54 protein-coding genes and 8 tRNA genes (1 of these 62 running past the window's edge) are annotated in these 57,671 nt (G+C 42.8%); 38 read left to right on the top strand and 24 right to left on the bottom strand.

The genetic code is table 11. The annotated features are described in order from the left end of the window. From ACX1N5_RS12140 to ACX1N5_RS12120, 5 genes are all read left to right on the top strand, one after another. Positions 1-74, top strand: the 3' end of a protein-coding gene (locus ACX1N5_RS12140; protein ID WP_004750724.1) for a response regulator. Its footprint begins 295 nt before the window's first position; only the last 74 of its 369 coding nucleotides appear in the window; its start codon lies beyond the left edge, outside the window; its stop codon occupies positions 72-74. A 3-nt stretch (positions 75-77) separates the two neighbouring features. After that, positions 78-605, top strand: a complete 528-nt coding sequence (locus ACX1N5_RS12135) for a chemotaxis protein CheW (RefSeq protein ID WP_131382167.1) — start codon at positions 78-80, stop codon at positions 603-605. Positions 606-651: 46 nt separating this feature from the next. Beyond that, positions 652-2,724 (top strand): methyl-accepting chemotaxis protein, encoded by a 2,073-nt coding sequence (locus ACX1N5_RS12130; RefSeq protein ID WP_131382166.1) that lies wholly within the window; start codon positions 652-654, stop codon positions 2,722-2,724. A gap of 123 nt (positions 2,725-2,847) precedes the next feature. Beyond that, on the top strand, positions 2,848-7,707 hold the full coding sequence (locus ACX1N5_RS12125; RefSeq protein WP_458802677.1) for a hybrid sensor histidine kinase/response regulator: 4,860 nt from the start codon (positions 2,848-2,850) through the stop codon (positions 7,705-7,707). Between the two features lie 10 nt (positions 7,708-7,717). After that, complete coding sequence (locus tag ACX1N5_RS12120; protein ID WP_131382162.1) at positions 7,718-8,167, top strand: hypothetical protein; 450 nt, start codon at positions 7,718-7,720, stop codon at positions 8,165-8,167. A 58-nt stretch (positions 8,168-8,225) separates the two neighbouring features. On the opposite strand, the gene dapE is transcribed toward ACX1N5_RS12120, so the two are convergent. The 3 genes from dapE to ACX1N5_RS12105 all read right to left on the bottom strand — a co-directional run bounded on the left by dapE (position 8,226) and on the right by ACX1N5_RS12105 (position 10,609). Further along, entirely contained in the window at positions 8,226-9,359 is a 1,134-nt protein-coding gene (gene dapE / locus ACX1N5_RS12115) for a succinyl-diaminopimelate desuccinylase (RefSeq protein ID WP_458802675.1), read from the bottom strand. 107 nt (positions 9,360-9,466) lie between these two features. Next, positions 9,467-9,607: an entericidin A/B family lipoprotein gene (locus tag ACX1N5_RS12110; protein ID WP_131382159.1), complete on the bottom strand. Its 141-nt coding sequence runs from the start codon at positions 9,605-9,607 to the stop codon at positions 9,467-9,469. 84 nt (positions 9,608-9,691) lie between these two features. Further along, the gene (locus tag ACX1N5_RS12105; RefSeq protein ID WP_458802673.1) at positions 9,692-10,609 is read right to left on the bottom strand and encodes a DUF1853 family protein; all 918 of its coding nucleotides are present in this window, start codon (positions 10,607-10,609) and stop codon (positions 9,692-9,694) included. 42 nt (positions 10,610-10,651) lie between these two features. Between ACX1N5_RS12105 and ACX1N5_RS12100 the strand changes: the two genes are divergently transcribed. The 10 genes from ACX1N5_RS12100 to ACX1N5_RS12055 all read left to right on the top strand — a co-directional run bounded on the left by ACX1N5_RS12100 (position 10,652) and on the right by ACX1N5_RS12055 (position 12,557). Next, a complete protein-coding gene (locus ACX1N5_RS12100; protein ID WP_458802671.1) occupies positions 10,652-11,029 on the top strand; it encodes a YbaN family protein in 378 nt (125 codons plus the stop codon). Further along, positions 11,029-11,562: a cell wall-recycling L,D-carboxypeptidase ElsL gene (elsL, locus tag ACX1N5_RS12095; RefSeq protein WP_458802669.1), complete on the top strand. Its 534-nt coding sequence runs from the start codon at positions 11,029-11,031 to the stop codon at positions 11,560-11,562. The genes ACX1N5_RS12100 and elsL overlap by 1 nt, the downstream gene beginning before the upstream one ends. Before the next feature lie 159 nt (positions 11,563-11,721). Then, positions 11,722-11,797, top strand: a tRNA-Val gene (locus tag ACX1N5_RS12090). Positions 11,798-11,820: 23 nt separating this feature from the next. Next, positions 11,821-11,897, top strand: a tRNA-Asp gene (locus ACX1N5_RS12085). A gap of 50 nt (positions 11,898-11,947) precedes the next feature. Further along, positions 11,948-12,024, top strand: a tRNA-Asp gene (locus ACX1N5_RS12080). Positions 12,025-12,042: 18 nt separating this feature from the next. Continuing rightward, positions 12,043-12,118: transfer RNA gene (locus ACX1N5_RS12075), tRNA-Val, on the top strand. Between the two features lie 43 nt (positions 12,119-12,161). Then, a tRNA-Asp gene (locus ACX1N5_RS12070) sits at positions 12,162-12,238 on the top strand. A gap of 21 nt (positions 12,239-12,259) precedes the next feature. Beyond that, a tRNA-Val gene (locus ACX1N5_RS12065) sits at positions 12,260-12,335 on the top strand. A gap of 45 nt (positions 12,336-12,380) precedes the next feature. After that, positions 12,381-12,457: transfer RNA gene (locus tag ACX1N5_RS12060), tRNA-Asp, on the top strand. A 24-nt stretch (positions 12,458-12,481) separates the two neighbouring features. Continuing rightward, a tRNA-Val gene (locus ACX1N5_RS12055) sits at positions 12,482-12,557 on the top strand. A 242-nt stretch (positions 12,558-12,799) separates the two neighbouring features. On the opposite strand, the gene ACX1N5_RS12050 is transcribed toward ACX1N5_RS12055, so the two are convergent. The 3 genes from ACX1N5_RS12050 to ACX1N5_RS12040 form a co-directional block, all read right to left on the bottom strand. Then, positions 12,800-13,360, bottom strand: a complete 561-nt coding sequence (locus ACX1N5_RS12050) for a hypothetical protein (RefSeq protein WP_004750745.1) — start codon at positions 13,358-13,360, stop codon at positions 12,800-12,802. An 84-nt stretch (positions 13,361-13,444) separates the two neighbouring features. Then, the gene (gene yccS, locus ACX1N5_RS12045) at positions 13,445-15,625 is read right to left on the bottom strand and encodes a YccS family putative transporter (RefSeq protein ID WP_458802808.1); all 2,181 of its coding nucleotides are present in this window, start codon (positions 15,623-15,625) and stop codon (positions 13,445-13,447) included. A 152-nt stretch (positions 15,626-15,777) separates the two neighbouring features. Continuing rightward, complete coding sequence (locus ACX1N5_RS12040; protein ID WP_458802810.1) at positions 15,778-16,572, bottom strand: hypothetical protein; 795 nt, start codon at positions 16,570-16,572, stop codon at positions 15,778-15,780. A 136-nt stretch (positions 16,573-16,708) separates the two neighbouring features. On the opposite strand from ACX1N5_RS12040, the gene ACX1N5_RS12035 reads away from it, so the two are divergent. Beyond that, positions 16,709-17,713 (top strand): DUF1176 domain-containing protein, encoded by a 1,005-nt coding sequence (locus ACX1N5_RS12035; RefSeq protein WP_458802811.1) that lies wholly within the window; start codon positions 16,709-16,711, stop codon positions 17,711-17,713. A gap of 36 nt (positions 17,714-17,749) precedes the next feature. Here ACX1N5_RS12035 and ACX1N5_RS12030 read toward each other — a convergent pair whose 3' ends face one another. Further along, a complete protein-coding gene (locus ACX1N5_RS12030) occupies positions 17,750-18,340 on the bottom strand; it encodes a glutathione S-transferase family protein (protein WP_458802813.1) in 591 nt (196 codons plus the stop codon). A 97-nt stretch (positions 18,341-18,437) separates the two neighbouring features. On the opposite strand from ACX1N5_RS12030, the gene ACX1N5_RS12025 reads away from it, so the two are divergent. Beyond that, on the top strand, positions 18,438-19,331 hold the full coding sequence (locus tag ACX1N5_RS12025; RefSeq protein WP_458802815.1) for a LysR substrate-binding domain-containing protein: 894 nt from the start codon (positions 18,438-18,440) through the stop codon (positions 19,329-19,331). Here the strand turns inward: ACX1N5_RS12025 and ACX1N5_RS12020 are convergent. Both ACX1N5_RS12020 and ACX1N5_RS12015 read right to left on the bottom strand, forming a co-directional pair. After that, positions 19,320-20,258, bottom strand: coding sequence for a tRNA-dihydrouridine synthase (locus ACX1N5_RS12020; protein ID WP_458802817.1), 939 nt, complete (start codon positions 20,256-20,258; stop codon positions 19,320-19,322). The genes ACX1N5_RS12025 and ACX1N5_RS12020 overlap by 12 nt on opposite strands. A 72-nt stretch (positions 20,259-20,330) precedes the next feature. Next, positions 20,331-21,137, bottom strand: coding sequence for a cytochrome C assembly family protein (locus ACX1N5_RS12015; RefSeq protein ID WP_131382283.1), 807 nt, complete (start codon positions 21,135-21,137; stop codon positions 20,331-20,333). A gap of 145 nt (positions 21,138-21,282) precedes the next feature. Between ACX1N5_RS12015 and ffh the strand changes: the two genes are divergently transcribed. Continuing rightward, on the top strand, positions 21,283-22,695 hold the full coding sequence (ffh, locus tag ACX1N5_RS12010; RefSeq protein ID WP_004750760.1) for a signal recognition particle protein: 1,413 nt from the start codon (positions 21,283-21,285) through the stop codon (positions 22,693-22,695). Positions 22,696-22,736: 41 nt separating this feature from the next. Here ffh and ACX1N5_RS12005 read toward each other — a convergent pair whose 3' ends face one another. From ACX1N5_RS12005 to ACX1N5_RS11990, 4 genes are all read right to left on the bottom strand, one after another. Next, on the bottom strand, positions 22,737-23,435 hold the full coding sequence (locus tag ACX1N5_RS12005; RefSeq protein WP_131382282.1) for a hypothetical protein: 699 nt from the start codon (positions 23,433-23,435) through the stop codon (positions 22,737-22,739). Positions 23,436-23,502: 67 nt separating this feature from the next. After that, a complete protein-coding gene (locus tag ACX1N5_RS12000; protein ID WP_228259313.1) occupies positions 23,503-24,207 on the bottom strand; it encodes a toxin-antitoxin system YwqK family antitoxin in 705 nt (234 codons plus the stop codon). After that, entirely contained in the window at positions 24,204-24,956 is a 753-nt protein-coding gene (locus ACX1N5_RS11995; protein ID WP_131382281.1) for a type III pantothenate kinase, read from the bottom strand. Before ACX1N5_RS11995 ends, ACX1N5_RS12000 begins: the two co-directional genes overlap by 4 nt. Before the next feature lie 12 nt (positions 24,957-24,968). Further along, entirely contained in the window at positions 24,969-25,730 is a 762-nt protein-coding gene (locus ACX1N5_RS11990; protein WP_165493030.1) for a biotin--[acetyl-CoA-carboxylase] ligase, read from the bottom strand. A gap of 27 nt (positions 25,731-25,757) precedes the next feature. Between ACX1N5_RS11990 and ACX1N5_RS11985 the strand changes: the two genes are divergently transcribed. The 6 genes from ACX1N5_RS11985 to ftn all read left to right on the top strand — a co-directional run bounded on the left by ACX1N5_RS11985 (position 25,758) and on the right by ftn (position 34,546). Next, positions 25,758-26,579, top strand: a complete 822-nt coding sequence (locus tag ACX1N5_RS11985) for a sulfite exporter TauE/SafE family protein (RefSeq protein ID WP_131382279.1) — start codon at positions 25,758-25,760, stop codon at positions 26,577-26,579. 29 nt (positions 26,580-26,608) lie between these two features. After that, entirely contained in the window at positions 26,609-27,304 is a 696-nt protein-coding gene (locus ACX1N5_RS11980; protein ID WP_458802821.1) for a GntR family transcriptional regulator, read from the top strand. 11 nt (positions 27,305-27,315) lie between these two features. Then, positions 27,316-30,768, top strand: coding sequence for a chromosome segregation protein SMC (gene smc, locus ACX1N5_RS11975; protein ID WP_458802823.1), 3,453 nt, complete (start codon positions 27,316-27,318; stop codon positions 30,766-30,768). 1 nt (position 30,769) lies between these two features. Further along, complete coding sequence (locus ACX1N5_RS11970; protein ID WP_458802825.1) at positions 30,770-31,735, top strand: cell division protein ZipA C-terminal FtsZ-binding domain-containing protein; 966 nt, start codon at positions 30,770-30,772, stop codon at positions 31,733-31,735. Between the two features lie 61 nt (positions 31,736-31,796). Next, entirely contained in the window at positions 31,797-33,842 is a 2,046-nt protein-coding gene (gene ligA, locus ACX1N5_RS11965) for an NAD-dependent DNA ligase LigA (protein WP_458802859.1), read from the top strand. A gap of 239 nt (positions 33,843-34,081) precedes the next feature. Beyond that, positions 34,082-34,546 carry a heteropolymeric bacterioferritin subunit Ftn gene (ftn, locus tag ACX1N5_RS11960; RefSeq protein WP_458802827.1) on the top strand — a complete coding sequence of 155 codons (465 nt, stop codon included), beginning with the start codon at positions 34,082-34,084 and terminating at the stop codon, positions 34,544-34,546. A gap of 42 nt (positions 34,547-34,588) precedes the next feature. Here the strand turns inward: ftn and ACX1N5_RS11955 are convergent, their stop codons facing one another. The 3 genes from ACX1N5_RS11955 to ACX1N5_RS11945 all read right to left on the bottom strand — a co-directional run bounded on the left by ACX1N5_RS11955 (position 34,589) and on the right by ACX1N5_RS11945 (position 37,342). Continuing rightward, on the bottom strand, positions 34,589-35,152 hold the full coding sequence (locus ACX1N5_RS11955; RefSeq protein ID WP_458802829.1) for a peroxiredoxin: 564 nt from the start codon (positions 35,150-35,152) through the stop codon (positions 34,589-34,591). A 93-nt stretch (positions 35,153-35,245) separates the two neighbouring features. Beyond that, the gene (gene nadC, locus ACX1N5_RS11950; protein WP_458802831.1) at positions 35,246-36,094 is read right to left on the bottom strand and encodes a carboxylating nicotinate-nucleotide diphosphorylase; all 849 of its coding nucleotides are present in this window, start codon (positions 36,092-36,094) and stop codon (positions 35,246-35,248) included. Between the two features lie 297 nt (positions 36,095-36,391). Beyond that, positions 36,392-37,342, bottom strand: coding sequence for an NUDIX hydrolase (locus tag ACX1N5_RS11945; protein ID WP_131382272.1), 951 nt, complete (start codon positions 37,340-37,342; stop codon positions 36,392-36,394). Between the two features lie 271 nt (positions 37,343-37,613). Here ACX1N5_RS11945 and nadA point away from each other — a divergent pair, with 271 nt between their 5' ends. From nadA to bioD, 7 genes are all read left to right on the top strand, one after another. After that, a complete protein-coding gene (gene nadA, locus ACX1N5_RS11940) occupies positions 37,614-38,765 on the top strand; it encodes a quinolinate synthase NadA (protein WP_458802860.1) in 1,152 nt (383 codons plus the stop codon). Then, a complete protein-coding gene (gene nadB / locus ACX1N5_RS11935; protein WP_458802833.1) occupies positions 38,740-40,311 on the top strand; it encodes an L-aspartate oxidase in 1,572 nt (523 codons plus the stop codon). The genes nadA and nadB overlap by 26 nt, the downstream gene beginning before the upstream one ends. Before the next feature lie 88 nt (positions 40,312-40,399). Beyond that, positions 40,400-41,128, top strand: coding sequence for an alpha/beta fold hydrolase (locus ACX1N5_RS11930; RefSeq protein WP_458802835.1), 729 nt, complete (start codon positions 40,400-40,402; stop codon positions 41,126-41,128). 80 nt (positions 41,129-41,208) lie between these two features. Further along, entirely contained in the window at positions 41,209-42,504 is a 1,296-nt protein-coding gene (gene bioA, locus ACX1N5_RS11925; protein ID WP_458802837.1) for an adenosylmethionine--8-amino-7-oxononanoate transaminase, read from the top strand. Next, positions 42,491-43,648 carry an 8-amino-7-oxononanoate synthase gene (locus ACX1N5_RS11920; protein WP_458802839.1) on the top strand — a complete coding sequence of 386 codons (1,158 nt, stop codon included), beginning with the start codon at positions 42,491-42,493 and terminating at the stop codon, positions 43,646-43,648. Before bioA ends, ACX1N5_RS11920 begins: the two co-directional genes overlap by 14 nt. Next, complete coding sequence (bioC, locus tag ACX1N5_RS11915) at positions 43,639-44,415, top strand: malonyl-ACP O-methyltransferase BioC (protein ID WP_458802841.1); 777 nt, start codon at positions 43,639-43,641, stop codon at positions 44,413-44,415. The genes ACX1N5_RS11920 and bioC overlap by 10 nt, the downstream gene beginning before the upstream one ends. Further along, positions 44,412-45,059, top strand: coding sequence for a dethiobiotin synthase (bioD, locus tag ACX1N5_RS11910; protein WP_458802842.1), 648 nt, complete (start codon positions 44,412-44,414; stop codon positions 45,057-45,059). Before bioC ends, bioD begins: the two co-directional genes overlap by 4 nt. A 340-nt stretch (positions 45,060-45,399) precedes the next feature. On the opposite strand, the gene rluB is transcribed toward bioD, so the two are convergent. The 5 genes from rluB to ACX1N5_RS11885 all read right to left on the bottom strand — a co-directional run bounded on the left by rluB (position 45,400) and on the right by ACX1N5_RS11885 (position 49,304). After that, positions 45,400-46,341, bottom strand: a complete 942-nt coding sequence (rluB, locus tag ACX1N5_RS11905) for a 23S rRNA pseudouridine(2605) synthase RluB (protein ID WP_458802844.1) — start codon at positions 46,339-46,341, stop codon at positions 45,400-45,402. A 42-nt stretch (positions 46,342-46,383) separates the two neighbouring features. Then, positions 46,384-46,971, bottom strand: coding sequence for an SMC-Scp complex subunit ScpB (scpB, locus tag ACX1N5_RS11900; protein WP_131382264.1), 588 nt, complete (start codon positions 46,969-46,971; stop codon positions 46,384-46,386). Beyond that, positions 46,968-47,759, bottom strand: a complete 792-nt coding sequence (locus ACX1N5_RS11895; RefSeq protein WP_458802847.1) for a segregation and condensation protein A — start codon at positions 47,757-47,759, stop codon at positions 46,968-46,970. The genes scpB and ACX1N5_RS11895 overlap by 4 nt, the downstream gene beginning before the upstream one ends. A gap of 180 nt (positions 47,760-47,939) precedes the next feature. Beyond that, positions 47,940-48,557, bottom strand: coding sequence for an L-threonylcarbamoyladenylate synthase (locus ACX1N5_RS11890; RefSeq protein WP_004750804.1), 618 nt, complete (start codon positions 48,555-48,557; stop codon positions 47,940-47,942). A gap of 84 nt (positions 48,558-48,641) precedes the next feature. Continuing rightward, the gene (locus ACX1N5_RS11885) at positions 48,642-49,304 is read right to left on the bottom strand and encodes an elongation factor P hydroxylase (RefSeq protein WP_458802849.1); all 663 of its coding nucleotides are present in this window, start codon (positions 49,302-49,304) and stop codon (positions 48,642-48,644) included. 95 nt (positions 49,305-49,399) lie between these two features. Here ACX1N5_RS11885 and ACX1N5_RS11880 point away from each other — a divergent pair, with 95 nt between their 5' ends. From ACX1N5_RS11880 to acpP, 5 genes are all read left to right on the top strand, one after another. Beyond that, complete coding sequence (locus tag ACX1N5_RS11880; protein WP_004750808.1) at positions 49,400-49,957, top strand: YceD family protein; 558 nt, start codon at positions 49,400-49,402, stop codon at positions 49,955-49,957. Positions 49,958-50,034: 77 nt separating this feature from the next. Next, complete coding sequence (rpmF, locus tag ACX1N5_RS11875; RefSeq protein WP_004750811.1) at positions 50,035-50,217, top strand: 50S ribosomal protein L32; 183 nt, start codon at positions 50,035-50,037, stop codon at positions 50,215-50,217. Positions 50,218-50,372: 155 nt separating this feature from the next. Continuing rightward, positions 50,373-51,359, top strand: a complete 987-nt coding sequence (fabD, locus tag ACX1N5_RS11870; RefSeq protein WP_004750813.1) for an ACP S-malonyltransferase — start codon at positions 50,373-50,375, stop codon at positions 51,357-51,359. Then, complete coding sequence (fabG, locus tag ACX1N5_RS11865; RefSeq protein ID WP_004750814.1) at positions 51,356-52,090, top strand: 3-oxoacyl-ACP reductase FabG; 735 nt, start codon at positions 51,356-51,358, stop codon at positions 52,088-52,090. Before fabD ends, fabG begins: the two co-directional genes overlap by 4 nt. Positions 52,091-52,176: 86 nt before the next feature. Then, a complete protein-coding gene (gene acpP / locus ACX1N5_RS11860) occupies positions 52,177-52,413 on the top strand; it encodes an acyl carrier protein (protein ID WP_004750816.1) in 237 nt (78 codons plus the stop codon). Positions 52,414-52,483: 70 nt separating this feature from the next. Here the strand turns inward: acpP and ACX1N5_RS11855 are convergent, their stop codons facing one another. Further along, positions 52,484-53,902 (bottom strand): NAD(P)/FAD-dependent oxidoreductase, encoded by a 1,419-nt coding sequence (locus ACX1N5_RS11855; protein WP_458802852.1) that lies wholly within the window; start codon positions 53,900-53,902, stop codon positions 52,484-52,486. Positions 53,903-53,923: 21 nt separating this feature from the next. Beyond that, positions 53,924-55,255, bottom strand: coding sequence for an APC family permease (locus tag ACX1N5_RS11850; protein WP_458802854.1), 1,332 nt, complete (start codon positions 55,253-55,255; stop codon positions 53,924-53,926). A gap of 102 nt (positions 55,256-55,357) precedes the next feature. On the opposite strand from ACX1N5_RS11850, the gene ACX1N5_RS11845 reads away from it, so the two are divergent. Further along, positions 55,358-55,717 carry a COG3415 family protein gene (locus ACX1N5_RS11845; RefSeq protein WP_131314920.1) on the top strand — a complete coding sequence of 120 codons (360 nt, stop codon included), beginning with the start codon at positions 55,358-55,360 and terminating at the stop codon, positions 55,715-55,717. A 421-nt stretch (positions 55,718-56,138) separates the two neighbouring features. Here ACX1N5_RS11845 and pcaU read toward each other — a convergent pair whose 3' ends face one another. Beyond that, positions 56,139-56,963: an IclR family transcriptional regulator PcaU gene (gene pcaU / locus ACX1N5_RS11840; protein WP_116731547.1), complete on the bottom strand. Its 825-nt coding sequence runs from the start codon at positions 56,961-56,963 to the stop codon at positions 56,139-56,141. A 276-nt stretch (positions 56,964-57,239) separates the two neighbouring features. On the opposite strand from pcaU, the gene ACX1N5_RS11835 reads away from it, so the two are divergent. After that, the coding region (locus ACX1N5_RS11835) for a 3-oxoacid CoA-transferase subunit A (protein ID WP_458802857.1) at positions 57,240-57,671 on the top strand (432 nt) is incomplete at its 3' end.

The following is a 57,671-nucleotide window of genomic DNA, read 5'->3' as shown; positions in this document are numbered from 1 at the left end:
GTGATTATTTAACAAAACCTGTGGAAGAAGAAGCATTAATCGAAGTAATAAAACAATATCTTAATGCGGGATAAACTATGGCAGCAAATGGTTTTATCGAATTACTTCGCCTAGCAAAACGAGGAAATAAAAACTATACCTCAAGTGAAAATGAAGTAAATCGATGGTCAGGTATTGCGTTTGAAATGTTGGGGCAATTCTTCGTTGCTCCACTTGGGGAAGTATCAGAAGTCATTTATTATCCACATTATACCTTTATTCCCAATAGCCATTCATGGCTAAAGGGATTGGCAAATATTCGTGGTCGACTTCTTTCAATTACAGATTTGCCTGAATACTTTTCAGGTGAACCGAGTCGTAATCCAAGCCAACAAAAAGTATTATGTATTAGTCATCAAGACCAATATCTAGGCTTAGCTGTAGATCAAGTGCTTGGTATTCAACATTTCAATAAAAGAAGTTTCTTTTCAAGTAATAGATCTTTAGATCAACGACTCCAAAAATACTGTCAAGGCTATTTTAGCCAACACCAACGAGACTGGAATATTTTCTTATTCAGCCGAATGCTGAAAGATACTGAATATATGAATGCCGCGATAAAGTAATAAATGATTACATCGCTTAAATATTGCGATTCTGGGGAGAAGCTGGATGGGCTTTTTTGATAAATTAAAAGGTACAACAACAGACCAAATCAGTTTAAATAGTGATGAAGGCTTTGTTCGTAAGATAAAAGACACGCTTGATGCGACTTCGGACACATTTGGTGACCGTGAGCGTGCAAAACCATTTATTCAGATGGGTTTGGTGTGTGCAGCCGTTTCTTTTGTACTTTTATTGGTTCTGGCATATAGCGTACCGCGTAACAAAACCCAGACTGAAAGTTTGGGTGAGTTACGTTTGTTATCTCAGATGATTTCCCGTCAAGCAACTGATGCAACAGCATCGGGTTCTGAGGACTCTGTTAAAAAACTTAAAAACTTACAACAACAATTCAATGCAAGTTTGGCAAGTTTAAAAACAGTTCATAGCCGTGTCGACAATTTAAAGAAAGTTGAAGACCAATGGACGCAAACTTCAAAAAATATTGATACCATCGTTCAAAATGAAAAAATCTTGAACAAATTGTACGATACCAATGTTGCAATTAGTCAGGTTGTTCCTGGTATGCAGGCGCAATATAATGCTGTAGTCGACCAAATGGTACACAGCAATATGCCGAGTAGTCAGGTTGTTATTGCAAAAAACCAAGTGTTGATTGCTGAGCGTATTTTACGTTCAATTGATGCAATTTTATCAGTATCAGACACCTCAAAAGAATCAGCAGATGACTTTAAAACAGATGCCGATACTTTTGGTAAGTATCTCAATGCACAATTAAATGGTAGTGCAGAGTTAGGTGTAGCACGTATTGATGATCCAGATTTGCGTGATCAGCTCACTGAAATTCAGACTGAGTATAATCAAGTCATCAAAACAGGTGCGGCAGTACTTTTCAACAACTCTGCTAAAGTTGCAGCTGTACAGAAATCAACAGCGCAAATCTTTAACCAGTCTGGTGATTTGCTTGCATCATTAAATAAATTATCAACTACAGCATCTGCAACAATTTACTTCTCATTCCTGTTAATTATCAGCTTTGTTGGATTCTTATACTGTGCATATCGTCTTTTAAGCCTACGTGGTGAAGCCGATAAAGTCCGTATGGACAGCTTGCAAGAAGAATATGACCGTAACCAGAATGCGATTTTACGTTTACTTGATGAAATCGCCGATTTGGCAGATGGTGACTTGCGTAGTTATGCAACAGTATCGGAAGACTTTACCGGTGCGATTGCCGACTCTATTAACTTTGCGATTGACCAGTTACGTGACTTGGTATCGCGAATTAATGACACCTCTCAAGAAGTTGCACGTTATTCTCAAGGCACACAGCACATTACCAACCAGCTTGCTGAAGCTGCAGAACATCAGGCACAAGAGATTGCCGGTGCCTCAGCTGCAATGAATGAAATGGCATTGTCTATTGATCAGGTATCTACCAACGCAACAGAATCTGCAGAGGTTGCGCAGCGTTCGGTTGTCATCGCGGCAAATGGCGCGGATGTTGTAAACCGTTCGATTGAAGGTATGGATAATATTCGTGAGCAGATTCAAGAAACCTCAAAACGTATTAAACGTTTGGGTGAATCTTCTCAAGAGATTGGTAACATCGTCTCTCTGATTAACGATATTGCCGACCAAACGAACATCTTGGCTTTGAACGCAGCAATTCAGGCATCTATGGCAGGTGAAGCTGGTCGTGGTTTCGCGGTGGTTGCCGATGAAGTCCAGCGTCTTGCGGAACGTTCAGCATCTGCAACCAAACAGATTGAAAACCTTGTAAAAACCATTCAGGCCGATACCAACGAAGCCGTTATCTCCATGGAACATACGACTGCCGAGGTTGTACGTGGTGCTAACTTGGCGAAGGATGCGGGGGTTGCCTTGGATGAGATCCAAAACGTATCGAAAGCATTGGCACAGTTGATTGACAACATTTCAAATGCTGCACAATTGCAGTCAGCATCTGCAAGTCATATTGCCAATACGATGAACGTTGTACAAGACATTACATCACAAACAACGACTTCAAGTTTTGATACAGCACGATCTGTTTCTGAGTTGGCAAATATGGCGGAGTCACTCCGTGAATCTGTAACAGACTTTAAGTTACCTGAATAAATAACTTTTGTCTGTTGAAAGGGTTTCTTGTTTACGAATGAGAAGCCCTTGGAGCAACCGCAGTAGCTAGATGTCTCTAGCTTGCGCTCAACAATATCAAGCTAAACAGAAGAAGTTTGAGCGATGAAAGAAATACTAAAAAATTTGGTAACAACGATCTCGTTGCCTGAAGATGGCTATTTAGAACAGGATGCTGAGATTTTAGAGATCTTTGTTGAAGAGCTTCAGGAAATCTTGGCTGAATTTGAGCATCTATTTCCATTGTGGTTAGCAGATGCCAATAATGAACAGTATTTAAAAGACATTCGCCGTCATTTCCATACCTTAAAAGGATCTGGGCGAATGGTTGGGGCTTATCAAGCGGGTGAGCTGGCTTGGACAACTGAAGATCTACTCAATCGAGTCATGGCGAAAAGTGTAGATTTGTCTGCTCAGATTCAGCAATTTGCTTTGGCATGCTTTCGGGTTTTTCAATATAAGCTTTATCCGTTATTGCAGCAGCAGCAGGCTTTAACCTTGGACTTGCGCCCACTGGTATTACTTGGACACCAGTTACAGCAACAGCAAACCCCAGATACTGCTTTACAAGATCTTTTGACTGTCACAGCAAACTTGCACAGTGAAGCTGATATTATAGGGCTTGAGTTGGTTGATACTAAGCAATCTGAAACCAAAGATGCTGTGGTTGATATTGCCTTGCCTGTTGAACAATTCGTTGATGTTGATTTGGTTGGTCAACCAGCTTCTGCACAGGCTAAAGAAGAAATCGTATTTTCTGAGACCTTAACAATTTATTTGGAAGAGGCATTAGAGCATTTAGATACGATTAATCAGTTTGTTCAACAACTTGATCCATCTGAAAAACAGATTGATGCGTTAATTCGTGCTTTACATACCTTAAAAGGTAGTTCGGGCATGGCACATATTGAACCAATTTTTCAAGCGAGTGCCAATGTTGAACATGCGTTAAAGGCACATTTACAAAAAGAGAAATCTTTGACAGATGCGGAAACGGATCTATTGGTGAACTTTTCTAAGTTTATCACGACGTATCTCGCTGATCTGAAACAGGAAACGACTGAACAAAGCATTGGTGCAGCTGAAGAGTTTGAGCGTACGTGGCATGAGTACCAAGAAAATCAGCAACATACTAAAGAAGCACTAAATATTAGTGGTTTAATCAATGACATTATGGCGTTGAATATTGACCATTTGCTGGATGCTGAGCATGATTTTGAAAAATCTATTCAAGATGACCCAACACGCTATCTTGCAACTTTAATTCAAGAAGCCACTATTCTTAGAGAGTATACTGATAAATTTTCAACACTCGCATTGCCTCAGTTAGCAGATAAGTTGAAATCTTGCTATCAGGTTGTTTTAGATAAAACATGGGTGTTGGATTCCGACTATACGTTTGAGCTATTTGATGATGCTCATCAAGAATTAATCCATTACTTTGACTTGCTTGCAACGGGGCAAATGGTTTATTTGTCGAACCAGACAGAGCATGTCTTGAATGATTTGTTGGATTGGTTACAGCAACAGCAGCCAGAGCACGTAACAGCAACTGAAACCAGCTTTGATTTATCAAGTTATGTACAGCGATTAGCACAAGATCAACAGGCTTTGGCTCAAGGTGTAGTTCTTGATGATCAAGAGCTTATAGATGTATTCCTTGATGAAGCTGATGATCTGTTAGCACAGATTGATCATTCGTTTAATATATATCAACAAGAACCTGAACACATTAAGGCATTGAATCATTTGATGCGTTATTTGCATACCTTAAAGGGTGGTGCAAATATGATTCAGGCGAAAAATATTGGCTTGATTGCGCATGAGCTGGAAACAATTTTTGAACGTCTGATTAACCGACAATTACAAACATCGCCGAAACTGGTGGCAGTATTGCGTGTGGTGCTTGATGCTGTTGCGGATCGTATTGATTTGGTTCGTGAATCACGATGCGATTATTCGGCAGTCATCACATTACAAGTTTTAGATGAGTTATTGAAGCCGAGCATCAGTCGTCGTGCTGAGCAGACACAAGTCAATGTGTCTGTTGAGCCGATTGTGGTTAAAACTCATGCACCAGTCTTAGCTGAACCAGAGATCAATGTAAATGATCCAATCAGCCGTGTCGCACAGCGTATCTTTAGTGATCATCTTGCAGTGGATAGTGCGGAAGCTATACAGTTGCCAGATGCAGATCTGAATACCATCTTCTTGGAAGAGGCTGAAGATTTACTGGTACAACTTGATCATGACTTTAATGCATATTTGCATGAAAATTATAAGCCTGAATATCTGAATGTCCTGATGCGTCATTTGCATACCCTTAAAGGTGGTGCAAATATGATTCAGGCGACTCAGATCGGTTTAATTGCACATGAACTAGAAACTGTTTATGAGAAATTGATTTATCAGCAATTGCAGCCAACCGAATATTTGCTGGCAGTCTTGCGTCTGGCACAAGATCAGATTGCTGAACGTGTTGAAGTGATTCAGCAAAAAGGAATTGATTATCCAGCAACAGCGATTCTACAAGTTTTACACGAACTTGCTGCAGTTGAAGCAAAAGCGGCTTCACAATCAGTTATTGTTGAGCCTGTGGTTGATCAGCCTGACGCTACAGATCAGGCGGTTGAATTACAAGCATTGATTCAAGAAAGCTTTATTGAAGAAACTCAAGAGCTTATTCAGAAAATTCAGACGCGGTTGCAGCATTGGTTTGATCAGCGTACCAATCGTAGTTTGCTGCTTGAATTGCAACGTGATACACACACTATTAAAGGTGCTGCACGTATGGCGGGGGTGCAACCTGTCATCGATATTGCAACAGCATTGGAAAATACATTCGAACAATTTGCATTACGCCAGTTTAGCTCAAATGTATATGATGGCTTATTGCTCAATATCGTTGCATGGTTGCAGCAGGCGATTCAATCGAATCAATATGATGGTCTAGATACGCTGAAACAGCAGTTGACTTCGATTGAGTTTATTGATGTCTCTGTACAATTACCGCAACAAACTTCTAGTCATCTCGATTTCGCGAATAATCCATTTGCTGGCTTTATTGAAGGGGATGGTACAGAACCTCCTTCAATGCTGGGTGAGTGGGATACTGAAAATACCACAGATCAAAATAATGAGATGATTCGTATTTCTGCAGGTCTAGTTGAGACAATGATCAACTTGACAGGTGAAAATGCAATTAACCGTTCGCGTATTGAAATGGGAATCAGTCAGTTCACCATCACGCTCAATGAAATGGAACTGGCAATTCAGCGTTTGTCTGATCAGTTACGTCGAATGGAAGGCGAACTTGAAACCCAGATTATTGCCAAGCATGGAATGGAAAATTCTCGCTATGCTGATTTTGACCCCTTGGAGATGGATCAATATTCATCCTTGAATCAATTATCTAAATCATTGGCGGAATCTGCATCGGATTTGATCGACTTTAAAGTGACACTAGCCGACAAAGTTCGCGATGCAGAGGCATTACTGTTACAACAGTCCCGTATTCAGGCCGAAATGCAAGATGGCTTGATGCGTGTACGTCTCGTACCATTCTCGCGTATTTTAAGTCGTTTACAGCGTCTCGTTCGCCAAACGTCATCGACTTTGAATCGTGCAGTCAATTTAAACTTTGTCAATCAAGATGTTGAACTTGACCGAAGTATTTTGGAGCGATTGGTTACGCCGTTGGAACACATGATGCGTAACGCGATTGACCATGGGATTGAGTCGGCAGAAGAACGCTTAGCACAGCATAAGCCTGAGGCAGGACGTATTGAGATTGAAATCGGCCGTCAGGGTTCTGATATTGTGGTTGAGGTGCGTGACGATGGGCGAGGAATTAATCCGAGTAAGATCGAAAACAAAGCTCGCCAGCTAGGTTTGATTAGTGCTGATCATAATTTAAGTCAGCAGGAAATTTTACAATACATCTTCCATTCTGGTTTTTCGACAGCAAAAGAAGTTACACAGATTTCTGGTCGTGGTGTCGGTCTGGATGTTGTACAAAGTGAAATTAAAACCCTGGGTGGGCACGTTTCTATTCAATCTGAGCAAGGTCGTGGAACGACATTTATTATCCGCGTTCCAACAACGGTTGCGGTCAGTGATGCCTTGATGGTGAAAGTTGCTGATCAGCAGTTTGCAATTCCATTGACTCAGATTGAGCGTATTGTACGAATTTCTCCACAAGCTCTAGCTGATTACTTTGCAGGTAATGAAGAAGCCTTCGGTATTGATGGACAAAAGTATAAACTGCGTTATGTCTCTGAATTTGTTGGGCATCAGCCAGTACCTCGTTTAAGTGGTGTGGGACATTCGTTACCTGTACTGTTAATTAAAGGTCATAACAACCAGACCGTTGCATTGTTGGTTGACCAGTTGATCGGCTCTCGTGCACAAATTGTAGTGAAACCATTGGGTCAGCAATTAGCAAAAATTGATGTGATCGGTGGTGCAACGATTTTGGGGGATGGTCAAGTTTGTCTGATTCTCGATGGTCATAATATTGCGCGCCGTATCCAAAGCACTCAGCGTACAGCTGCTCTATCTGAACAGCGTCGTGATGTTGCCAAAGTTACTCGTGCTCGCCGATTAGTGATGATTGTCGATGACTCGGTGACAGTACGTAAAGTAACATCGCGCTTATTAGAACGTCATGGTTATGATGTAGTAACAGCAAAAGATGGTGTAGATGCCATTGAGCAAATTGAACATATCAAGCCAGATGTTATGTTGCTTGATATCGAAATGCCTCGAATGGATGGTTTCGAAGTCACCAATACATTGCGTCATCATGCAGTTTATCGTGATTTACCAATCATCATGATTACATCGCGTACAGGTGAAAAACATCGTGAGCGTGCATTTAGCTTAGGTGTAACTCACTATATGGGTAAACCATTCCAGGAAGCAGATTTGCTGCACCATATTGAGCAAATTTTGGTAGAGGCTTGAGGAATAGCAGATGAATACCGAACGTATACATAATATTGATCAGCAAGAGCTGCAACATTTAATTTCAGTCTCTACGGGCTTTATTGATGCTTATATTATTGAGTGTTATAACCAAGTTCCCATGCTGATCCCTCAAAATATTGTATTGTCAGCACAAAATACAGAGACACAAGCCAATGTACTCACTTGGCATGATATTAATTTGCCAATTTATGCGATTCATCATCCTGATATGGAAGAGGGAATTGCCTTAGTCATTGAAGGTGATGAAATTACTCAGCGGTTTGCTTTGTTATGTAATGAAATGCCACGAGGTATCCGCTTACGTATCTCTGAGGTTGTTGATGATGATCGACTGATTGATGACCCTAAAGTTTTCCAATATGTTGTGGCTGAGGGTAAGCAGTATCACATTCCTAATTTGGTAGAAATTCAACGTGAACTGGGAATTTCTGTTTAATTTGAATTGAAAAAAATAAAAAGCCTTCGATCACGAAGGCTTTTTTATTTGGCTTAAATTAGGCAAGCAGTTGTACCAGAATTTCTTCATAAATACGGGCTAAAGGCTCAAGCTCATCGACATTGACATGCTCATTGACCTGATGAATTGTTGCATTGAGTACTCCTAATTCAAGGACTTGTGCGCCTGTTGGTGCAATAAAACGACCATCTGAAGTTCCGCCACTGGTCGATAATTCGGTTTCAATTCCACAAACCTCACGAATTGCATGCTGAGTTGCTTTAACGAGTTCACCCACTGGAGTAAGGAATGGTAAACCAGAGAGTGTCCATTGAATTTCAAAATTTAATTTGTGCTTGTTGAGAATTTCAATCACACGTGTTTGTAATTGTTCGGCGGTGACTTCTGTGCAGTAACGGAAATTGAAAGTTACACTGAGTGTTCCAGGAATCACATTGGTTGCGCCTGTGCCTGCATGGATATTTGAAATCTGGAATGAAGTCGCTGGAAAATATTCATTGCCATGATCCCATACCGTGTTACAAAGCTCGTTCAGTGCAGGAGATGCCTGATGAATCGGGTTGTTGGAAAGATGAGGGTAGGCAACATGACCTTGTTTACCTTGGATGGTTAAAACGGCATTGAGAGATCCGCGGCGTCCATTTTTGACAATATCACCAAGGCGATGAGTGCTTGATGGTTCACCTACAAGGCACCAAGTGAGTTTTTCCTGACGAGCTTCTAAAGTTTCAATCACTTTTACTGTGCCATTAATTGCAGGACCTTCCTCATCGGAAGTAATTAAATACGCAATAGAGCCTTTGTGGTTTGGGTGTTTGGCAACAAAACGCTCGGTTGCAACCACCATGGCAGCGAGTGCTGTTTTCATATCGGCACTACCACGACCGTACAATTTACCGTCTTTAATTTCTGGTTGGAATGGCTGGGTTTTCCAGTCCTCTAGATTACCCGTTGGGACTACATCAGTATGACCTGCAAAGCAGAATACAGGTTCGGTTGTACCTCGGCGTGCCCAAAGGTTATCAACTTCTCCAAAACGCATTGGCTCAATATGAAAGCCAACCTTTGCCAAGCGCTCTGCCATTATGGTTTGGCAGTTATGATCAACAGGTGTCACAGATGGCTGACGTAAAAGTTCTAGACTAAGATCAAGAGTTTCGGAAGTAGACATAAGCAGCAAAAATCTAGCAGGATAAAATTTGTTGATTATGATAGGGGAAAGTCAGCAATAAAAAAACCTTATCAGAAAGATAAGGTTTTTTTGACATCATTATGTTATTACATTTTATCTTGGGTATTTGTTGCAGTATCGGAGACAACGTGCCCTGCAGATGATACATCTTGACCAACACCTCTAAGCGTATTACAACCAGTCAGAACAATAGCAAATGCGATTGAAGCAAATAGAATTTTTTTCATTAAGACTCTCCAGTATGTCATTTTTTGTTACTGTAAGATCAAGCATAAACAAGCCGTATTTAAAAAAGTATTGATGTTTGACATTTAAAATGTAATCACTTTGTAGCATTTGTATACAGAATCAATCAAAGCAGGTTGGCGATACATATAAGTAAGTTGTGTGTTTGCATCATAATATAAGCCGTTGGACCACCACTGTGCAGCAGTTGAAGTTGACTGAAGGTTAGGGCAAATCCATTCATGGCGTGTTAAATGCTGCATGGGCTGTTTCGGAATCGAAGTTCCCCAAACCCCTAAACGACGTTGTGTTGCGATCCATGATGGAGTTGCAAATAATTGATGCTCAGGAAGAAAAAGTTGCCCTTTGAGTACTGCAAATTTTTGCTGAATACGACGCCCCAAAACCTCATCGAACTGGAATTGGCGTTCGGTGAAATGGCGCAGTTTTTTTAAGAAGGTATCATCGCGATTTAAGCCATACCAAAAAGGTAAGCTGTAATCACGTTCTGCCAAGTAATACTTTAATGCCACTTCCCAATGTTCAACTTGTTGGCTTTGATGATTAAATACCACAAAATCAAGTTCACCCAAGGTTTTTGCGCCATCAATTTGTTGTAGGCTATGCCCTAATAGCTCATAGGGGTGATAACGCTGTTCAGGATTGTCTTGTAACCAGAACCATAACAACATTTCAAAGCGTAGTCCTAGGCGTGTGCTTTTGAGTTGTGCTAGAAATTGCTGTAATGGAGTAGGGTCATGATCCAGTTGCTTTAGGCGAGATTGATACTGTAGATAATATTGTTGCCATGTGGCAGCATCATGTAAGTGAAAACCGTGTCGAATCTCCAGTTCCAAAGGCAACTCACACAGTAAATTTGGGCTAGCAATTGCAAAAGCCAATTGTCGTACACAGGGTTGTGTGAAAATTAGCCAAGGCTCAAAATAATCGTTTTGGTGTAAAGGCAGTATGGGGTGAGTCATTAAAATTACACCAATTACCATGAAGACCTTATACTAGCACTGTTCATCTGAGCAGGTTGTTGAATGAAAACATTGTTTTGGCGTATTCTAGTGAGTATCTTTGTCATATTGGCAATGATAGGTGCCATTTTACCTGGAATGCCAACCACCATTTTTTTGATTTTAGCTGCTTGGGCTGCATCGAAAGGCTGGCCACAGATGGATGCATGGTTACTTAATCATCCTAAATATGGCGTAACATTACGCAATTGGCGTGAGCATGGCACAGTACCACGTAAAGCCAAATATTGGGCATCTGGCATGATGTTCATCAGTGCTATGATCATGTTGTTTACCCGAGCGCCACTTCTTGTTAAGGTATTTACCGATATCACAATGTTGATCATTGTCATTTGGCTGTGGCAACGACCTGAACCTGCTGCCCACGATTTGAGAAAATAATGATGCTTCCAACTTCCTTGCATGATGCGGATATTTTAATAGATCTTGAGACTCAAACCTTGATATTGCCTAAACTCAAGAAGAAATATCTGATTTCCTCTGGAAAAAATGGCATTGGCGAAGCTGAAAATAGTGGTAAAACCCCAAGAGGCTGGCATCGAGTTGTAGAAAAAATTGGTCAGAATTTACCAGCTAACAGTGTTTTTATTGCACGGCAAGCAACGGGCGAAACTTATTCGGCAGATTATGCTGCACAGTTTCCTGAACGTGACTGGATTTTATCTCGTATTTTATGGTTACAGGGTCTAGAACAGGGCTTTAACCTTGGTGAGGGTTGTGACACCTATCGCCGTTACATTTATATTCATGGTACGCCAGATAATCAACCAATGGGAATTGCAGCTTCGCATGGGTGTATCCGCATGCGGAATCAGGATGTTATCGAGCTATTTGAATCTATTGCTACGGATGCTTTAGTGTATTTGTCTGAGTGTAAAATTGATCAACAAATTTATGATTCACTTGAGGTTTAAGCCAAAATAACGCCTCATTTTACTGAGATTTACAGCATTTAGCGAAAAATGACTTATTTTTTAATCATTCAGATACAAAAATAACGAAATGCCTCGAAAAGCGTTTGACAGTAGATCAAGATTCTCTATAATGCACCTCACAAACGATAAAGACGTTAAGGGCGCTTAGCTCAGTTGGTAGAGCGTCTGCCTTACAAGCAGAATGTCGGCGGTTCGATCCCGTCAGCGCCCACCAAGCCTTTACGTTAAACTCTCAGTGCAGCGGTAGTTCAGTTGGTTAGAATACCGGCCTGTCACGCCGGGGGTCGCGGGTTCGAGCCCCGTCCGCTGCGCCACTTGTAGAGTTTAATCATTGTTTGTACCACAAATGCGATATTGTGTAAGTGCAGCGGTAGTTCAGTTGGTTAGAATACCGGCCTGTCACGCCGGGGGTCGCGGGTTCGAGTCCCGTCCGCTGCGCCATTTACATAACCGCTTTTGGGGCGCTTAGCTCAGTTGGTAGAGCGTCTGCCTTACAAGCAGAATGTCGGCGGTTCGATCCCGTCAGCGCCCACCATATTACTTAAAAGTTTTAGCGACTTAACTTTTAGGTTTACCGTGCAGCGGTAGTTCAGTTGGTTAGAATACCGGCCTGTCACGCCGGGGGTCGCGGGTTCGAGTCCCGTCCGCTGCGCCATTTAAAGTCCAAACCCCATGAGGGCGCTTAGCTCAGTTGGTAGAGCGTCTGCCTTACAAGCAGAATGTCGGCGGTTCGATCCCGTCAGCGCCCACCATATTTAACTTAAAAGCTTTAGCGACTTAGCTTTTAGGTTTACCGTGCAGCGGTAGTTCAGTTGGTTAGAATACCGGCCTGTCACGCCGGGGGTCGCGGGTTCGAGCCCCGTCCGCTGCGCCATCTCTTAAGTCCACTCCCTATATAGGGCGCTTAGCTCAGTTGGTAGAGCGTCTGCCTTACAAGCAGAATGTCGGCGGTTCGATCCCGTCAGCGCCCACCATATATTTAAAAAATATTCTCCTTTTTTATTTAAATATTCTATATTTCATACTTTGCTTTAAGCTCTGATTGCTGATTGCTGATTGCTGATTGCTGATTGCTGATTGCTGATTGCTGATTGCTGATTGCTGATTGCTGATTGCTGATTGCTGATTGCTGATTGCTGATTGCTGATTGCTGATTGCTGATTGCTGATCAATAAAAAAAACCTCCTATAGGAGGTTTTTTTTATATTTTTATGCTTTAGATTTGCTTAGGTTCACCTACACTTTCTTTTAAGTGTTTGCGAATGGTTTCAAAAGGGAAGTTTCTCGAATCCATGCGTTTTGGCAAAATATATGCGCCTTGTTGATCTTTGACTTTAAAGTTGATGAGCAGGAATTCAGGCGTGTTGTACCATTCGTACATATCTTTCCAGCCTACGGTTCCAACACCTTCTTGTGCACCCATTTGTTGGCGCATGACTAGACCATGAGGTTGTACACCTAAACGAATTCCTTTAATTTCTTGAGTTGGAAATTCGTTCATTTTGCGTTTCACATACCATTCTAAACCAAATTTACGAATGAGTAGATAAACAATGACACAGACAATCGCAACCCAACAAAAAATCGTGGAATAGTTCTTGATCAGGGCAATCCCCAAAAGCGCCAGTACTACCACAGCGCCCATAATTGCCCAAGCTTTAAGGCTGATTTTGTTGGTACTCCGCCAAATCATCAACTGCGCATTACGCTGTTCGGCTTCAGAAACTTCATAATTTACGGGTTGCAAAGTATATGCATATAAGGTTTTAGCGGTCATAGCGAATAGTTACAAATAGATACTCAAAAAGTTTAGCATTAAACATTGGCGAAACGTCAACATATTACACCAAAATCTCAGCTTTTAAAGTGATCCCAATTCACTGGCATCAGTATTATGTTCATTACTCAGGTTTTGTTTGAGCGTCATTAATTGCTCCAGCACACCGAACATCAGTGAGAGTTGTTGTAAAATAATCAGTGCTTTTTGATCATTTTGATTGTTTTGTGATAAGCGTTGACGAATGCTTTGCAGCATATTTTTGGAATTCAAATTTGGGTGCTCATCACGCAATAATACGCCTTGAATATCATCTAGTGCCGAATCGAGCAGGGTTAAAATCTCCTGATCAAGTAGTTGTTCCCGATGTGCACCGAGAGCCGCAATATAGCTTAAAAAAGTATGACTCAGGCAAAGTAGATCAAAAGCTGCGGTTTTTTGGCTTGGATCGAAATCGGGTTCGGTTGCGAGTGTAGAAATCAGTGAGGCAAGTTCAGCATCGCGATTGTGCGCAGTACGGCGTTTAACCCGATAATCTAGTCCGTTGTTTCGCCCTTGGCGGTATTGGTGTACGACTTCGGCTAAATAGTCGCATTGAGCATTGAATGCACGGCGAATACTATGGGGTAGGCGACGGAATTTCCAGTCAGGGAAAATAAATGTGACACCAAACCATGCAAAGCCACAGCCAATAATCGTGTCAATCATACGCGGCAGAGCTGCGGTCGAGCCTAGACCATCAAGGTTGAAGTTAATCAGTGCCAAAATGGTGATAAATGCAGTTGCCTGAGCATATTGTCTACTGCGTAGTTCAAAAAACAAAATCCCGCTGAGAATCAGCACAATCAGTTGTCCTTCAGTCGATGGGATAAATTTTAAGATCAAAAGACCAATCAGAATACCCAGTAAAGTTCCCCAGATTCTTAGGCGTAAGCGGCGTTTGGTCGCGTTAAAATTGGGTTGACTGACGAATAATGCCGTAAGCAGAATCCAGTAACCATATTGAATATGGTCATGTGTAAGTTGTACAAAAACATAGGCACAGAACAATACGATAGACAAACGGATGGCATGACGAAATAACACAGATTCTGGGGTCAGGTTTTGCATGATCCGTACTTTGATATCTGCCCAGCCTTTGAGATCATCATCCTTCAGTTGTTGATCTTGTTGCTTGCTAATATCCATGCTCATAGCACGTTCGGCTTCCAAATTGCGTAGTTGCCCATCAATCGCTTTTAGATTTTGATAGAGTGACATGAGTGCATTGACCCAAATCGGGTCATTTGGATATTGTTCAGGTAGCTTTTTTAAGGATAAACGTAAATTTTCAAAACTATGTTTAAAGCGCTTATTGTGCTGATAGGGCGTATGTTTAATGATGTTATCGCTTAAATCCTTACAAGCTTTGCCTTGTAAAGACAATATGCGCTGAAAGCGAAATAACACATCGCTGTGTTTAAAGTTATCTGTCAGTTGTTGATAGTCAATATGTGCAGAATCGGCACGTTCATGAATATCTTGCGCTACAAAATAATATTGTAGGCTGCGTCGGGTATCTTTTTGCCCACGGTCACCTTTGAGACGAGTCAACAACGCAGTTTTCATATCGTTAAAGAGGGCGATTAACTTGCCATTTTCCATTGACAGGTCAATCATGCTTTGCCGATAGCTGTCTGGTGTCATGTCGACATCGAACAGGTTGGATTTGGCAAAGAGAAAATCACCAAGGCAGGCATAACTTTGTGCCAGTTTGACTTGGACAGGGCGAATCGGAAACAGCAAAAAACTGATGGTGGAGAGAATTCCATACCAAATTGCACCTGTAACCAATAACAACGGCTGCATATACCATTCATCGAACAGATGCACGCCAAGCATGGCATAGACCGATACCACCAGACAGCCATATGAAATAGTGGAATAACGCCGACCAAGTGAACCCAGTAAAATCAGCACAATACAAGCGACAATCAGACCAAGGGCAAAAAATACAGGATGGGGAAATAGCAGCTGTACTGAGCTGGCAGCGACAAAAAAGCCAAAATAAGTATAAAACTGGTTTAAAATCCGTACAGTAAAGCGGTCATCAATGTCACTTAAACCCGCCGCAACCACACCTAAAGTCAGAGGAATTGTCGCCAATTGGAAGTGCAGGAGATAAGGTACAAAAGCCGTTCCAATAAAAGCAATAGCCATACGGAAGTTATACATCAGTGATGCATTGTAAGTGACTCGGCGAATGCGATGTAGCCCAAGATTCAAGTTGTATTTTCCCTAGTCAAAAAATGCCTTGTGATCAAAAATGTACAGTTTGCATGAATATTTTTACCCAGATAAAATTATACGTTGCAGATGATCGACTTGTCTTTACTGTTCAGAATTAAAATTAGTTCACTGTTATTATTAGAGTATTTTTAGGAAACTTTTATATATTCACCATCGGCTGTGACATTGTGTCCAAAACCACAACTGCTGTCAGGTGAACCATTGGTTGAGGTGGTGGCACGAAGCCGATCTCCTTGAAATTTGAGCTGGATTCGGCAAAAGTCATGCTCAAGGGCGTCGGGATAAGTCCATATCGATTGCTGTTGTTGAATCTTGGTTTGATAGTCATATTCTCCCATGTTGGGACCATATAGCAGCCCATTTAAACCAAAATATAAACCTTCAAAATGAATGTAATATTGCTGTTTTGTTTGAGCCTTGACAGTATAAGTTTGCCAAACACCTAAACCTGCGTACATCCAGTATTCACCTGCAAGGCTCTTTGTTATAGCGTGTTGTGGAATCAGTTTTAAATTAAATGCGGTTTTTGCCGATTTCGGGGCAAGACTTAGCCATGCTTTGGCTTTGCCATAATCCTGTGTTTTGATATAGGTCAGGGCAATGCTGTTGTATAAGGTATCTAGGCTGTTTTGGCTCAAATAGGCTGAATTTTTCGCGGTAAATATCTGTTTGGCTAAGTCACTCGGATCTTCTTTCAGGCGTAAACAGCTTTCCATATAGCCCACTTGTTCAGTCCAGATTTTTCGTGCTTGTAGATATTGGGCTTTTTTATAGTGCTGTTCGGCTTGGCTATTCAGGGTTGCGAGTGTGGTACAAAATTTAAGTTGCTGGGTTTCGTTATCTGACCAATCTGCATGTGCGATAGAGTTCATGGCAAGGCATAGGCTGCCTGAAATAAAGCTTGTTTTTAAAATGGGCAACATGATTTATTCTCAGCTCATTTGCAATTTTGTTACAGCATAAAAGTAATCTTTTTCGACATAATCAGCTTTTTTGTATCTGATAAAAATAGTGAAAATGAAAAAAAGTATTATATTGAGTCTATTATTGAGTGGCTGTATGACCACTTATGTCCATGCTAATGACCGGTCGTTTCAGTATAAAGACTGGGAAATGGTGTGTGATAACACCCGAACCTGTCGGGCTGCGGGCTATTCTGCTGATGAAGCCCAAGCACGGGTGTCGGTGTTGCTGACCCGTAAGGCAGGGGTAAATCAACCTGTTACTGCACAAGTTCAACTTGCCGATGTTGGTGATACCGAAGATGTTCCAGTTCCTAAAGCCGTGGATTTCTGGGTTGGTCAGCAAAATTTAGGCAGAATTCTCCTCAAAGATGCAGGCGGTGATTTAAATGCAATGCAAACACGTGCATTGTTAACCGCGTTAAAAGGCAGCCAACGTATTTATTTTGCTGCGGGCAAGTCACGTTGGGAATTGTCGAGTACAGGTGCAAATGCAGTCTTATTGAAAGTCGATGAACAGCAGGGTCGTTTAAATACCTCATCTGCATTGATTCGTGTGGGCAATCACTCCGAGCAGTCGGTTTTTCCTGCCTTGCCGATGCCAATCATTCATCAACAGAAAATTCCAGTGGCTAATTTACAGCTTTGGCAAAAGCAGGTGGACTGGAATGCTCTCACGCAAAATCTGAAAGCCCAGCAAGCAAAAAACAAATCCGATGATCAGGAGTGTTCAAGCCTGACCGAAAATAATGAATACACCAAGTTTGAGCCACAAGTCGAAGCAGTCTTACCGAATAAACGTTTGCTGGTCAGTGGCTTATGTTGGCGCGGAGCGTATAACAAAGGCTATGGCTACTGGATTATTCAGCAGCAAAAACCGTATAAACCGCAACTGATTACTGTGAGTGCTTCAGGTTATGAAAAGGGTGTGATTGATGCGGCACAAAAAGGTCGTGGTTTGGGAGATTGCTGGTGGCATGCCCAGTGGGTCTGGAATGGTCAAAACTTTGTGAAAAGTTCAGATGCGACTACAGGCATGTGTCGTATGATTCAACTGGGCGGAGCATGGGATTTGCCGAGTTATGTCAGTCATGTGAAATAAGCTTGAGGGATGCGAAAAAAAGCATCCCTCAATGGGTTAAGCCTGTGGGTAGGCATAGCGCTGAAAAACTTCAGTCTGTTCCATCTGTTGCTGTAGTTGGGTGATGTGCGGATAGTTCACTTTAGCAATCAGTCCTGTGAGTTTTTTCTGGATAAATGTCCAGACAATTGCAAGGCTGATACAGACCTGATCTTCTGGATGAAATGGATAGCCTTGAAGCTGTTGTTCAATGGCTTGGCAGGCTTTTTCAGCCTGGTGTAGAACCCGTTGTTTCCATGTCGGGTTTTGCAGTTCTGCTGCACGTAATTGAGTTTCATAAACATATTGCACCGCTTTTTCTGCCAAAGCTAAAATTAAGCCCAAAAGTTGGTAACCTTGAGCTGATAGTGCAAAGAAGCTAAGCTTTTGTTGATGCTCCAGATATTGCAAAATCAGGGTGGAATCCATCAGGTATGTACCATCATCGAGCAATAAGGTTGGTGCTTTGACCACAGGATTAATCTGGGAAAATTCATTAAAAGTGGAAAACACAGACAATTGAATCAGTTCAAAGTCGATCTGTTGACTGGCTAGGCTAATCGCAACACGTCGTACAAAAGGTGAATTGAGCATTCCGTAAAGTTTCATGGCAAATCTCTGTGTCTCATGATGTTTTTTATCAGCATACACAAATTATTCGGCGTTGATTTTCGTATTTCTAACACAGGCTGTAAGGAAGACTTACATGGCACAATTGCCATCATTACAGATGCTTAAAAGCTTTGAAGCAGTCAGTCGGCTGGGAAGTTTTACCCAAGCCGCCGCAGAACTGCATGTTTCACATTCGGCCATTAGTCAGCAGGTCAAGGCACTGGAAGCTTATTTGGGGCGGCAGTTATTGCAACGGCAAACCAAGAAAGTCACGGTTTTAGAAGATGGACGTTTATATGCAATTCAAATTCGTGATGCACTGAAATCTTTGGAAGATGCTACCTTTCAGCTCAAAAGTAATCCGCGTCAGGCTGAACTGGTGATTGCTACTTTACCGTCCTTTGCTGCACATTGGCTTGCACCACGGTTGATGGATTTTCGCCAATTGTACCCACAGATTCATTTGAAATTATTGGTCGATTTGGCAGTCGGAGATCTCAGTGAGCAACAGTTTGATGTTGCGATTCGTATGGGCAATGGCGACTGGCGGGCGGCAGCGCAGAAAAACCTTTTGTTCTATGATGAATTATGGGTGGTTGCAGCAGCAGATTTCCAACAGGGGCGACTGTATTTTTCTGATCAGCAGATTATTGAAACCCCTGTGATTTCATCACTGGAAACATGGAACTGGTGGTGTGAAAAGACTGGTTTGGCATTACCTGAGCAGACCTTATTGCAGGTCAATGACTCCAATGTGGTGATTGAAATGCTACGCCGAGGTTTAGGTATTGCCTTGGAACGTAAAAGTGTGGTGTTTGATTTGGTACAGCAAGGCGTGCTCAAGAAAATTTCCAATACCGTGGTGGCATATCCGTGGGCATACTGGAGTGTGATTCCTGAAGGGCAGACGCTACAGCCAGAAACCAGCCTGTTTTTAGACTGGCTCAGGCAACAAGTGATGGTCTATGAACAGGCTTTAACGTTCTAGGCTATGTTGTAATTGCAGGATGACATCCTCAAGCACTTTAATGCGTTTGACTTCATCCCAGAGTTGTTTTCCTTCAGGATAGGCTTTGCTCATCATGCCAAGCCATTGTTTGTAACGTCCAACCATGCCGATTTCAGTTTTGCTTGGACCATTCAAGAAGCGGATTTGTAGCTCCACCAAATCTTGCCAAGACAGCAAGGCATGATCGGATTTTTGGCGAATACACTGGGTCAAATCTGGCGTGGTGACTGCACCGCGTCCAAGCATGAGATCTTCACAACCCGACTGGATTTGACATGTTTTTGCATGCTGGTAATTCCAGATTTCACCATTGGCAATTACATTGATTTTTAGCGCTTCACGAATTGGTCGAATTTTTTCCCAGTAGGCAGGTGGGGTATAACCATCAGCTTTGGTTCGGGCATGTACCGTGAGCCAGTTTGCACCTGCATCTTCAATCGCATGCGCGTTGTCCATGGTGTGGTTTTCATCCAGATAACCCAAACGCATTTTGGCAGACACAGGAATATGTGCAGGCACCGCATCACGAACAGCTTTGACCAAAATATGCACGACATCGGGTTCATCCAGTAATACTGAGCCACCACGGTGGCGATTGACTGTTTTGGCAGGGCAGCCAAAATTTAGGTCAATGGCAGGTGCACCGAGTTCAACAGCGCGTACGGCATTGGCTGCCAGCATTTCGGGGTTATTTCCCAAAAACTGCACATGTACGGGTGTACCTGCGGCAGTTTTACCGCCATTTTTTAGTTCAGGGCAGTAGCTGTCATAGACATGTTCGGGCAACAGACTGTCAGTCACTCGAATAAATTCTGTCACACACCAGTCAAAACTGCCCACATGCGTTAGCACATCACGCATAATTGGATCGGTTAGGCCTTCCATGGGTGCAAGAATCAGTTTCAATGGCATTGCCCTAAAAATAAAAACAGCGTTATACGCAAATTGTACAACGCTGTCTAGGGTGATTGGACAGGATTAACGACCTAAAATCATTTCCAGAATAAATTTACTGCCAATAAATCCGACAGCCAGTAATGCAAACCCAATCAGGGTAAAGCGAATCGCTTTTTGTCCACGCCAGCCAAATTTGAAGTGACCAATCAGGAGCACGCCATAAACAACCCATGAAATGAGGCTAAACACAGTTTTATGGGCAAGATGCTGCCCCAAGAAACTGTCTACGGTGAAGAACCCAAAGCCCAAAGCAATGGTGAGTACCACAAAACCCGTCATGAGCATGTCAAATAACAGTGACTCCATGACTTGAAACGGCGGTAATAAGTTGACCCACAGGCGTTTTTGTTTTTTCTTGAGTTCGCGGTCTTGGAACCACATCAGTACTGCCTGAATGGTTGCCATGAGTAAGACTGCATAGGCAGACAACGACAAGATGATATGTGCATCAAGTCCAAGTGAATGTTCTTCAATAAACTGATTTGGTTGGCTAAAAGCAAAACCAAAAATAAGCCCTGTCGCTGCGACAGGAATGCCCAGTAAATTCAGGGCAAGAACGGGACGATAGGTGTTGTATACTGCGCTCAATACGAGCATTAACCCAGAAGTAAACGACATTAGGTTGAAAACGTCGTAATTGACCCCATGTGTTGTTAACATGTCATGTTCTAAAATATAGCCATGTAACAACAGACCTATGCTCAGAATGACGCCAATAAACCAACGGTTTGGCTCACGCTTCGCTAATAAGTGCATAAAGGAGTACCAAAAACCAGTGGTATAAGCGATTAAAGCCAGTATCGTGTACACCAAGGGGAGACTGATCATGTCAAACCTTTGTTGGAATAATGAATATTCATGCTATGCGATATAATTTCGATGTGAACTCAAGTATCCTATAGCATTTCATGCATAAATTTTCTATTTTTGAGAAAGATTTTTTTGCAACAGACCATTTAAAGCGGAATTTGCAATGTTTGACACCTTAACAGAACGACTCTCACAGAGTTTAAGAAATGTTACCGGTACAGGACAACTGACCGAAGACAATATTAAAGACACCCTGCGAGAAGTGCGTATGGCACTTCTAGAGGCGGATGTTGCCTTACCTGTAACTCGTGAGTTTATCGCGAAAGTTAAGGAACAGGCACTTGGACAAGAAGTCATGAGCCAACTGTCTCCAGGACAGGCTTTTGTCAAGATTGTTCATGATGAACTGACCAAAATGATGGGTGAGGAAAACCAAAGCCTGGATTTGGCAGCAAAACCGCCAGTCGTGATTTTATTGGCAGGTTTGCAGGGTGCGGGTAAAACCACCACTGCGGCAAAATTGGCACGCTTCTTAAAAGAACGCCAAAAGAAAAAAGTCATGACTGTTTCTGCCGACGTTTATCGCCCAGCAGCGATTAAACAGTTAGAAACGGTTTCAGCCGAAGTCGGTGCAGAATTTATTTCATCAAGTGCAGATGAAAAACCGATTGATATTGTCAATCGCGCCATTGAGCAAGCAAAAATCAAGTTTGCCGATGTGTTGATTGTCGATACGGCAGGTCGTTTACATGTCGATGAAGACATGATGGACGAAATTAAAGAATTGCACGCTGCAGTTAAACCAACCGAAACCTTGTTTGTGGTCGATGCCATGACGGGTCAGGATGCGGCAAATACAGCAAAAGCCTTTAATGATGCCTTGCCGCTCACTGGTGTGATTTTGACCAAAACTGATGGTGATGCACGCGGTGGTGCGGCGCTTTCAGTGCGTGCCATTACTGGCAAGCCAATCAAGTTCTTGGGTATGGGTGAAAAACTCGATGCCCTAGAACCGTTCCACCCTGAACGTATTGCCCAGCGTATTTTGGGTATGGGTGACGTGCTGTCTTTGGTTGAGGAAGTTGAACGCAAACTCGACAAAGAAAAAGCCGAAAAAATGGCGAAAAAATTGCAAAAAGGCGGTAGCTTCAACTTTGAAGATATGCTGACGCAATTTGAGCAAATGAGTAAAATGGGCGGCATGATGGGTTTCTTGGACAAGTTGCCTGGCATGAGCGGTGCAGGTTTGCAGCAAGCGATTCAGCAAGCCAACCCTGAAAAACAAGTTAAAAAGATGGAAGCCATCATCTTGTCGATGACGCTCAAAGAGCGCCGTAACCCAGAATTAATGAACCCAAGCCGTAAAAAACGTATCGCAGCAGGTTGTGGTATGGATGTTGCGGAGGTCAACAAGTTGATCAAGCAACATGCGCAAATGGCAAAAATGATGAAGAAATTTGCCAATCCGTCAGGTTTGGGCAAAATGATGCGTTCACTCAGCGGTATGCAAAAGCAGTTCGGTGGTGGCGGTGGTGGTATGGGGCCATTATTTGGTGGCAACGACCAGAAAAAATAAAATTTTCTGTATAAAAAAGAGGCGCATATTGCGCCTCTTTTTTATGGCTCTTCGATAAGTGTCTGGTTACGATCATTCAGTAAATTCATGATCAAATAACAGGTATCTAGTTGGTTTTTTGGTTCTAGCGTTTTTTCTGCAAAACATTCGTCGGCCGCAATGGCTTTACCTTCAGTGTTCCAGCCTTGCGCCCGTAAAATCTGCCCGTTTGAATCGAACTTTACTTTTAAGGCAGGTACATTAGGGTGATACCAGTAATCGCTTTGTGTTGAACCATCAGCGGACATGGTTTCTTGTGAAAGCAGTTGACCCTGACGATTTAACAGTTGGCTAGGCCCAATGAGTTGCTGCTGTTTATTGTATTGAGTCGTAAAAAATACTTCACCTGTCGCATAATAAAGCTTGAGTTCACCTGTGACCGAATTTGGATCGAAACTATGCAAGTCTTCAGACTTGCTCAACCAGAAAGGAGCGGACTGTGGCGTTCTGGTTTGGGTATAAAAATCCTGTACCAGATACTGACCCTGTGCATTTTTGTCTAATAAAACACGGTAATAACCTGTGGTTAATGCTTTGGCTGAATATTCATTGCCAAATTGAATCGGTGAAAAATAGGCAATAATCTGGTTTTTTTGAATTGAACTGGATGTGGCTAATGTACTGTTGATGGTTTTTGCCGACACTGCTGCGGGAGTGACCAAAGTACATGCCAATAGGGCAGTTAAAAGTATTTTTTTCATTGTTGTTCATCATTTTAAATGTCAGAAAAGAATGCCCAAGCCAAATCTGACTTGAGCAAGAGCAGCTTTAATCTGCCATAGTGGCGCTTGTTTGATAAATCTGCATCAGCAGCTGATAGCATTGATCTTGCTGGTTTTTAGGATTTAAGGTTTTTTCGGCAAAACACTGATTGCTAGGGATCGCATGCTGTTGTTGGTCCCAACCTTTTGCCATAGTCACCTGATGCTTGCTATTCATTTCAAAGTTGAGCGCCTGATGCAGCGTTTCTGGATACCAGAAACGTCCCGAATACGAACCATCAGCACGGTTTTCTTCCTGTACGATCAGCTTGCCTTGAGGATTATAAGTGGTTGCCTGACCCGTTGGTTGATGTTGGGCATTATAGGTTGCACGTTGGTAGACCTGCCCGTTACGGTAATACAGAATTAAATCACCGACAACCGATGTCGGGGAAATCTTGTTTAAATCTGCAGGGTTGGTCAGCAAGACTGGACTAGACTGTGGGCGGTGTGATGCCTGATAAAAGTCCTGTATCCAATAACCGCGCTCGTCATGTTTGATTAACACCCGATAGACATCGGCAGAGCGGCCATTGAGCAACAAAATACCGCCTGTCTGCATCGAAGAAAAGTAGGCAATCACAGATTGCTCGGAAGCTGCACTCCCTAAACTGGTTGGAGTAGGTGCAGAAGGTGCAGTCGTGCTTTGGCAAGCGGATAATGCGAGACCACAGGCCAGTATAGATAAAATTTTATAATTACTTTTCATCATGTTCCCTCAACTGATTCGTTGTTCTTGTGGTGTGAAATATAATGTTGCAGCCCTTTTAATAACAAATCTGTTTCTACAACAGGTTGATACTCTTGTAAAAAACGGGCGAATAACGCAGCATCACCGCCTGTTAAAATCAGCTTGCGCGGTGATTGTTCCAGAATTTTCTGAATAGTGCTAATGAGCCCGAGCAAAATACCATGATGTACACAATCCACGGTCGTTCGTCCAGGTTCCAAATGCTCAAATGCCGAATCTGGAATTTTAATGCCTTTGGTATTTTGAATCAGTGAATTCCGTTGTAAATATAGATTAGGTAAAATATAGCCGCCCAAATGCTGCATGCCTTGTGTAAGGTCAATCGTCAGCGCAGTCCCACAACCAATTACGCACAGATCTTGCTCTGGTGCAGCAACTGCCAGAAGCTGTAGCCAGCGGTCAATCCCGAGTTGCTGAATATCGTCATAACCACAGTGCAAGCCTGCATATTCGTGCTGTACTTTGGCAATGTAGAGCGGGGCATTCAGGCGTTTTAAAATACGACTAATCCGATCATTATTTTTTTTATCTAGAACTGAAGAAATCCCAATTCTGCGAATTTGCAGTGCTTTAAAGTGATGAACTAAACCCAGTAGCAAGTCGGCAGGCGATTGCAAATGCAGTTCAGCGCCATGTTCAATCACCTCTTGACCTTGGGTAATCCAGTATTTTAGGCGTGTGTTACCAATATCGAGCCATAAATTTTGCATTATATTCTCGGATTACTGTGTTGAAGGAAGTGGGCGTAAACGTCCTTGATAATACACGGTCTGACCTTGTGCTGTATCGAGCACAATCCCGCCATCATTTTGAATTCCGAGGAATATCCCTTCAGCAACACCTTGTTGATGCTCGAAATTGACCGATTGCCCTTTAAACATTGCCACATGATTAAAGCGCTCTGCCAAATTGTAACAGCCATGATTGAACCATGTGCCTGCCTGTTGAATCGCCACATAAATGTCGTGAATCAACTCAATCCGACTACGATTGTGCAGCCCCAGTTCGCTCAATGAGGTCACTGCCTGATCCAGATTTTGCAGGTCGGGCGGCGTAATAATATTGATGCCAACCCCGATAATTGCCTGATGGGCAGAAAGTGGCTCGACTAAAATACCACCCCATTTCCCTTGGTGACTATATAGATCATTGGGCCATTTGATTTGTAAATTAAAGTCTTTCAGTATAGGCATGTGAAGTAGGTTGAGTGCAACTTCAAGTGCCAAGCGCCCATCAATCGCTGTTTCGGTGTTGATGAGTGTGCTTAAATAGATGTTGCCTTGGGGAGACAGCCATTGCCTTTGATGTTGCCCACGACCTTGGGTTTGTATTTCGCTGCAAACAAGGGCAGTATGCATGCCTTGCTGGGCAAGTGCGCGCACATCATCATTGGTCGATGTCGTGCTATGTTTCAGCAAGACAATATCAGGGGTACAGTTCGACAGTTCGAGTAGCTGCTGTAATTGGCGAGTATCCGCATCCATAATCAACAATTCATGGGAAAACATAAGATGGAGTTAATCATATATTTACTGATTGGTGCAATTGCAGGTTTTGCCGCAGGGTTGTTTGGTGTGGGTGGCGGTCTGATTATTGTTCCAATTTTATATATAGTGTTTACCCAGCAGCATTATGCCCCTGATGTGATTATGCATATGGCACTTGGTACATCGCTTGCAACCATTATGATTACTTCTTTAAGCTCGATTATGGCGCATCATCAAAAAGGCGCAGTGATGTGGTCAGTGGTGCGTAATATTGCCCCTGGTTTGGTGATAGGTTCTTTTTTAGGGGCAGGCGTTGCCGATGTTTTATCTGGGCATAGTTTGCAACTGATTATTGGCGTGTTTGCACTTTGGGTGTCACAGCGCATGTTCTTTGGTGCAAAACAACAGGTTGATACCTCGAAGCAATTACCAACAGTTTGGCAACAGGCACTGGCGGGTTCTGGTATCGGGATTGCTTCAGCAATTTTTGGCATTGGCGGTGGTTCACTGACTGTCCCATACTTAAACAAGCATGGTGTGGTAATGCAAAAAGCAGTGGCGACCTCGGCGGCCTGTGGTTTTCCGATTGCGGTAGCGGGTGCACTGGGGTTTATGTGGTTTGGGGCAAAACAGAGCATCCAGATTCCGCATGCAATTGGTTATGTGCATATTTATGCATTTATTGGCATTAGCATCATGAGTTTTGTCACAGCCAGATTTGGTGCCAAAGTGGCACATGCCTTGTCACCTGCCACACTGAAAAAATGCTTCAGCGGCTTACTTTTTACCGTGGGGAGTTATTTTATTTATCAGGGTGTGATACAACTTTTACAGACCACACATTAAAACAAAATCAAAAATGAAACAGGTGAATCATGCTGCAGCAACCCGCACAATGTCTTGCCGAACAGATTGCCGAACAAATTGCACAGCAAATTATTTCAGGTGAGTTACTTGAAGGCGAGCGAATTCCTGAACTGCGGATTGCCAAAGAAATGCAGGTCAGCCGTGGTTCGGTACGTGAAGCATTGTTATTACTACAACGTACGCATCTAATCGAGATTTATCCGCGTCGTGGTGCCATAGTTACCGAAATGAGCACCGAGCAGGTCAATCAGTTATTTGAAAGCTGTGACATGCTGCTGAGCCAGTTGATTCAGTGTTTTATTTATCATGATGTATCCAGTGAAAAACAAAAAATTCAGCAGCTTGAGCAACAGTTAACATTGCATGTCAAACAGATGCAGTCTGAACAATTTTATGATTTATGGTTTTATTTTCTGTTGAATCATGCAGGGCAGTTTCATAATTTATATTTTACTCAATTTTTTCATGACTTATTTCCTGCACTACGCCGTTGTTATTTTTTAATCCTGAATACCTCTCGGCGTGATTTGGAAGAAACCTTTAATCGCATAAAATGGATGATTGATGCTATTTTGACCCGAAATTTGCAACAAGCCACTTTATTTATGCATGATTTTTGCCGACACTTGCGAGGGCTTGTGTTGGACTCCCTGACACGAATGAAACAGATTGAGTTGGCATGGGCACGTCGCTCACGTCATTAAATTAGGACAGTATGCGTTTAAGCAGTTTAAAACTCTCAGGCTTCAAATCGTTTGCCGACAGTACCACATTACAATTTAAAGCCAACCGTAGTGCGATTGTGGGGCCGAATGGTTGTGGTAAATCCAACGTCATTGATGCCATTCGCTGGGTCATGGGCGAATCCAGTGCACGCCAGTTACGTGGCGGTAGTATGCAGGACGTGATTTTTACGGGAACCGCCAAACGTAAACCTGTGGGCGTGGCGAGTGTCGAGCTACGTTTTGAAAATACCTATGGCAAACTCGGCGGCATGTACAATGCCTACAATGAACTGGCTGTGCGCCGACAGGTAACGCGAGAGGGAAAATCCGAATATTTTCTGAATGGTACGCGCTGTCGCCGCCGTGATATTACCGATATTTTCTTGGGAACAGGGCTTGGGCCCCGTTCTTATGCGATTATTGAACAGGGTATGATTAACCGTTTGGTGGATGCCAAACCTGAAGAAATGCGCGTATTTGTAGAAGAAGCGGCAGGGGTGTCACGTTATCAGGCACGTCGCCGTGAAACCCTGCAACATCTGGAACATACCACGCAAAACTTGGAGCGTCTGGAAGATATTGCCTACGAGTTGAAAGCCCAGCTGAAAACCCTAAAGCGCCAGTCAGAAGCAGCGGTTCAATATAAACAACTTGAACAGCAAGTTCGTACCTTAAAAATAGAAATTCTGTCGTTCCAGTGTCAGCAAAGCCAGCGTTTGCAACAGGAATATACTGCCCAAATGACCGAGTTCGGTGAGCAGTTTAAACTGGTGCGTTCGGAACTGAATACGGTTGAGCATGACCTGACTGAAACCAGTGGTTTGTTTCAGCGTCTGATTCAGCAGTCCACCCCGTTACAACAAGCATGGCAAACCGCCGAGAAAAAACTGTCTGAACTTCAGCTCAATGTTGAACAAAAACAAGCTTTACAGCTACAGAATAGTCAACAAATTTCACAGCTTGAAAAGCAAAAAATGCAGTTGAAAGAACAGTTGCAATTGACTGAAATGCAACTGGATACCTTGCATGAACAATGTGAGCAATTGGCGGAAAGCGTACAACAGGCTGAGCAGAATGATCAGCAGCAACAGCAGCAAAATTCAGACTTGTCTGCACAGTATCAAACTGCATTGCAACAGTATCAGCAGGTCAGAAGCCAAGTTGAGCAGCAACAGCAAAAACATGCCCAAATGCAGTCACAACTGGAGCAGCTTAATAAAAACCTTTTACGTTTAGAACACCAAAAGGAAACGCTGGCACAGCAATATCAGCAAGTCAAAGCCCAAGTTACTCAGCCTGAACTGGAAGATTTTACTGAGCAACAGCACAGCGTTGCCGAGCAAGTGCAGCAAACTGAACAACAGTTACAGATGCTTGAACAGCAAAAACAACAGCAGCAACAAGCCGTTCAACAGCAGCAGCAACAGCTTTCTGCCCAACAGTCACAACTCAAGATTTTGCAGGCAGAACAAAATAACCTGCAAAAACTGATGACCAAGCAACAGCCAAAACAGCAGTCAGCGGCACAGCAGCTGATGCAGGTTTTACAGTTACAAGACGTTGCTAAAGCGCATGCAGGATTGGTGGAAAAATATCTGGCGCAGTGGTTATCGGCTCATGTGTTGTCAGAAGCAGAGTCGTTCCATCCTGAGCAGGCACGGCAACTGCACATCACTGAAACGACTGTGCAGACTGAACTTTTCGGTTTGCCAACACTGGCCAGCTGGATTGCCTATCCTCAAAACTCCCTATGGCAACAGGTTGCTATTGCGCCTGATTTTACTCAGGCGCTGGCTTTGCAGAAACAATTACAGACAGGTCAGACCTTGCTCAGTCTGGATGGTTATTTGCTTGGGCAAGGCTGGGTGATTGGGCTGCTCTATGACGAACAGAGTCAGGCAGCACAAGGTGCATTGAGTCACCGTATTCGCTTGCAGGAAATTGAGCAAGAACTGGCAGAGGGGCAGCAACAATTACAGCAACTGCAACAACAGAGCACTTTGGCTGAACAGACGTTAAAAGAAACTCAACAGCAGATTCAAGAGCAGCAGCAGCACAGTAAAAAACTACGCCAGCAACAACAACAACTGGATGTTCAGGTTGCTAAATTACATAGTGCCCAGCAGGCTTTTGCTGTACAGCAGACACAATTGCAGGTGCAGTTACAACAGTTGGATTTGCAAATCGAAGAAGATGCCATGCAAAAGGACGATCTGGAGATCGATCTACATGCGCTGGCAATCAGGCTGGAACAGGCGTTACCAAACTATAAAACCTTACAGTTTCAGGTGGATGAACTGGCTGAGCAATGTGAACAACAGCAACAGCAGCGTCAGCAGGTACAAGGTCAGTTGCAAGACAGTAAGCAACAGTTGCAACAGCAACAGCAACAGATCGAGCTGCTTGAAAAAGATTTAAGTTTTCTCAAAAGCCAATATGCACAGTGTGTGCAGCAGCTTCAGCAAGCACAAAGTGTGTTACAACCTATACAGCTTGAATTACCGAGCTTGCAAGCGCAACTTGAAGAGCAGCAACAGCAAACTACCGTGCTAGAAAAACAATGGAAAGAATGGCAGCTTGAACTGAATACTGTGCAAGAAAAGCAGCAGCATTTGACTCAGCAGCGCCATCAGCTACAGCAGCAGGATGAACAAGTACGTGAATTGCTTGAACAAAAACGACTGGCATGGCAAGCTGCAAAATCTGACCTGACACATTATACCGAGCAGTTAGAACAGTTAAATGCTGAACCATTGAAAAGCGTTGAAATTGAACTGGTGGCATATCAGACACAACTACAAAAAGCCCAACAGCAGTTTGATAAAATCGGGGCGGTGAATCTGGCAGCATCGCAGGAATATGAAGAAGTTGCTGAGCGTTATGACGAATTGACCCATCAGATGCAGGATCTGCAAAATACCGTGGAGCAGTTGCAACATGCCATGAAAAGTATTGATCAGGAAACGCGTAAGTTATTTATGCAAACTTTTGAACAGATCAATCATGAGTTGCAGGATTTATTTCCAAAAGTGTTTAATGGTGGTGAAGCGAGTTTAAGTCTGGAAGATGACTGGCAATCGGGTGTAAAACTAATGGCTCGACCGCCAGGGAAACGTAACAGTTCTCTGGCATTATTGTCGGGTGGAGAAAAAGCCCTGACAGCGTTGGCATTGGTATTTGCCATTTTTCGTCTTAATCCAGCACCGTTTTGTGTACTGGATGAAGTCGATGCTCCATTAGATGATGCTAACGTGCAGCGTTTTTGTAATTTGGTCAAAGAATTGTCCGAACAGGTACAATTTGTTTACATCACACATAATAAACTGGCAATGACCATGGCGACGGATTTATTGGGTGTTACAATGCCTGAGCCAGGAACATCAAAATTGGTCACTGTGAATTTAGAAGAAGCGAAAGAATACGGGTTAGTTGCGGAGTCATAGTATGGAAATCACCACAATCGTAGGTATTGTGATCGCGGTTGCGATTATTTTATTGGGGTTGTTTTTGCTGTTACGAAAGCCAAAAGAATATGTGCCTTCGCTCGAATCGGAATTACACATTAACCCTGAAACCCATCAGCCTGTGATTCCTCGTTTTGTGCGTGATCAGCTTTCGGCTGCACAGGCATTAGAGCAACGCATTGAACCACATTTAGATGCCGATGATTCAGAGGAAACCAGCACTGCCCCTGAAGTTGAGCCAGCAAAAAAAGCAGAGCCTGAGCCAAGTCAGCTTGTTCTGGAAAAAACAGAGAAGCCTGCGCAAGAGCAAGAACAAAAGCAGCCCGAAACGGTAGAGCAGACTGATCCAGCTATCAATAATGATGAGAAAAAAGCTGAACCTGCTCCAGTACTCAGCTTGAACCCAGACATTGAAACCGTTGCAATTGCAGAGTTTGATGAAGAGAGCTCGATTTTGGACATGCATTTGCATGAACAGCAGCGCTATGACGATGAAAGTGCCTTGTCCAATGCCGAATATATTTTTGCCTTAAATGTGTATCCGAACCCACGCCGTGTATTGTCAGGGGATCGTGCCTTGAAAGTTTTACTCAAATACGGCCTGCGCTTTGGTGAGTTATCTTGTTTCCATCGTTATGAAAATACCGAAGAAGAAGAAAGTCCGCTGATGTTTTCGGTATTGCGTGTTACCGATGAAGGCCCAGCGGGTTTTGACTTGGAAACTTTATCTGCTGAGCAGGTACAGGGCTTTGCCTTTTTCTTGACCTTGCCAAACCCGCACGCACAAGCAGGTTTTGATATGATGGTCAGTATTGCCAATCTGATTGCCCGTGATATCGATGGGAAAGTATTTGATGAAAACAGTTGTGAACTGACTCAGCAACTCAAAGAACACTGGCGCCATCAAATTATTGATTACAAACCGCAAGCGGCACAGAGCAACTAAAAAGCGCTGATTTTAGACTTCAGGGTGGACTATGTCCGCCCTTTTATATGGTGATTTTTTTATGGTGGATACAACCGCAGTCATTGCGCAGATGCGACAACTGATTCAAATTCTGGCAAAGCATAATCATGCCTATTATGTAATGGATCAACCCAGCATTTCAGACAGTGAATACGATCACCTCTTTCATCAACTTAAGGCATTAGAACAGCAATATCCTGAACTGGTTCAGCAAGATACTCCAACTCTGAAAGTGGGTGGGCAAGCACTGAGCAAATTTGAAAGTGTGACCCACGCCGTACCGATGTTGTCGCTTGGCAATGTATTTAACCAAGAAGATTTGTTCGCTTTTGCTCGCCGTGTTGAAGAGCGTTTGCCAAATCAGGAAATTTTGTATGATGTCGAGTTAAAACTGGATGGTCTTGCCATTTCTCTATGGTATGAACATGGAGTTTTAGTCCGTGGCGTAACGCGTGGTGATGGCGAAACAGGTGAAGATATTACCCAAAATGTTAAAACCATTCGTAACCTACCTAAGTTTTTATATAGCACAGACATTAAAATTCCAGAGTTGCTCGAAGTCCGTGGCGAAGTGTTGATGCCAAAATCGGGGTTTGAAAAACTCAATGCGGATCAGCAAGCACGCGGTGAAAAAACTTTTGCCAATCCGCGTAATGCTGCGGCAGGAAGTTTGCGTCAGCTTGATCCTGAAATTGCGGCATCCCGCCCATTGGCATTTTATGCGTATGGGATTGCGCAGTGCGAACCACAACATCATTTGGCATCCATGCATGAAAGCTTGATATGGTTGACCAAAATGGGCTTTGAAATCGCAGAACGCCAATTTTTATGTCAGTCGATTCAGGACGTTCAAGAAAAATATCAGCAGATTCAGCAGGAGCGCCCTGATTTGTCTGTCGAAATTGATGGTATGGTCATTAAAGTTGATAGCCTGAAACAGCAACAGCAATTGGGTTTTTTAAGTCGTGAACCTCGCTGGGCAACTGCCTATAAATTTCCTGCGGTTGCTGCGCTGACGACAGTTGACCAAATTGACTGGCAAGTTGGACGTACAGGCACACTTACTCCAGTTGCACGTTTAAATCCTGTATTTGTGGGTGGTGTAACGGTATCTAATGTCACCTTGCACAACATCGGTGAAATTCACCGTTTGGATGTTCGTGTAGGGGATACCGTGAGTGTCTATCGTACAGGAGACGTTATTCCCAAAGTCGAGAAGGTCTGGCCTGAATTTCGCCCAAATGATGCTGTAGAAATAGTGCTACCAAGTCAGTGCCCAGTCTGTGATTCGCCTGTCGTGATGCCAGAAGGGGAGGCTTTGGCGCGTTGTTCAGGTGGTTTGTACTGTGCGGCACAGCGTATCGAAGCCATTCGTCACTTTGTTTCGCGTAAGGCACTGGATATTGAAGGCTTGGGAGATCGTTGGGTCGAGTCCTTGCTGCATCTGAATTTGCTTAATGATGTGTCTGATATTTACCAGTTGCATCAGCATCGTGAAACGATGCTCGGTATTGAAAAAATGGGTGAGAAATCAGTCCAAAATCTCTTTGATGCGATTGATGCCAGCAAGAAAACTACACTAGCACGTTTTATTTATGCGCTAGGCATTCGTGGTGTGGGGGAAACCACTGCGCGGATGCTTGCCAATACCTTCCAGACTTTTGACGCTCTGCGTCAAGCCGATATTGAAACGCTCAAGAAAACCCCTGATGTTGGTGATATTACTGCAGAATGGATCGTGGATTTCTTTCAGGCACAGCATAATATTGAAGTCGTAGAGCGCCTGCTGGCTGCTGGTTTGACATGGGATGCACCTACTGCACCGACACGCCAACCCTTAAATGGTGAAAGCTGGGTACTGACAGGAACATTGCAGCAATTTACGCGTGATCAAGCCACTCAAATGCTACAGGCACTCGGTGCTCGTGTCAGTGGTAGTGTCTCGAGTAAAACAAAATGTGTAGTTGCAGGTGAAAAAGCGGGCTCTAAACTGGAAAAAGCTGAAAAACTCGGCATACAGGTCTTGAGCGAATCTGAATTTCTAACCTTAATGGCTGAATATGGTCAACAGGTGATTCCTGAATAAAAGCATATTGGTTTTTGATGGCAGAATGTTGAAATTTGTAACTTCAGACCCTGCGCGAATAAGCCCTTAAAATATCTTAAGGGCTTATTTTTAGATTAGAAAATCAGCCAAGTTGAAATATAAATGCGTATGTTTCTCATTTTAATGTTATGAAAAATCATATACTTATAAATCTTATTTTTTGCTTTTTTAGTTTAAACCTTGCATACTAAAATTTATATTCACAGGAGAAATTCACCATGCGTGGCAATCCAGAAGTCATAGACTATTTAAATATGTTGATCGGTGGCGAACTGGCTGCTCGTGATCAATACCTGATCCATTCACGTATGTACGATGACTGGGGTTTAAGCAAAATCTACGAACGCATTGATCATGAAATGCATGAAGAAGCATCGCATGCTGATGCAATTATTCGTCGTGTGCTGTTTTTAGGTGGCACACCCAATATGCTGCGAGACGATGTCGATGTTGGAACCGATGTGGTGAGCTGCCTAAGAGCTGATCTTGCACTCGAATATCATGTGCGTGAAAAATTGGTTCAAGGTATTAAACTTTGCGAAGAGAAAGGCGATTATATTAGCCGTGACATATTACGTCAGCAGTTGTCAGATACTGAAGAAGACCATACTTACTGGCTGGAAAAACAAATGCGCCTGATCGAACTGATCGGGCTACAAAATTATATTCAATCGCAGATTTAAACGGTGCAACGATAAAAAAAGCAGCCTCGATGGCTGCTTTTTTTATGGGTTAAATTTTTGTATGTCCTGCAAAACCTGCGCGGCATGGGTTTGCGTATCCACGCTAGTATAATGATAAACAATCGTACCTTTCGGGTCGAGCAGGAAGCTTTCGCGCTTGGCAATCTGCATAAAACCTAAATTCCGAATAATGCCGAACTGTTTGGCAAGAGTTTGTTGATGGTCTGCCAAAATTGGAAAAGGTAGATTCAGTTTTTCAGAAAATTTTTGATGTGATTTAACATCATCAAGGCTCACACCTAAAACTACGGCATTACTTTTAATAAACTGCGGATAAAGAGCTTTAAACTGGTTAGCTTCTTGAGTGCAACCAGGTGAGTTGTCTTTCGGGTAAAAATACAGAACGACCCATTGACCTTTATACTGGGATAACTGATGCCACTGGCCTTGTTGATCTTGTAATTTGAAGGCTGGTGCTTTTTGTCCGACCCATTGTTTTTGAATTGCAGTGAGTAAATTGTCACTTTCTTTGGCAAGAATGAAAGGACTCAATGTTATTAAACCTACAACAGTACAGCTGGCAAAGAGTGTACGCAAGACGGTCATAATCTCACTCTAAATGACATGATGTCATCCATTCTAGAGGATATGCGATAGCTTGTAATGCCTAAATTTTGTTACAAGCTATCTTGGCTTAACTTAAACGTAGTCTAAGCCAATATCCAAATAACGTGCACTATGGGTGACATAGCCAAGTGCCAAGAAATCGACCCCTGTTTCTGCAACACTTGGTGCAGTTTCTGGAGTAATTCCGCCTGAGGCTTCCATTTGCGCTTTACCTTGACACATTGCCACGGCTGTACGTAACTGTTCCAGACTCATATTATCTAACAGAACTAAAGAAACGCCTTCTTGCAGGACTTGCTCAAGTTGTTCAAGCGTATCCACTTCAACTTCGACAGGAATTAAATGCCCAGCGTATGCTTTGGCACGCTGAATCGTTTGAATAATGTCACCACCTGCCAGCGCAATGTGGTTATCTTTAATCAAAATCGCATCATCAAGTCCCATACGGTGATTGCGTCCGCCACCGACACGCACGGCATACTTTTGTACATCACGCAAACCAGGAATGGTTTTACGAGTACAGGTAATTTTTGCAGCCGTATGTGAAATACTACTTTGTAGTTCATGTGTGGTAGTGGCAATACCACTTAAATGAGTCAGAAAATTTAAAGCGGTACGTTCAGCACTCAAAATTGCTCGTGCATTACCTCGAATACTTGCAATGATGCTGCCTTTATTTAAGACATCTCCATCTTGCAATTGTGCTGTAAACTCAATCTCTGGATTCATAAGTGCAAAGGCAAGACGGGCCAGTTGAACACCGCAAACAATCCCGGATTCACGGGCAATAATATGTAATTCAGTATTTTGCTGTGAATCAATTGTGGCTTCGGAAGTAATATCTCCGCGTCGTCCCAAGTCTTCCCTTAATGCGGATTGAACCAGTGGTTGAATTAACACATCTGGCAATGCATAACGCATGACGAATCTCTCCAATATATGCTCAAACGGAGTATATATTGTTCACTATCTAACACGCAAATATTAATTTTCAGGGTTAAAAAACGGCATAATTTTGAGTTTTATCAAAAATAGTCATGATTTTTGAATGTTTGATAAAAGTGAAAGTGTGGTATTTGTCAATTTATTAATTTATTTCAATATGTTAAGTGTATTTAATCGGACTGGTAATTTGTGCAATTTGGGATTTATGCTAATTTTGAGTTAAATAGCAAATTTTCTTGGTTTGCTATTTAACTGGGTATCAAAATTGGAAGCTTAGTTGTTCATAATGGGAAGCTTATAGCCTGAAAGTAAACTTTCTTGTAAGACATTTTCTTTAAAACGGTAAAGTTGTGCAGGGCGACCACGCTCTGGAATGGCTTCTTTACCTGTAGGTTCAACCAAGTTTTGGTTGTGTATCAGGCGGCGGAAATTCTGTTTATGTAATTCCACACCGCTGAGCGCTTGAATACTTTGTTGTAATTGGTACAAGGTAAACTCGGGTGGCATTAACTCAAAAATCACTGGGCGGTATTGTAATTTAGAGCGTAAGCGGGACATGGCTGTGGCTAAAACACGACGGTGATGGTTGTGCATGGCTTTACCTGTAATCGATTCAGGCAGGCGACCATCATAATATGGCGATTCGGCGATTAGCCCGACTTCATACATGAGCTCGTAGCGGAGTAGGGTGTTTTCTTCAAGCCAATCATAGTTCGATAGCCCCCAACATAAATTCATACGCTGTTGACGTGCTTGGCGTAGGTATACCGAGGCAGCAGAGTCGACCCAGTTTTGAATTTTAGGCAAAATTCGCTGACAAACTTGTTCAGCATCTTTGGTACGACGATCTTCCCATGGGAAATACTCGTACCAATCATGCCATTTTGCTGCAAGTTTTAGGTTTTGTTCATCGACTTCTTTAACCAATCCTAAATAACTAATGTATACCACTGGATGCCCAGAATCCTGCGAACGTTTGATGTCAACAAAGGTATACAGTTGTTCCATATAACCCAAAGGTTGCTCGGTTTGTTGTTGAACCCAAGCACGTGCGCCTGCTTGTAATGAATGATGAATTGGGGTTAATGGTCCAAAAGGTAAAAGAGTGCCATCTTGAATGGTGAGTACCCGCGCGGAAAAGTTGGTCACCGCAATTAAAACGGCAACTAGTTCGGTTGCAGTTTCCTGGGATTTGGAAAGTTCTAAATGGACGTGTGACTGCATCTTTGGTCTTATGTTTGTTGCTATCGGGTTCATTGTATGAGAAATATTGGATTAAACAAAACCCCTATGCATATTCTCTAAGCAGTTTTCTTATATAAAAAATAAATACATAAACAACAGTCATTTACGCATAATTATACTCTTTTTGAGCAAAAAGGGTTTGAATTTATATACTCATTGTGAGCATAATTGTGCGCATATTCATTGTTGGAATGCCGTTATGAAGGAACATTTGGCTAGCTATCCTTATGAAAAGCCAAGCTTGGATTATATGCAAACGCATATTGAGTTTGCCGCTGAGGCGCAGCAAAGCAATGCCTGTACCTTGCATGAAGCGTGGGCAAAGGTGCCTGCAGCATTAAATGCAACAGAAATCCAACAATACCAAGAACAAATTCGTGAACTTTTAAAACAGCACAATGCCGTGATGGTGGCACATTACTATGTGGAACCTGAGTTGCAAGATTTAGCCTTGGCAACAGGTGGCATGGTGGGTGACTCACTGGAAATGGCAAAATTCTGTAAAAATCACCCTGCCGATACCTTGTTGGTCGTGGGTGTGCGTTTTATGGGTGAAACTGCCAAAATTCTCAGCCCGCAAAAAACGGTACTCATGCCAGATCTGGAAGCGACCTGTTCGCTAGATTTGGGCTGCCCAGCGGATGAATTTAAACAATTTTGTGATGCGCACCCTGACCGTACAGTCGTGGTTTATGCTAACACCAGTGCGGAAGTCAAAGCGCATGCAGATTGGGTGGTCACGTCATCTATTGCGATTGAAATTGTTGAGTATTTGCACAGTCAGGGCAAAAAAATTATTTGGGGACCTGACCGTCACCTTGGGCAATATATCCAAAATAAAACAGGCGCAGACATGCTGCTCTGGCAAGGTTCATGTATCGTTCATAACGAGTTTAAGGGTATTGAGCTGACTCATTTGAAACAGCAGCATCCTGAAGCGATTGTGTTGGTGCATCCAGAATCACCTGCTGAAGTTGTAGCACAAGCCGATGTGGTGGGCTCAACCAGTAAATTACTCAATGCTGCAGTACAGCGTCCCGAACATGAGTTTATTGTGGCAACTGATCAGGGCATTTTGCACGAAATGCAAAAACAAGCTCCACATAAAACCTTTATTGCTGCACCCACAGCAGGCAATGGTGCAACCTGTAAATCTTGTGCATTTTGCCCGTGGATGGCAATGAATGGCTTGGCGGCTTGTGCAGAAGTTTTACGTAATCAAAGTCAGCAAGTCCAGCTTGATGCCGCGCTCATCGAAGAAGCACGTGCACCAATCCAACGGATGCTAGATTTCTCTGAAGCCTACAAAAACTACCATCAACAGCAACAATTGGGTGCGGGTTTAGCCCAATTTCAACAATGGCTGGCAACGCAATATGAAGCAAAATATTCAGCATTATGATGTTTTAATTGTTGGGGCAGGTTTAGCGGGTTTGACCGTTGCCCTGTCCTTGCCTGAACAGTTCAAAATTGCCTTACTCGCAAAACAGGATTTAAACACCTGTTCCAGCAATATGGCTCAAGGTGGTATCGCAGCAGTACTTGATCCGCAAGATACTGTGGCTGAACATGTTCAAGATACATTAGTCGCAGGTGCGGGACTCTGTCATATAGAGAATACTACACATATTTTAGCGCATGCGGCTGAGGCGATTGACTGGTTGTGTCAGTCTGGTGTGCCATTTACCTACCATGAGAAAAATTTACATTTGACTCGTGAAGGTGGGCATGGGCATCGCCGTATCGTGCATGCTGCCGATCATACAGGCTGGTCAGTCACGCAGACTTTGCAACAGCAATTGGCGCAAAAAAACAATGTGACCTGTTTGACTGAACACCGCTTACAGCAGTTGTATGTTGAAGATCAGCGTTGTTATGGAGCTGAGTTAAAAGATTCAGCACAACAATCAGTACAAGTATTTGCCAAATATGTGATTTTAGCGACAGGTGGCACAGGTCAGCTGTTTGAACTCACCACCAATCCTGAGACTTCAACAGGCGATGGCGTGGCATTGGCATGGCAAGCAGGCTGTCGTGTGGCAAATCTGGAATTTATCCAATTCCACCCAACGGCATTGGCGCTTAAAGGTAGTAAAACTTTCCTGATTTCTGAAGCGTTGCGTGGTGAAGGCGGTATCTTGCGTAATCAGCAAGGTGAGCGTTTTATGCCTGCCTATGATGAGCGTCTGGAACTTGCTCCTCGTGATATCGTGGCGCGCGCCATTGCCGATCAAATCCAGAAACAGCAGCAACAGCCAGTTTTACTGGATATGACCCATTTGGAAAAAGCTTTTATTACCGAGCATTTTCCATCGATTTATCAGCATTGTCTTGAGCAAGGTTTAGATATTAGTCAGCAACCAATTCCTGTTGCACCTGCAGCGCATTATGCCTGTGGTGGTGTGCTCACTGATGCGATTGGGCATACTGATATTGAAAACCTGTTTGCGATCGGGGAAGTGGCATGTACAGGTTTACATGGTGCGAACCGTTTAGCCAGTAACTCATTGCTTGAATGTATGGTGATGGGACGTGATGTTGCACACGCGATTGTTCAGCAAGATGAGTGGCAAGTCCCGAAAGCCGAAGCAGAACTGGTACAACCAAATTTCACTGCTGTTTCTACACAGTTTGAACTGGAAGATGATTTTGATGTTGCAACATTGCAGCAAAAAATGACCCAGTATTTTGGTATTCAGCGTGACTTTACAGGCATGCAATATTTGTATGCACAGCTTAATCACTGGTGGCTAATGACCGAGCAGCAATATCCAATGCTTTTGACTGCAATGTTGATGGTGCATAGTGCCTTACAACGTCAGGAAAGTCGTGGAACACATTTCAATCGCGACTGTCCACAGACCTTAGCTGAGGCAAAAATGAGTGTGATCGCAGCGCCTGCACAGCAAGCAGTGCAGCAACCAGAAGTAAGCTCTGCACTGTGCTAGTTAGGGTAAAAATGGTAGATCTTGCACATCGATCATAAAGGCTTTGTCTTATACTGCTACGCATATCGTTGTAGATGAGAACAGATCGATGCTAAAGAAAATCTTGCTGATTACAGGTTGGGGTGTAGGAACTGCACCCCTCATGCCATTGCAACAGGCATTACAGCAAGTTGGGCATCGGGTGGAACTAGCGGATATTTTTGACTGGTTTGATCTTACTCAAAAACAGCAGATGCTTGCCCGTGTTACTGAGGTGGATGTAATCATCGGCTGGTCACTGGGCGGACAATTGGCACTGTTACTGGTCGATGCCTATCAACAACTCACAGGACAGCAAAAAACACTGATTAACTTGGCGAGTAATCCGTGTTTTGTGGCACAGGAAAACTGGTCTTGTGCCATGCCTGAAACTGAATTTACTCAGTTTTTCCAAGCCTTTCAGCAAAATCCTCAAGCGACTCTCAAGCGTTTTTATCTGAACATTTGCCGCGGTGATGCTCAAGCAAAACAGCACTGGCTGAGTTTGCAAAATACTGCCAATCCCCCAGAAAATGAGTTGTTATTGCAAGGCTTGATTCTGTTACGGGATCTAAACTTGGTCGATAAATGGTTGCAATATGCCAATTCGGCTTATTTTGTCTTTACGCAACAGGATGCAGTCGTTCCTTGCCAGATTGCACAAAAAGCCCCTGATTTTGTTGTTAAAGCACCACATATCACGATGTTACCAGAACTGAGCCATGCCTTTCCTGTGACCCATCCAGTGCTTGCTGCTGAACAAATTTGTCAATTTCTGACTGAAGCGTCGTTTGCCTGAATTTGACTGATCTGGCAATGGCATCCATGCTAGAAACGGATTAACATCAATGCCATTGAGGTTAAAAAAGGTGGTTTTGGATGACAGATTTATTTGATGCACAACACTTATGGCATCCATATACATCAATGATTAATCCATTACCCACATTTAAGGTTAAGCAAGCTTTTGCATCGACCATTGAACTGGATGATGGTCGTCAACTCATCGATGGTATGTCCTCTTGGTGGTGTGCGATTCATGGTTACAATCATCCCGTGCTGAATCAGGCAGTCACTGATCAGTTACAATGTATGTCACATATCATGTTCGGGGGATTTACCCACGACCCAGCGATTGAGCTGGGTAAGGCACTGCTCGAAATTGTGCCGCCATCACTAGATAAAATCTTCTATGCAGACTCGGGTTCAGTATCGGTTGAAGTTGCACTGAAAATGGCAGTGCAGTACTGGACAGCGCAAGGCAAGCCACAAAAAACCAATTTTATTACCACGCGTTCGGGCTATCACGGCGATACATGGAATGCCATGTCGGTCTGTGACCCTGTTACGGGTATGCATCAGATTTTCGGTTCATCTTTGCCGATTCGTTATTTTGTTCCAGCGCCACAAAGCCGTTTTGATGGGGAATGGGATGCTCAGGATATTGCTGAACTGGCGCAAACCTTGGAGCAACAGCACCAAAATATTGCGGCACTGATTATTGAACCAATTGTACAAGGTGCGGGCGGGATGCGTTTTTATCATCCCGAATATTTGCGCCAAGCCAAACTGCTTTGCCTGAAATATAATATTTTGCTGATTTTTGATGAAATCGCCACAGGTTTTGGACGTACAGGTAAACTCTTTGCATGGGAACATGCGGGTGTTGAGCCTGACATTATGTGTATTGGTAAAGGGCTAACGGGTGGCTATATGACACTGGCTGCAACCTTGACCACGCGACATGTGGCAGAAACCATTTCTAAAGGTGAAGCAGGTGTGTTTATGCATGGCCCCACCTTTATGGCAAACCCATTGGCATGCGCGGTGGCAGTGGCAAGCACCAAGTTGCTGCTTTCCCAAGACTGGCAAGCTAATATTCAGCGTATTGAACAACATTTAAAACAAGGTTTGGCATCGCTTGCAGACTTGGAACATGTGGCCGATGTCCGTGTACTCGGTGCAATTGGTGTAGTGGAACTGACCGAAGTCGTCAATATGGTGAGCTTGCAGCAACAATTTGTAGCGCGTGGCATATGGGTACGCCCATTTGGCAAACTGGTGTATGTCATGCCACCTTATGTAATTTGCCCCGAAGAATTAGAAGTTTTATTACGTGAACTCAAAGCGGTGGTCGCAGCAATAACCTCAGGAGAAGCGAATGTCCCTGCTTGAACACTATGCAGTACAGCTTGACCAGTTAAAACAACAAGGCAACTATCGCCAATTTACTGAAAACCGCCAACATGGGCAGTACATTGAAATTGCAGGGCAGCAGATGCTGAACCTGTCATCGAATGATTATCTTGGGCTTGCTGCCGAGGTAAGTTTACGCGAGCAGTTTTTTGCCCAGTACCCAGTGGCAGAGTGCTATTTGAGCAGCTCGTCATCGCGTTTGTTAACAGGGAATTTCCCTGAATATGCCGACTTGGAGCAAAGCCTGTCGCAAGCATTTTCTGGGCGAGCGGCGTTATTGTTCAATAGTGGCTACCACATGAATGTCGGGATTTTACCTGCGGTGGCAGACAGTAAAACCCTGATTTTGGCAGATAAACTGGTGCATGCCAGTATGATTGACGGGATTCGTCTGAGTGCTGCCAAATATGTGCGTTATCGCCACAATGATTTGCAACATTTACAAAGCCTGCTTGAAAAATATCATGATGATGCCGAGATTGAGCGGATTATCGTGGTGACTGAAAGTATTTTCAGTATGGATGGCGATGAAACTGATCTGACCGCATTGGTAGCGATTAAACGCCAGTTTGCCAAAGTCATGCTGTATGTCGATGAAGCACATTCGATTGGGGTGCGCGGCGAACGTGGTTTGGGCTGTGCAGAGCAGCATCAATGTATTGAAGAGATTGATTTCTTGGTCGGTACATTTGGTAAAGCCATGGCTTCAGTTGGCGGCTATTTGCTGTGTGATCCAATCATTAAAGCCTATTTGATCAATAGCATGCGCCCGCTGATTTTTAGTACTGCTTTGCCACCTGTGAATATTGCATGGACGAAATTTATTTTTGAACATATGCAAGGTTTAACTGCTGAGCGCCAACATTTGGCACAGACCAGTCACTATTTACAGCAGCAAGTCTTGGCATGTGGTTACGATAGTCCATCGACCACGCATATTGTGCCGATTGTGATTGGTGCGAGTGATCAAGCCGTTGCGAAAGCAAAAGAGTTACAGCAGCATGGTTTTTATGTCATGCCTGTACGCCCACCAACAGTTCCGAAAAATGCTGCGCGGTTAAGAGTGTCGCTGACGGCACAAACCCAGCAGGACGCGCTTGAAGCCTTGGTACAATGGTTGTGAATCAGATGACTTCGCTCGATAAAAGTGTGATCCAACAGCGTTTTGCCAAAGCTCGTGAAACTTATACGGTACAAGCTGTGGCACAGCAGCAGATCTGTGAACATCTGGCGCAGTTGATGCAACAGTTTTGCCCTGAGCAGTTGCCACGAATTTTTGAAATCGGTTGTGGCTCAGGTACGCTGACTCGCTTGTTGCAGCAACAGTTTGCTGTGCAGCATTATGTCGTCAATGACTTGTATGCTGAGGTGATGGAATTTTTCCCTGAACAGCAGGTTGAGTTCTGTATTGGTGATGCTGAAAAAATTGCTTTTCCAAATGCACTTGCGGCGGTGGTGTCGAGCTCGGCATTGCAATGGATGCAGGATTTATCGGCAGTTTTTGCCAAAATTCATGCCGCTTTAAACTTGCAGGGCTGGTTGTGTTTTTCAACCTTTGGTTCAAAGAATCTATGGCAAATCAAACAATTGATTGGTCAGGGCTTGGATTACTATTCGCTTGAGCAGTTACAAGATTTGCTGCAACAGCAAGGTTTTGAAGTAGTGCATGCTGAACAGGAACTGATAGAGCTTGAGTTTGCCCAGCCGCGTGATGTACTGAAACATCTAAAAGCGACAGGTGTCACCGCAACCAACCGTGACTTTGCATGGACAAAGCAGCGTTTGCAGCAGTTCTATGCAGATTATGCACAGCTCAAATCAGCACAGTCACAACAGCAGTATCCACTGACTTATCATCCTATTTATATCATTGCTCGGAGGTTGACATGAGCGCCCAAATTTATTTTATCAGTGGTATTGATACAGGAATTGGGAAGACCTTCGCCACGGGATTTTTGGCGAAAACCTTGGCAGAGCAACAGCAAAAAGTCATTACTCAGAAACTGATCCAGACGGGCAATGTTGATGTGTCTGAAGATCTGGAAAAGCACCGTGAAATCATGGCGACAGGCTGGTTGCCAGAAGATCATGAAAAGCTGACCATGCCAGAAATTTTTACTTATCCGGCATCGCCGCATTTGGCTAGTGAACTGGATGGACGTGAGATTGATTTTGTCAAAATCAATGCAGCAACTGAAACTTTGGCACAGCGCTATGACGTCGTGTTATTGGAAGGTGCAGGTGGTTTGATGGTGCCTTTAACTCGCCGTTTGTTGACCATCGATTTTGTTAAACAACAGGGTTATCCTGTGGTCTTAGTGTCTTCAGGACGTTTGGGCAGTATTAACCATACCTTACTGAGTCTTGAAGCCTTAAAAGTACGTCAGATTCCATTGTATGCACTGGCCTATAATCTCAATGATGACTCACAAGATGAGATCATTGCTAAAGATACACGGCAGTTGCTTAAAGCTTATTTGTCGGAACATTTCCCTGATACCTTGTGGATTGATGTCCCTGTTCTTGTAGTTTGATTGCAAGTCAAAAAGGTGAGTCATATGGCTCATCTTTTTTTGTGGCTGTTTTGAATTTTAGTGGTTCGTTTGTTTGAAGGTTTCGATCTATTGTTGCATCATTTTTAAAACATGCTGCACTTCAGTCAAATTTTGCTGTAAGTCTACTTGCTTAAGATTATATCGATATTAGGATATTGGATAGGGTACTAGAATATAACCAAACTAGAGTTTGGAGAATTTAACTCTCGTGAAAGAGAAGCCATAAATAAGTGATGAGATTTTAAATATTATTCTAAAAATATTTGATGCGGGGAGAACCTTTATGCCTCAAATCAAGGCATAAAGGTGAGTCAACATATTATTTTTTGAAGCTCTTACCTTGACCTGCAGGCTTACGTTGTCCATCATTTCTGCTAGAAGGGTTCGCCTGCTGTGGTGGTTGTGGAGCCTCGTTGTCACGACGCTGTTGACGGAGGAAACCACCACGACGCGCTGCCATTGGTTTTTCAGTCATACGCTCGGCACGACGTTTTGCCATACCATATAAACCAGTACCTTGACGTGGTTTCAATTCAACCTGTTTGACCAAATTGTCAATATCTTGCTTATCCAGTTCCATCCAACGTCCTGTACGTAATTCACGCGGTAGCATGACTGAGCCATAGCGGGTACGCAACAAACGGCTGACTTTTAAGCCTTGAGATTCAAATAGACGACGTACTTCACGGTTACGTCCTTCTTTCACTACGACTTGATACCAGCGGTTAATTCCTTCACCACCTAGGTCAGAAAATGATTCAAATTTTGCTGGACCATCGTCAAGGGTGACACCTTTGAGTAAATTGTTGCGCATTTCTTTGGTGACTTCACCCATAACACGCACGGCATATTCACGTTCAATTTCATTTGAAGGGTGCATTAAACGGTTTGCCAGTTCACCATCGTTTGTAAACAACAATAAACCTGTACTGTTGATGTCGAGACGGCCAACCATAACCCAACGATCATTGCTAATTTGTGGCAAATTATCAAACACGGTCGGGCGCTTTTCTGGATCATTACGTGAGCAGATTTCACCTTCTGGTTTGTAATAAATCAACACGCGGCGGCGAATTTCATCTTCAATTTGGAATTGAACTTTACGACCATCAATACGTAGCTCATCGGTTGGTTCGATGCGTTCGCCCACTTGGGCAATTTTACCATTCACGCTTACACGACCAGCGGCAATGACTTCTTCCATATAACGGCGAGAACCCAAACCAATACGCGCTAAAACCTTCTGTAGTTTTTCACTCATGACAGCATAACCTTAGAATTAATCAATCAACAGTCCACCTATTCACGACTTTGCTGCTTGGGCATCAAGTGTCATGAAAGCTTCCTTGGCATCCTGCAGGGGAGGCAACTGGCTTAGCGAAGCTAAACCAAAAGCATTCAAAAATTGGGGCGTTGTAATCAACAGCGCCGGTCGTCCAGGGAGTTCACGAAAACCAGATTCTTTAATCCAGTTAAAGTCAAATAATGTGCGCAAAATTTGACTGTTGTTGCTCACTCCACGAATTTGTTCAATATCTGCACGGGTTACTGGCTGGTGGTAAGCCACCACAGCCAGTGTTTCGAGTAGAGAAGGTGATAACCGTGTTGGTCGTTCTGGCCAAGTCTGGGTAATCACCTGTCGATATTTTGCGCGGACTTGGAAACGGAAGCCCTGTGCGGTTTCAATCAGCTCAATAGAGCGACCATGCTGTAACACAGCCAGTTGCTGCAAATATTGATGTAATTGTTGTTTGCTATATTGATTCTGAAAAGCTTCTTTTAAACGAGCAATCGACACAGGCGCATCGCTGGCAAAAATAATGGCTTCTAATTGCATTAAAACTTCATGATGCAACTCATCAATCGACATGGTCATGTTATTCACACTCATGCAGCCACTCCCTGAATTGCAAGCGGCGCTTCAATCCCTGTAGCAACAATCTGAACTTTTTGCTGTCGAGTGAGCTCTAAAACTGCCATGAAGGTAACGACCATACCCATTTTACCTTGACTGGGTTTGAGTAGGGCAGAAAAGTTTAAAACTTTCCCTGATTCAAGCATGTGTTCAATATAAGCAATCCGTTCTTCAAGTAAAACGGGCTCTTGTTGCACTTGATGAACAACAGGTTCAGGGCGGTTAAAGACATAAAACAGTGCATCTTTGAGCAAATCGACACTATAACCTTCGTAAACAGCGGTACTTTGCCCTAAATTGACATTGATATTAAAGGTATCACGCTCAAGAATGGAAAATTGCCCAAGGCGTTCAGCTGCCTTTTTAATACGTAAATAGGTTTCTAGACGGTCAATCAGTTGTTGTTTAGGATCTTTTTCTAATTCAATATTTTTGGGTTTTGGCAATAACAGACGTGATTTTAGATCTGCCAATAATGCTGCCATAACCATATAGTCTGCAGTTAGCTCGATATTGAGCGACTTCATGGCATCCATATACTGTAAATACTGGCTCGCAATCGGTGCAATATCGAGCTGAAGCAGGTCGAAACCATTTTTTTGAATCAGGTAAATTAAAAAGTCGAGTGGTCCCTCGAAGTGCTCGAGTAAAATTTCAAATGCGGCAGGAGGGATATATAAATCTTCAGGAATGGTTTCTTGCCATTCATCCAGAACACGAATGTGTGGAACAGATTCCATCGTGGAGTGAAGCACTTGATTCATTGCAATATTAGGCCACGCGAATTTTCAAAGGCATGAGGAGTCTACAGCGTAAAATGACGGGGAAGAAAATAAAATAATTTTCGACACCTCGAATGTTTACCATTTTATGACATTCGCACCTCGAATGAAACGAAAATACACAATATTTCCGATAAAAATCATAAAAGGTTAAATTTGTCGCTATTCAAACATGCTGACATCACCAACACCACGACGAATCACAACGGGTGAATCACCTGATAAATCGACAACGCTGGTTGTGGTCAGTGTGCCAAAGCCACCATCAATAAACACATCAATGCGTTTACCTAACTGCATCTCGATTTCATATGGGTCATCGAGCGGGTCATTCTGACCAGGAAGAATGAGTGTACTGGTCAATAATGGTTCACCAAGCTCTTTGAGTAGCATTTGGCAGGTCGGATTGCTTGGAACACGTAAACCAATGGTTTTTTTCTTTGGGTGCATCAGGCGGCGTGGAACTTCGCTAGTTGCCTGTAAAATATAGGTGGTTACTGCTGGAGTATTCGCTTTAAGTAAACGATAAGTGGCATTATCGACTTTAGCAAAGGTCGCAAGGTCAGATAAATCACTACAGAGAATGGCGTATTGATGTTTGTCGCCCAAATTACGAATTTGAGCAATACGCTCCATCGCGCTTTTATTTCCAATTTGGCAACCGATGGCATATGCAGCATCAGTCGGATACACAACAACATCACCCGCACGAATACGCTCAACCGCCTGTTGAATGAGTCGGGGTTGTGGATTGTCAGGGTGGATTCGTAAATGCAACATTGTTGTTCTCCTAGGCGCTGTGCATGACTATATTATGAAACGGTTCGGTAAAAGTGTGCAATGTTGTTTATTATTAAACGATTTTTAATCTAACATTTCACGACAAAACTCATCTGCATGTAAGCTTTTGCCATTGCGCGTGCATAAACAGATACATGAAATAAAATGTGCTGCATCACGAGGAAGACGTGCTTCGCCAGAGAAGTAATGTTGAACTTGTGCATATACATTGTCTTTAAACAGCGTTCCATCTCCGCCGTCGCCAGTGAGATTATCTAAAGACACACGAAATTTCCGACCAAAGGCAACCGCAAACAACCATTCGATGGCTTGAGGAATGATTTCAACCTGTTCAAATAGATTCTGCTGTTCCTGAGTGCGACCATCGGGTGCATACCAGTAGCCTAAGTCAGGCAATAAACGGCGCTTTGCCCCAGCAATGGTCCAGTGGCTGATTTCATGTAATGCACTATTAAAGAAACCGTGAGCAAACTGGATTTTTGCAGGTTCGTGATCTGTTGCAGGAAAATATTCGGGTTCATTCTCACCCTTGAATAAAATCACATTGTGATGGGAAAACCACTGATTAAAGTGTAATATAAGCCAATCTACTTGCGATGCCTCACTCTGACATGTTGACCATGCCAAGCGTTGTACTTGGTCTAAAGACAAAGTGAAATCCAAGTTAGGCAGGGTGCGAACAAGTGATGACGTGTTAACTTTAGGTTGCGGCTGCAACAAATGCATAACTTAATTTACCCGATAGTTCTGTTTCAAAGTGCAAAATTGTATCTTAAACTTTGACAGAGTTCAGATGAATTTGTAGAATTGTCGCCTTAATTATGTCAGCAAATACCTTTCCGGCAAAAATTGAGCCGTTTAAATGGGCTGAACAAGGCTATACATGGTCAGGAAAACTGCCCCTGTCAAGCTTTGTTCGAATCGCTCGTGAATCCACTGGATCGATTGAAAATCAATGGGTTCAAGTAGACTGTAAACTATCAATGGATGCATATAACCGAATAGTTTGGTTGAGTGCACACGTTGAGACCCAACTTCCAATGGAATGTCAGCGTTGTCTGGATACTGTTGGGGTTGATTTAGTTTTAGACGTTCATTTAGCACTAATCGATGATGAGTCACTGATAGAGCGCTTGGATGAGGATGCTGATTTCATCGTTTTAGGTGAAAGCGAGTCATCAACAAAAGGGTCGATTGATCAACCTGCTACTGTTGATTTACTTTCTTTACTTGAAGATGAATTGTTATTGTTGGTGCCATTGTCTCCTAAACATGCAGTTTGTGAGCATAAGCACCGACCGACCGTGCAGGACGTTGTTGAAGAAAAACGGGATAATCCGTTTGACGTATTAGCAAGTTTGAAGGGTAAACTTAACTGATAAAGTATGTTATACTTTCCAGTCAAGGCAACTGAATTTGTTCTGATCCATTTTTTCGATTTCTGTAAGGAGCCATCATGGCTGTTCAGCAAAACCGTAAAAGTCGCTCTCGCCGTGACATGCGCCGTTCACATGACGCTTTAACCGAGAATGCATTAACTGTAGACCAAGCTACTGGTGAAACTCATCGTCGTCACCACGTAACTAAAGACGGTTTATACCGTGGTCGCCAATTATTCGCTAAAGTATCTGCTGAATAATCGGTTTGCATTAAGCCTTGGCTTAGTGACAAAAAGGGGAGCGCAAGCTCCCTTTTTTTATTGAATGAAATGTTGTATTTGGCAATTAAAAATCGTGAAATTTAATGTTAAATTGCTGTACCGAACTTCAAGAGAAGACAAAAAAGGATTCTTATATGTCTGCTAAACGACTCGATCAAGTAGTTCAAGCAACTAAAACTGCATTTGTGTTTCCTGGTCAAGGCTCACAAAAAGTCGGCATGCTCGCCGAAATTGCAGAGCAGTTTAGTGGTGTTCAGAACACTTTTGCAGAAGCTTCTGAAGCATTAGGTTTTGATTTGTGGCAGATTGCCCAAACAGGTGAAGGGTTAGATCAAACAGAAAATACCCAGCCTGTATTGTTAACCGCAAGTGTTGCGTTGTGGCGTACTTGGTTGGATTTAGGGGGCGTAGCACCTAAATATTTGGCAGGCCACTCGCTAGGCGAATATAGCGCCTTGGTTGCTGCTGAAGCGATGAGCTTGGCAGATGCAGTGAAATTGGTTAATTTACGCGGTAAATTGATGCAAACTGCAGTACCTCAAGGTCAGGGTGCGATGGCTGCTATTTTAGGTCTGGCTGATGATCAGGTCGTTGCACTTTGCCAACAAGCAAGTGCCAATGCTGAGGGTTCAGTTGAAGCGGCTAACTACAATTCACAGGGTCAGGTCGTGATTGCAGGTACGGCAGCGCTTGTACAAGCGGTTATGGCTGAAGCGAAAGCTCAAAATGGCAAGGCAATTGCATTACCTGTGTCTGTGCCATCGCATTGTTCATTGATGAAACCTGCTGCTGAGCAATTTGCAGAGGCTTTGGAACAAACTGCCATTGAGCTACCACGTATTCCTGTAATACAAAATGTAAATGCTCAGGCAGCCACCGATGTTGCTCAGCTACGTCAAGCTTTGACTGCACAATTGTACCAATCTGTACAATGGACGAAGACCATGCAGTATCTACAAGATCAAGGTATTAGTTATATTGTTGAATGTGGTCCAGGTACAGTATTGAGCAATTTGGCAAAACGTTTACCAAACATTGAAAAAACATTTGCGATTGATAGTAAGAGTCGCATTGAAGATGCCCTAAATGCTGTTTTAGTGGCTGAAGGAAAAATTGCATGACACAAGAACGAAAAGTTGCATTAGTTACAGGCGCAAGCCGTGGTATTGGTGCTGCGATTGCTCAACAACTCATCCAAGATGGTTTTTTTGTGGTAGGTACAGCGACTTCTGAAGCTGGCGCAGAAAAATTAACTCAGCAATTTGCTGAAAATGGTGCAGGTGCTGTGCTTGATGTGCGCAATGCCGAAGCAATTGAGCAATTGGTTTCAGATATTGAACAAAAATATGGTTCAGTGCTGGTATTGGTCAATAATGCTGGTATTACTCGTGATAATTTATTATTGCGTATGTCAGAAGATGACTGGGATGATATTTTAAACATCCATTTAAAAGCGGTTTATCGTCTATCTAAACGTGTATTGAAGGGAATGACCCGCGCACGTTTCGGTCGTATTATTAATATTAGTTCAGTGGTTGCGCATTTTGCGAACCCTGGTCAAGCCAACTATTCTGCTGCTAAAGCAGGGATTGAGGCATTCAGTCGTAGCCTAGCTAAAGAAATGGGTAGCCGTCAAATTACGGTGAACTGTGTTGCGCCAGGTTTTATTGCAACTGAAATGACTGACCAGTTGAGCGAAGAAATTCGTAAGAAAATGAGTGAGCAAGTTGCACTTGGTCGTCTAGGCGAACCTCAAGACATCGCAAATGCGGTCAGCTTCCTTGCGGGTGAAAAATCCAGTTACATTACAGGTACTGTGTTACATGTAAATGGTGGGTTATACATGGCTTAATCCTAAGCTATTAAACTTTTAAAATTTTTTATATTCAATTAAACTAACGGCATTAAAAAACGCCGCAAGCAATGAGGAGAATTCCTGTGAGCGATATCGAACAACGTGTAAAGCAAGCAGTCGCTGAACAATTAGGTTTACGCGCTGAAGAGATCAAAAACGAAGCATCTTTCACAGATGATTTGGGTGCTGACTCTTTAGATCTAGTAGAACTTGTTATGTCTTTCGAAAATGACTTCGACATCACTATTCCTGATGAAGATTCAAACGAAATCACAACTGTTCAATCTGCAATTGACTACGTTACTAAAAAACTTGGTTAATAAGTTGTAGATATAAAAAGGCCGCTTTTATAGCGGCTTTTTTATTATGGGTAAAACAGGATACTGACAATTAAAAGGAAACCATCTTGCCAGGGTTCATCATTGCCCCTAAACCATAAGCACCTTTTGCTACAGGAATTACCAGTGGTGCTAATGCTCGGCCAAAGGTGATATCTTTGTGCTGAATTTTCGTGAGCATTTCAAAATCTTTGGCTTGTCCAACAAAATCATCAGCAATGGCTTTGCCAATTCGAACAGTTTGTGCGACACCATGACCACTCCAGCCATGTACTGCATAAATTGGGAATTTATTGCCAAATTTACGACTGTCAGTCGCACCATTTACAGTTAAATCAGTTGTACCACTCCAAACAAAATCGAGTTCAACCTGCTTAAGTTGCGGGAAAACGCTATTAATGCGCCCTAGCAGGTATTGGTAGGTTTTTTCTGGACTCCAGCAACTTCCTGTACCTTGTCCTCCAAAGAGTAGGCGGTTTTTGCTGACTCCGCGATAGTAGTCAATCTGGAACTGGGTGTCATACACAGGATGATCACTGGGTAATAGCTCACTTAAATCAATTTCGAGTGGTGCTGTGGTACTCACATACGTATAAAATGGAATCGTGGTTTGATTATGCTGTGGTAATAATTTGAAAGATGCATGATGTACCCCAATCACCACACTTTTACGCGCCTTGATCGTACCATGAGCCGTATGTACATAAATGCCGTCATCACGTTCTTCAATTTCGGTCACTTCGGTACGTTCGTAGATGGCGCCACCATTTTGCAAGAAGCCGTAAGCAATGCCTCGATTGAGTGCCAACGGATGAATGTGCCCACCTAAACGATCAATTAGCCCACCAAAATAACTTTCTGATTTGACATGATCGAACAGCTCGTGTTTTCCGACAACATGCGTGTGGTTTTCACCTAAATATTTGCGTGCATCTGAGCCTTGAGTTAAGGCAACCAAATGTCCTTCATGCACAGCTGCGGTAATATGGCCGCGTTTGCGCTGTAAATTGAGCTGGTATTTGGCAGCAATATTGTCAATTAATTGCATGGCTTCAACAGAAGTGAATTTCCAGAGACGCTTTGCATCTTCATAGCTAAAGTGTTCAATCATTTCTTCAGCTTCCCAGCGTGCAAGCCCAGGAGTGAGCTGCCCGCCATTGCGTCCAGAAGCGGCACTGCCAATACGGTCTTTGTCGAGCAGGATGGTTTCAACACCTTGTTCCGCCAGATGCAGTGCAGTTGATGAGCCCAAAAGCCCAGCACCAATCACGACAACATCACATTCTGTATTGCTATTGAGCGCATCGAAAGTTTGCCATTCAGCCAAAGAACTTTCGTAGTAGTTGGCAGGACTCTCGATTGGTGCCTTGTTGGGATTAACCCAGTTCCAGTCTTTGCCATTCAACTGGTTGATACTGACTTTGAATTCAACATCTTCCAGCAAGTTAGGTTTGTTAACCAGTTTTTGCATTTTGATACTCACTTGATTGAATTAATAAGCATTGCTAATCGCAATTGATTGTTTTTTTGCTTTTTTATAGATAAAGAACACAATGCCAACCCCAAGCCACATACCACCAAAAGTCAGTGCAGATTTTTCAAGATTCATCCATAAGCACACAATGGCGGCAACAGAAATCAGTGGGAGTATGGCATTAAAAAATTTATTTTTTAGTCCTTGGCGCTGCTTGTTACGCACATAGAATTGCATAAAGACTGAAAAATTAACTGCAGTAAAGGCAACCAAAGCCCCAAAACTAATCAGGTTTACCACTTGAGCAAGATCAAGGAAAATTGCACTTAAAGAGACAAGTCCAATGAACAGGGTTGCATACAGTGGTGTTCCAAAACGTGGGTGAATACTGCCCAAGGTTTTTTTATGGAAAATACCATCACGCCCCATGATGTAAATCAGGCGTGAAGCACTGGCATGACTGGCTAAGCCAGACGCAACGGTGTTCATGATTTGCCCTGTTAGGAACACCGATTGAAATAGCGCGCCGCCCACATACAGTACAATTTCAGGGAGTGCTTCATCGGGGTGTTTAAATTGTGCATTGGTTGGGAAATACAGTTGGATAAACCACGCTGCGGTAAAGAAAATCACACCACCAATCAGTGTTGTTAACATTACGGCACGTGGAATATTGCGTTTAGGATCTTTGGTTTCATGAGATAGTGTTGTAACGGCATCAAACCCCAAGAACGAAAAACACAAAATGGATGCTCCCGCAACAAGAGGCAGTAGATGAGTATTTCCATGAAACAGTGGCGCAAGGGTTAAAACATGTTCAGAGCCTTGAGTGCTACTCACGCCATGAATGACCAAGTAAACAAAGAACACCATTAACAGTACAGGTGCGAGTACAAAGATTAAGCTTAAGTTAGCTAACAAGTTGACTTTAAAAAGGTTGATAAAAGTAACGACACTGGCGGCAATTAGCACCCATGCCCAGTAAGGGATACCTGGTAAAATTGCTTCCAGATAAATACCACAGAGTAAAGCATTGATCAGTGGTAACAGGATGTAATCTAAAAGAGCACACCACCCGACAAAAAAACCTAGAGATGAACCACAGCTTTCCGCTGTGTAGGTATAAGCTGAACCTGGCTTTTCAGATACACGGCTAAAGCGAGCGTAGCTAAAAGCGGTGAGTAGCATGGCAACCAATGCAAACAAATAGGCTAGAGGTACGTGCCCTTCGGTTGTTCCAGAAACAATGCCGAAAGTATCAAACACGGTCATTGGTGTCATATAAGCAACCCCGACCACAATCACTTGCCATAGCGATAACTTTTTTAAATGAATATCATCTTGCAGCATAATCTAATCCTTGTAACAATAATAATCCCTGTAGGGAAATATTCAAACATATTTTTATTTGTGCATAAAGTGTGCCATTAATATTTTTTTGAGAGAGTTAATATGCCGAAATATTCAATTGAAATCAGAAAAGCTGCCTTGGATGCTTATAAGAAAACTGATTATAAAGTGGCTGTATGTAAACAGTTTAATATCTCTAGAGTCACTCTGGATGCTTGGATCAAGCTTGAGGAAGAGACAGGAAGCCTGCAACCGAAACCAAGTAAAAAACGCGGAGCACCTGCGCATATTCAAGACTGGGAAGCTTTTCAAAACTTTATAAAAAATAATAAATTTCAAAATATTAGTGATCTTATTCCATTGTTTGAAAAAGAGTTTGGTTATAGTGTTTCGTATGCTGTTTTAGTGCGGGCAATTCATGTTTTAGGCCTGCGCCGTCGTCGTGGTCGGTTTTATGCATGAATATAAATTGTGAGAAAATAGTGCTATTTAAAGAGTTAAAAACGTTTATTACTTTTAATAAAAAAGTAGATTTATTAATATAAAAAAGTAAGTTTTAATGATTTAAAAAGTAAATTTATTAATATAAAAAAGTAAGTTTTAATGATTTAAAAAGAAAATTTATTAATATAAAAAAGTAAGTTTTAAATTATAAAAATGTAAATATATTTTTATTAAAAAGTAAATTTTAAATTATAAAAAAGTAAATTTATAAAAATAAACTTGTCTATAAGTAAGCAAAAAATGCCTGTTGTGAGTGCAACAGGATTGTTTTTGGGGAGTTGATATTTGAAGATATAGCTAAATTTTGTCAGTGCTATATCTCTAGATCCACGGATTCAACATTGTGTGGGATAGGTTGGATAGCCAGTTCGAAATGCATTTAAAGTACATTGCGGAGTTCCCGTGCGGTTTCTTGCAACAAAGGTAAAATATGCTGAATCAGATACTCGCGTGTTGTACGCATGGTCGGTGACACAATATTGAGTGCAGCAACGACTTTGGAGTTGCCATTATAGATAGGAACCGCCAAGGCATGTACGCCTAACTCATGTTCTTCACAGGAGTAGCACCAGTCCTGTTCTTTTAATTCTCTCAGTAACTGTAAAAATTCGGCATCATCGATACAGGTATATTTGGTTAAACGCTTCAGAGGGTATTTCTTTAGCCACTCGAGTTGTTGCTCTGGTTCCAAATGTGCCAGTAAGATTTTTCCTGCAGAAGTTGCATGGGCCGGCAAACGATTTCCCAAATGCAAGCCATACGGATTGACTCGGTCAGTTTGCTGGTGTGCTGCACTACGGGCAACCGTAATCGCTTCATAACCATCGAGTACCATGACTGAAAAGATTAAAGAAGTTTGGTTGGTCAGCAGATTAAGCAATGGCTGTGAAATTTTAGGTAATGGAGCACCACTTAAATAAGCACCTGAAAATTTTAAAATTTTTGGAGCTAAATAAAAATAATGACCATCGTATTCTAAATAGCCCAAATACTCCAAGGTCAGTAAATGCCGACGCGCAGCAGCTCGAGTCAAACCTGTACGTTCTGCTGCCATAGAGATATTTAAGCGATGTCGATCATTTCCGAAACTTTCCAAAATCGCCAGTCCTTTCCCCATGCCTGCAATAAAATCTTCATGGCGAATTATTTTTTTATTTTCTGGGTTTTGTAGAGTTTTGTTTAATTTTTGCTCTAGTTTTTCCATTTGATTTACCATGTAGAATGCTTGATCAAGCATTATTTTCTAGGAGGTTCAAAATAATAACTATTGTTCGATAGTCGAACAATATGCATTATCATCGAACAATTACGCGTTTTACTGCTAGATGTTTAGGCGAAAATTATAAAAAATGAGCAGACAAAGGAAATCTAATTAAATTACTCGGGATTGGGTAACAACGTCGAAAGCGATTCACTTCATCCTGCCTAATTTTTAGTTCCCATCAATTAATCATTTTATGATGCACAGTGGAGTTATCCAATGATAGATAAAAGTGCGACCTCATTTCGCGAGGTTTTGTCGCAAATTAAAGATGGTTCGACCATCATGATTGGTGGCTTTGGCACCGCAGGACAACCTGCCGAACTCATTGATGGCTTGCTGGATTTGGGCATCAAAGACCTGACCATTGTCAGCAACAATGCAGGTAATGGCGACTATGGTCTGGCCAAGTTGCTCAAAGCAGGCGCTGTGAAAAAAGTCATCTGTTCTTTCCCACGTCAGTCGGATTCTTGGGTGTTCGACGAACTGTACCGTGCAGGCAAAATCGAGCTGGAACTGGTGCCTCAAGGCAACCTCGCTTGTCGTATTCAGGCTGCGGGTATGGGCTTGGGTGCAGTGTTTACGCCTACAGGTTATGGCACATTGTTGGCAGAAGGAAAAGAAACCCGTCATATCGATGGCAAAGACTAC

Source organism: Acinetobacter sp. ANC 4636 (assembly GCF_054454555.1).
This window is presented reverse-complemented; position numbering and strand designations above follow the sequence as displayed.

Excerpts from the sequence above, each read along its gene's own strand:
- ACX1N5_RS12135 (WP_131382167.1), top strand. The coding sequence starts at position 78 with ATGGCAGCAAATGGTTTTATCGAATTACTTCGCCTAGCAAAACGAGGA.
- ACX1N5_RS12130 (WP_131382166.1), top strand. The coding sequence starts at position 652 with ATGGGCTTTTTTGATAAATTAAAAGGTACAACAACAGACCAAATCAGT.
- ACX1N5_RS12125 (WP_458802677.1), top strand. The coding sequence starts at position 2,848 with ATGAAAGAAATACTAAAAAATTTGGTAACAACGATCTCGTTGCCTGAA.
- ACX1N5_RS12120 (WP_131382162.1), top strand. The coding sequence starts at position 7,718 with ATGAATACCGAACGTATACATAATATTGATCAGCAAGAGCTGCAACAT.
- dapE (WP_458802675.1), bottom strand. The coding sequence starts at position 9,359 with ATGTCTACTTCCGAAACTCTTGATCTTAGTCTAGAACTTTTACGTCAG.
- ACX1N5_RS12110 (WP_131382159.1), bottom strand. The coding sequence starts at position 9,607 with ATGAAAAAAATTCTATTTGCTTCAATCGCATTTGCTATTGTTCTGACT.
- ACX1N5_RS12105 (WP_458802673.1), bottom strand. The coding sequence starts at position 10,609 with ATGGTAATTGGTGTAATTTTAATGACTCACCCCATACTGCCTTTACAC.
- ACX1N5_RS12100 (WP_458802671.1), top strand. The coding sequence starts at position 10,652 with ATGAAAACATTGTTTTGGCGTATTCTAGTGAGTATCTTTGTCATATTG.
- elsL (WP_458802669.1), top strand. The coding sequence starts at position 11,029 with ATGATGCTTCCAACTTCCTTGCATGATGCGGATATTTTAATAGATCTT.
- ACX1N5_RS12050 (WP_004750745.1), bottom strand. The coding sequence starts at position 13,360 with ATGACCGCTAAAACCTTATATGCATATACTTTGCAACCCGTAAATTAT.
- ACX1N5_RS12040 (WP_458802810.1), bottom strand. The coding sequence starts at position 16,572 with ATGTTGCCCATTTTAAAAACAAGCTTTATTTCAGGCAGCCTATGCCTT.
- ACX1N5_RS12035 (WP_458802811.1), top strand. The coding sequence starts at position 16,709 with ATGACCACTTATGTCCATGCTAATGACCGGTCGTTTCAGTATAAAGAC.
- ACX1N5_RS12030 (WP_458802813.1), bottom strand. The coding sequence starts at position 18,340 with ATGAAACTTTACGGAATGCTCAATTCACCTTTTGTACGACGTGTTGCG.
- ACX1N5_RS12025 (WP_458802815.1), top strand. The coding sequence starts at position 18,438 with ATGGCACAATTGCCATCATTACAGATGCTTAAAAGCTTTGAAGCAGTC.
- ACX1N5_RS12015 (WP_131382283.1), bottom strand. The coding sequence starts at position 21,137 with ATGATCAGTCTCCCCTTGGTGTACACGATACTGGCTTTAATCGCTTAT.
- ffh (WP_004750760.1), top strand. The coding sequence starts at position 21,283 with ATGTTTGACACCTTAACAGAACGACTCTCACAGAGTTTAAGAAATGTT.
- ACX1N5_RS12005 (WP_131382282.1), bottom strand. The coding sequence starts at position 23,435 with ATGAAAAAAATACTTTTAACTGCCCTATTGGCATGTACTTTGGTCACT.
- ACX1N5_RS12000 (WP_228259313.1), bottom strand. The coding sequence starts at position 24,207 with ATGATGAAAAGTAATTATAAAATTTTATCTATACTGGCCTGTGGTCTC.
- ACX1N5_RS11995 (WP_131382281.1), bottom strand. The coding sequence starts at position 24,956 with ATGCAAAATTTATGGCTCGATATTGGTAACACACGCCTAAAATACTGG.
- ACX1N5_RS11990 (WP_165493030.1), bottom strand. The coding sequence starts at position 25,730 with ATGGATGCGGATACTCGCCAATTACAGCAGCTACTCGAACTGTCGAAC.
- ACX1N5_RS11985 (WP_131382279.1), top strand. The coding sequence starts at position 25,758 with ATGGAGTTAATCATATATTTACTGATTGGTGCAATTGCAGGTTTTGCC.
- ACX1N5_RS11980 (WP_458802821.1), top strand. The coding sequence starts at position 26,609 with ATGCTGCAGCAACCCGCACAATGTCTTGCCGAACAGATTGCCGAACAA.
- smc (WP_458802823.1), top strand. The coding sequence starts at position 27,316 with ATGCGTTTAAGCAGTTTAAAACTCTCAGGCTTCAAATCGTTTGCCGAC.
- ACX1N5_RS11970 (WP_458802825.1), top strand. The coding sequence starts at position 30,770 with ATGGAAATCACCACAATCGTAGGTATTGTGATCGCGGTTGCGATTATT.
- ligA (WP_458802859.1), top strand. The coding sequence starts at position 31,797 with ATGGTGGATACAACCGCAGTCATTGCGCAGATGCGACAACTGATTCAA.
- ftn (WP_458802827.1), top strand. The coding sequence starts at position 34,082 with ATGCGTGGCAATCCAGAAGTCATAGACTATTTAAATATGTTGATCGGT.
- ACX1N5_RS11955 (WP_458802829.1), bottom strand. The coding sequence starts at position 35,152 with ATGACCGTCTTGCGTACACTCTTTGCCAGCTGTACTGTTGTAGGTTTA.
- nadC (WP_458802831.1), bottom strand. The coding sequence starts at position 36,094 with ATGCGTTATGCATTGCCAGATGTGTTAATTCAACCACTGGTTCAATCC.
- ACX1N5_RS11945 (WP_131382272.1), bottom strand. The coding sequence starts at position 37,342 with ATGCAGTCACACGTCCATTTAGAACTTTCCAAATCCCAGGAAACTGCA.
- nadA (WP_458802860.1), top strand. The coding sequence starts at position 37,614 with ATGCAAACGCATATTGAGTTTGCCGCTGAGGCGCAGCAAAGCAATGCC.
- nadB (WP_458802833.1), top strand. The coding sequence starts at position 38,740 with ATGAAGCAAAATATTCAGCATTATGATGTTTTAATTGTTGGGGCAGGT.
- ACX1N5_RS11930 (WP_458802835.1), top strand. The coding sequence starts at position 40,400 with ATGCTAAAGAAAATCTTGCTGATTACAGGTTGGGGTGTAGGAACTGCA.
- bioA (WP_458802837.1), top strand. The coding sequence starts at position 41,209 with ATGACAGATTTATTTGATGCACAACACTTATGGCATCCATATACATCA.
- ACX1N5_RS11920 (WP_458802839.1), top strand. The coding sequence starts at position 42,491 with ATGTCCCTGCTTGAACACTATGCAGTACAGCTTGACCAGTTAAAACAA.
- bioC (WP_458802841.1), top strand. The coding sequence starts at position 43,639 with ATGGTTGTGAATCAGATGACTTCGCTCGATAAAAGTGTGATCCAACAG.
- bioD (WP_458802842.1), top strand. The coding sequence starts at position 44,412 with ATGAGCGCCCAAATTTATTTTATCAGTGGTATTGATACAGGAATTGGG.
- rluB (WP_458802844.1), bottom strand. The coding sequence starts at position 46,341 with ATGAGTGAAAAACTACAGAAGGTTTTAGCGCGTATTGGTTTGGGTTCT.
- scpB (WP_131382264.1), bottom strand. The coding sequence starts at position 46,971 with ATGAGTGTGAATAACATGACCATGTCGATTGATGAGTTGCATCATGAA.
- ACX1N5_RS11895 (WP_458802847.1), bottom strand. The coding sequence starts at position 47,759 with ATGAATCAAGTGCTTCACTCCACGATGGAATCTGTTCCACACATTCGT.
- ACX1N5_RS11890 (WP_004750804.1), bottom strand. The coding sequence starts at position 48,557 with ATGTTGCATTTACGAATCCACCCTGACAATCCACAACCCCGACTCATT.
- ACX1N5_RS11885 (WP_458802849.1), bottom strand. The coding sequence starts at position 49,304 with ATGCATTTGTTGCAGCCGCAACCTAAAGTTAACACGTCATCACTTGTT.
- ACX1N5_RS11880 (WP_004750808.1), top strand. The coding sequence starts at position 49,400 with ATGTCAGCAAATACCTTTCCGGCAAAAATTGAGCCGTTTAAATGGGCT.
- rpmF (WP_004750811.1), top strand. The coding sequence starts at position 50,035 with ATGGCTGTTCAGCAAAACCGTAAAAGTCGCTCTCGCCGTGACATGCGC.
- fabD (WP_004750813.1), top strand. The coding sequence starts at position 50,373 with ATGTCTGCTAAACGACTCGATCAAGTAGTTCAAGCAACTAAAACTGCA.
- fabG (WP_004750814.1), top strand. The coding sequence starts at position 51,356 with ATGACACAAGAACGAAAAGTTGCATTAGTTACAGGCGCAAGCCGTGGT.
- ACX1N5_RS11855 (WP_458802852.1), bottom strand. The coding sequence starts at position 53,902 with ATGCAAAAACTGGTTAACAAACCTAACTTGCTGGAAGATGTTGAATTC.
- ACX1N5_RS11850 (WP_458802854.1), bottom strand. The coding sequence starts at position 55,255 with ATGCTGCAAGATGATATTCATTTAAAAAAGTTATCGCTATGGCAAGTG.
- ACX1N5_RS11845 (WP_131314920.1), top strand. The coding sequence starts at position 55,358 with ATGCCGAAATATTCAATTGAAATCAGAAAAGCTGCCTTGGATGCTTAT.
- pcaU (WP_116731547.1), bottom strand. The coding sequence starts at position 56,963 with ATGGAAAAACTAGAGCAAAAATTAAACAAAACTCTACAAAACCCAGAA.